This is a genomic window from Massilia sp. MS-15, from assembly GCF_020176695.1.
Lineage (GTDB): Bacteria > Pseudomonadota > Gammaproteobacteria > Burkholderiales > Burkholderiaceae_D > Telluria > Telluria hydrophila.
Genome location: NZ_JAIWIA010000001.1, coordinates 223349 through 279346 on the forward strand (window position 1 = coordinate 223349; position 55998 = coordinate 279346).

General features: G+C 67.6%; 55 protein-coding genes (1 of these 55 running past the window's edge). 20 read left to right on the forward strand and 35 right to left on the reverse strand.

The features are described 5' to 3' along the window. Both LCI23_RS01080 and LCI23_RS01085 read right to left on the reverse strand, forming a co-directional pair. Positions 1-811, reverse strand: partial view of an ATP-dependent DNA helicase gene (locus tag LCI23_RS01080; protein WP_374041129.1) — the start only. The gene continues 1259 nt to the left of window position 1, outside the view; the window shows 811 of its 2070 coding nt (coding positions 1-811); the start codon lies at positions 809-811; the stop codon falls past the left edge of the window. An 85-nt stretch (positions 812-896) separates the two neighbouring features. Next, the gene (locus LCI23_RS01085; RefSeq protein WP_027867157.1) at positions 897-1097 is read right to left on the reverse strand and encodes a YdcH family protein; all 201 of its coding nucleotides are present in this window, start codon (positions 1095-1097) and stop codon (positions 897-899) included. Between the two features lie 187 nt (positions 1098-1284). On the opposite strand from LCI23_RS01085, the gene LCI23_RS01090 reads away from it, so the two are divergent. Next, a complete protein-coding gene (locus LCI23_RS01090) occupies positions 1285-2079 on the forward strand; it encodes a PP2C family serine/threonine-protein phosphatase (RefSeq protein ID WP_224942639.1) in 795 nt (264 codons plus the stop codon). Positions 2080-2092: 13 nt separating this feature from the next. On the opposite strand, the gene LCI23_RS01095 is transcribed toward LCI23_RS01090, so the two are convergent. The 6 genes from LCI23_RS01095 to LCI23_RS01120 all read right to left on the reverse strand — a co-directional run bounded on the left by LCI23_RS01095 (position 2093) and on the right by LCI23_RS01120 (position 10191). Beyond that, positions 2093-2818: a hypothetical protein gene (locus LCI23_RS01095; protein WP_224942641.1), complete on the reverse strand. Its 726-nt coding sequence runs from the start codon at positions 2816-2818 to the stop codon at positions 2093-2095. 14 nt (positions 2819-2832) lie between these two features. Further along, the gene (zapE, locus tag LCI23_RS01100) at positions 2833-3930 is read right to left on the reverse strand and encodes a cell division protein ZapE (protein ID WP_224942643.1); all 1098 of its coding nucleotides are present in this window, start codon (positions 3928-3930) and stop codon (positions 2833-2835) included. Between the two features lie 171 nt (positions 3931-4101). After that, a complete protein-coding gene (gene lpdA, locus LCI23_RS01105) occupies positions 4102-5535 on the reverse strand; it encodes a dihydrolipoyl dehydrogenase (protein ID WP_224942645.1) in 1434 nt (477 codons plus the stop codon). Positions 5536-5550: 15 nt separating this feature from the next. Next, on the reverse strand, positions 5551-5916 hold the full coding sequence (locus LCI23_RS01110; RefSeq protein ID WP_224942647.1) for a PspC domain-containing protein: 366 nt from the start codon (positions 5914-5916) through the stop codon (positions 5551-5553). Positions 5917-5994: 78 nt separating this feature from the next. Continuing rightward, positions 5995-7254 carry a 2-oxoglutarate dehydrogenase complex dihydrolipoyllysine-residue succinyltransferase gene (odhB, locus tag LCI23_RS01115; RefSeq protein WP_224942649.1) on the reverse strand — a complete coding sequence of 420 codons (1260 nt, stop codon included), beginning with the start codon at positions 7252-7254 and terminating at the stop codon, positions 5995-5997. An 81-nt stretch (positions 7255-7335) separates the two neighbouring features. Continuing rightward, positions 7336-10191, reverse strand: coding sequence for a 2-oxoglutarate dehydrogenase E1 component (locus LCI23_RS01120; RefSeq protein WP_224942651.1), 2856 nt, complete (start codon positions 10189-10191; stop codon positions 7336-7338). A gap of 289 nt (positions 10192-10480) precedes the next feature. Between LCI23_RS01120 and LCI23_RS01125 the strand changes: the two genes are divergently transcribed. Genes LCI23_RS01125 through LCI23_RS01145 form a run of 5 tightly spaced genes read left to right on the forward strand, consistent with a single transcriptional unit; the run spans position 10481 to position 14910 of the window. Next, entirely contained in the window at positions 10481-11155 is a 675-nt protein-coding gene (locus LCI23_RS01125; RefSeq protein ID WP_224942653.1) for a PepSY-associated TM helix domain-containing protein, read from the forward strand. 47 nt (positions 11156-11202) lie between these two features. After that, positions 11203-11706 (forward strand): DUF2271 domain-containing protein, encoded by a 504-nt coding sequence (locus tag LCI23_RS01130; protein WP_224942655.1) that lies wholly within the window; start codon positions 11203-11205, stop codon positions 11704-11706. Between the two features lie 20 nt (positions 11707-11726). Beyond that, a complete protein-coding gene (locus LCI23_RS01135) occupies positions 11727-12542 on the forward strand; it encodes a DUF4198 domain-containing protein (RefSeq protein WP_224942657.1) in 816 nt (271 codons plus the stop codon). A gap of 8 nt (positions 12543-12550) precedes the next feature. Continuing rightward, the gene (locus LCI23_RS01140) at positions 12551-13555 is read left to right on the forward strand and encodes an FAD:protein FMN transferase (protein ID WP_224942666.1); all 1005 of its coding nucleotides are present in this window, start codon (positions 12551-12553) and stop codon (positions 13553-13555) included. Next, positions 13552-14910, forward strand: coding sequence for a sulfite reductase subunit alpha (locus LCI23_RS01145; RefSeq protein ID WP_224942668.1), 1359 nt, complete (start codon positions 13552-13554; stop codon positions 14908-14910). The genes LCI23_RS01140 and LCI23_RS01145 overlap by 4 nt, the downstream gene beginning before the upstream one ends. Positions 14911-14967: 57 nt before the next feature. Here the strand turns inward: LCI23_RS01145 and LCI23_RS01150 are convergent, their stop codons facing one another. Continuing rightward, positions 14968-15369 (reverse strand): KGG domain-containing protein, encoded by a 402-nt coding sequence (locus LCI23_RS01150; RefSeq protein ID WP_224942669.1) that lies wholly within the window; start codon positions 15367-15369, stop codon positions 14968-14970. Between the two features lie 270 nt (positions 15370-15639). On the opposite strand from LCI23_RS01150, the gene LCI23_RS20655 reads away from it, so the two are divergent. From LCI23_RS20655 to LCI23_RS01175, 5 genes are all read left to right on the forward strand, one after another. Next, on the forward strand, positions 15640-17316 hold the full coding sequence (locus tag LCI23_RS20655; RefSeq protein ID WP_224942670.1) for an ATP-binding protein: 1677 nt from the start codon (positions 15640-15642) through the stop codon (positions 17314-17316). Next, on the forward strand, positions 17313-17993 hold the full coding sequence (locus tag LCI23_RS01160) for a response regulator (RefSeq protein ID WP_224942671.1): 681 nt from the start codon (positions 17313-17315) through the stop codon (positions 17991-17993). Before LCI23_RS20655 ends, LCI23_RS01160 begins: the two co-directional genes overlap by 4 nt. An 88-nt stretch (positions 17994-18081) precedes the next feature. Further along, positions 18082-18585 (forward strand): hypothetical protein, encoded by a 504-nt coding sequence (locus tag LCI23_RS01165; protein WP_224942672.1) that lies wholly within the window; start codon positions 18082-18084, stop codon positions 18583-18585. A gap of 133 nt (positions 18586-18718) precedes the next feature. Further along, entirely contained in the window at positions 18719-18916 is a 198-nt protein-coding gene (locus tag LCI23_RS01170; protein WP_224942673.1) for an oxidoreductase-like domain-containing protein, read from the forward strand. A gap of 79 nt (positions 18917-18995) precedes the next feature. Further along, positions 18996-19460 carry a DUF421 domain-containing protein gene (locus tag LCI23_RS01175; protein WP_224942674.1) on the forward strand — a complete coding sequence of 155 codons (465 nt, stop codon included), beginning with the start codon at positions 18996-18998 and terminating at the stop codon, positions 19458-19460. A gap of 32 nt (positions 19461-19492) precedes the next feature. Here the strand turns inward: LCI23_RS01175 and gluQRS are convergent, their stop codons facing one another. Together gluQRS and LCI23_RS01185 are read right to left on the reverse strand one after the other, a co-directional pair. Then, entirely contained in the window at positions 19493-20416 is a 924-nt protein-coding gene (gluQRS, locus tag LCI23_RS01180; protein ID WP_224942676.1) for a tRNA glutamyl-Q(34) synthetase GluQRS, read from the reverse strand. A 47-nt stretch (positions 20417-20463) separates the two neighbouring features. Then, on the reverse strand, positions 20464-20952 hold the full coding sequence (locus tag LCI23_RS01185; protein WP_224942677.1) for a nuclear transport factor 2 family protein: 489 nt from the start codon (positions 20950-20952) through the stop codon (positions 20464-20466). 140 nt (positions 20953-21092) lie between these two features. On the opposite strand from LCI23_RS01185, the gene LCI23_RS01190 reads away from it, so the two are divergent. From LCI23_RS01190 to LCI23_RS01205, 4 genes are all read left to right on the forward strand, one after another. Beyond that, positions 21093-21809 (forward strand): response regulator transcription factor, encoded by a 717-nt coding sequence (locus tag LCI23_RS01190; RefSeq protein ID WP_224942678.1) that lies wholly within the window; start codon positions 21093-21095, stop codon positions 21807-21809. Beyond that, positions 21796-23058 carry a HAMP domain-containing sensor histidine kinase gene (locus LCI23_RS01195; RefSeq protein ID WP_224942679.1) on the forward strand — a complete coding sequence of 421 codons (1263 nt, stop codon included), beginning with the start codon at positions 21796-21798 and terminating at the stop codon, positions 23056-23058. The genes LCI23_RS01190 and LCI23_RS01195 overlap by 14 nt, the downstream gene beginning before the upstream one ends. 66 nt (positions 23059-23124) lie before the next feature. After that, positions 23125-24762 carry a phosphoethanolamine transferase gene (locus LCI23_RS01200; protein WP_224942683.1) on the forward strand — a complete coding sequence of 546 codons (1638 nt, stop codon included), beginning with the start codon at positions 23125-23127 and terminating at the stop codon, positions 24760-24762. A 120-nt stretch (positions 24763-24882) separates the two neighbouring features. Then, complete coding sequence (locus LCI23_RS01205) at positions 24883-25341, forward strand: phosphatase PAP2 family protein (RefSeq protein WP_224942685.1); 459 nt, start codon at positions 24883-24885, stop codon at positions 25339-25341. Here the strand turns inward: LCI23_RS01205 and rnk are convergent. The 6 genes from rnk to LCI23_RS01235 form a co-directional block, all read right to left on the reverse strand. Next, complete coding sequence (gene rnk / locus LCI23_RS01210) at positions 25286-25693, reverse strand: nucleoside diphosphate kinase regulator (protein ID WP_224942687.1); 408 nt, start codon at positions 25691-25693, stop codon at positions 25286-25288. The two genes, LCI23_RS01205 and rnk, sit on opposite strands and share 56 nt — an antisense overlap. A 353-nt stretch (positions 25694-26046) precedes the next feature. Beyond that, the gene (locus LCI23_RS01215) at positions 26047-26991 is read right to left on the reverse strand and encodes a hypothetical protein (RefSeq protein ID WP_224942689.1); all 945 of its coding nucleotides are present in this window, start codon (positions 26989-26991) and stop codon (positions 26047-26049) included. Positions 26992-27083: 92 nt separating this feature from the next. Further along, complete coding sequence (locus tag LCI23_RS01220) at positions 27084-29342, reverse strand: xanthine dehydrogenase family protein molybdopterin-binding subunit (RefSeq protein ID WP_224942691.1); 2259 nt, start codon at positions 29340-29342, stop codon at positions 27084-27086. Between the two features lie 15 nt (positions 29343-29357). Beyond that, positions 29358-30320, reverse strand: coding sequence for a xanthine dehydrogenase family protein subunit M (locus LCI23_RS01225; protein WP_224942693.1), 963 nt, complete (start codon positions 30318-30320; stop codon positions 29358-29360). Beyond that, positions 30317-30994, reverse strand: coding sequence for an aldehyde dehydrogenase iron-sulfur subunit PaoA (gene paoA, locus LCI23_RS01230; protein WP_224942695.1), 678 nt, complete (start codon positions 30992-30994; stop codon positions 30317-30319). Before paoA ends, LCI23_RS01225 begins: the two co-directional genes overlap by 4 nt. A gap of 251 nt (positions 30995-31245) precedes the next feature. After that, complete coding sequence (locus LCI23_RS01235; RefSeq protein ID WP_224942697.1) at positions 31246-31587, reverse strand: TfoX/Sxy family protein; 342 nt, start codon at positions 31585-31587, stop codon at positions 31246-31248. Between the two features lie 114 nt (positions 31588-31701). Between LCI23_RS01235 and LCI23_RS01240 the strand changes: the two genes are divergently transcribed. Next, entirely contained in the window at positions 31702-32148 is a 447-nt protein-coding gene (locus LCI23_RS01240; RefSeq protein WP_224942699.1) for a hypothetical protein, read from the forward strand. 11 nt (positions 32149-32159) lie between these two features. Here the strand turns inward: LCI23_RS01240 and LCI23_RS01245 are convergent, their stop codons facing one another. The 17 genes from LCI23_RS01245 to LCI23_RS01325 form a co-directional block, all read right to left on the reverse strand. Then, entirely contained in the window at positions 32160-32534 is a 375-nt protein-coding gene (locus LCI23_RS01245; RefSeq protein ID WP_224942701.1) for a hypothetical protein, read from the reverse strand. A gap of 59 nt (positions 32535-32593) precedes the next feature. Then, positions 32594-35692, reverse strand: coding sequence for an efflux RND transporter permease subunit (locus tag LCI23_RS01250; RefSeq protein ID WP_224942703.1), 3099 nt, complete (start codon positions 35690-35692; stop codon positions 32594-32596). 7 nt (positions 35693-35699) lie between these two features. After that, positions 35700-36809 (reverse strand): efflux RND transporter periplasmic adaptor subunit, encoded by a 1110-nt coding sequence (locus tag LCI23_RS01255; RefSeq protein ID WP_224942704.1) that lies wholly within the window; start codon positions 36807-36809, stop codon positions 35700-35702. Between the two features lie 2 nt (positions 36810-36811). Next, complete coding sequence (locus LCI23_RS01260) at positions 36812-37366, reverse strand: hypothetical protein (protein ID WP_224942705.1); 555 nt, start codon at positions 37364-37366, stop codon at positions 36812-36814. Next, entirely contained in the window at positions 37363-38571 is a 1209-nt protein-coding gene (locus tag LCI23_RS01265; protein ID WP_224942706.1) for a TolC family protein, read from the reverse strand. The genes LCI23_RS01260 and LCI23_RS01265 overlap by 4 nt, the downstream gene beginning before the upstream one ends. Positions 38572-38646: 75 nt before the next feature. Then, a complete protein-coding gene (locus LCI23_RS01270) occupies positions 38647-38976 on the reverse strand; it encodes a hypothetical protein (protein ID WP_224942709.1) in 330 nt (109 codons plus the stop codon). A gap of 134 nt (positions 38977-39110) precedes the next feature. Then, the gene (locus LCI23_RS01275) at positions 39111-41087 is read right to left on the reverse strand and encodes a TonB-dependent receptor (RefSeq protein WP_224942710.1); all 1977 of its coding nucleotides are present in this window, start codon (positions 41085-41087) and stop codon (positions 39111-39113) included. 82 nt (positions 41088-41169) lie between these two features. Further along, positions 41170-41508 carry a hypothetical protein gene (locus LCI23_RS01280; protein ID WP_224942712.1) on the reverse strand — a complete coding sequence of 113 codons (339 nt, stop codon included), beginning with the start codon at positions 41506-41508 and terminating at the stop codon, positions 41170-41172. An 87-nt stretch (positions 41509-41595) separates the two neighbouring features. Beyond that, on the reverse strand, positions 41596-42789 hold the full coding sequence (locus LCI23_RS01285; RefSeq protein ID WP_224942714.1) for an alpha/beta fold hydrolase: 1194 nt from the start codon (positions 42787-42789) through the stop codon (positions 41596-41598). Positions 42790-42802: 13 nt separating this feature from the next. Continuing rightward, a complete protein-coding gene (locus LCI23_RS01290; protein WP_224942716.1) occupies positions 42803-43207 on the reverse strand; it encodes a GFA family protein in 405 nt (134 codons plus the stop codon). A gap of 542 nt (positions 43208-43749) precedes the next feature. Continuing rightward, the gene (gltA, locus tag LCI23_RS01295) at positions 43750-45051 is read right to left on the reverse strand and encodes a citrate synthase (RefSeq protein ID WP_224942726.1); all 1302 of its coding nucleotides are present in this window, start codon (positions 45049-45051) and stop codon (positions 43750-43752) included. 61 nt (positions 45052-45112) lie between these two features. Then, on the reverse strand, positions 45113-45415 hold the full coding sequence (locus LCI23_RS01300; protein ID WP_374041130.1) for a succinate dehydrogenase assembly factor 2: 303 nt from the start codon (positions 45413-45415) through the stop codon (positions 45113-45115). 194 nt (positions 45416-45609) lie between these two features. Next, positions 45610-46320: a succinate dehydrogenase iron-sulfur subunit gene (locus tag LCI23_RS01305; protein WP_224942728.1), complete on the reverse strand. Its 711-nt coding sequence runs from the start codon at positions 46318-46320 to the stop codon at positions 45610-45612. Between the two features lie 54 nt (positions 46321-46374). Continuing rightward, positions 46375-48153, reverse strand: coding sequence for a succinate dehydrogenase flavoprotein subunit (gene sdhA / locus LCI23_RS01310; RefSeq protein ID WP_224942732.1), 1779 nt, complete (start codon positions 48151-48153; stop codon positions 46375-46377). A 2-nt stretch (positions 48154-48155) separates the two neighbouring features. Next, positions 48156-48524, reverse strand: coding sequence for a succinate dehydrogenase, hydrophobic membrane anchor protein (sdhD, locus tag LCI23_RS01315; protein WP_224942734.1), 369 nt, complete (start codon positions 48522-48524; stop codon positions 48156-48158). Between the two features lie 2 nt (positions 48525-48526). Further along, positions 48527-48940, reverse strand: coding sequence for a succinate dehydrogenase, cytochrome b556 subunit (sdhC, locus tag LCI23_RS01320; RefSeq protein ID WP_374041132.1), 414 nt, complete (start codon positions 48938-48940; stop codon positions 48527-48529). A gap of 210 nt (positions 48941-49150) precedes the next feature. Continuing rightward, positions 49151-49915 carry a GntR family transcriptional regulator gene (locus LCI23_RS01325; protein WP_224942738.1) on the reverse strand — a complete coding sequence of 255 codons (765 nt, stop codon included), beginning with the start codon at positions 49913-49915 and terminating at the stop codon, positions 49151-49153. Between the two features lie 274 nt (positions 49916-50189). On the opposite strand from LCI23_RS01325, the gene LCI23_RS01330 reads away from it, so the two are divergent. The 4 genes from LCI23_RS01330 to acnA all read left to right on the forward strand — a co-directional run bounded on the left by LCI23_RS01330 (position 50190) and on the right by acnA (position 55616). Next, the gene (locus LCI23_RS01330) at positions 50190-51179 is read left to right on the forward strand and encodes a malate dehydrogenase (RefSeq protein WP_224942740.1); all 990 of its coding nucleotides are present in this window, start codon (positions 50190-50192) and stop codon (positions 51177-51179) included. Positions 51180-51286: 107 nt separating this feature from the next. After that, positions 51287-52276 carry a CoA ester lyase gene (locus LCI23_RS01335; RefSeq protein ID WP_224942742.1) on the forward strand — a complete coding sequence of 330 codons (990 nt, stop codon included), beginning with the start codon at positions 51287-51289 and terminating at the stop codon, positions 52274-52276. Further along, positions 52276-52827: a hypothetical protein gene (locus LCI23_RS01340; protein ID WP_224942744.1), complete on the forward strand. Its 552-nt coding sequence runs from the start codon at positions 52276-52278 to the stop codon at positions 52825-52827. The genes LCI23_RS01335 and LCI23_RS01340 overlap by 1 nt, the downstream gene beginning before the upstream one ends. 80 nt (positions 52828-52907) lie before the next feature. Beyond that, on the forward strand, positions 52908-55616 hold the full coding sequence (acnA, locus tag LCI23_RS01345; RefSeq protein ID WP_224942746.1) for an aconitate hydratase AcnA: 2709 nt from the start codon (positions 52908-52910) through the stop codon (positions 55614-55616). A gap of 100 nt (positions 55617-55716) precedes the next feature. On the opposite strand, the gene LCI23_RS01350 is transcribed toward acnA, so the two are convergent. Continuing rightward, positions 55717-55914: a hypothetical protein gene (locus LCI23_RS01350; RefSeq protein ID WP_224942747.1), complete on the reverse strand. Its 198-nt coding sequence runs from the start codon at positions 55912-55914 to the stop codon at positions 55717-55719. Between the last annotated feature and the right edge of the window lie 84 nt (positions 55915-55998).

Here is a 55998-nt window from a genome sequence, read left to right on the forward strand (position 1 = left end):
ACAGCGTCGCCGTGTCGGGCAGCTGGTGCGCCTCGTCGAAGATGATGGTGTTGGCCGAAGGCAGCAGTTCGGCCACGCCGGTGTCCTTCAGGGCCACGTCGGCGAAGAACAGGTGGTGGTTGACCACCACCACGTCCGCCTGCTGCGCTTCCCTGCGCGCCTTCATGACAAAGCAGTCCTGGTAGTACTGGCACTCGGCGCCCATGCAGCTGTCGCGGGTCGAGGTGACCAGGTTCCAGACGGTGGCGGTCTCCGGCACCTTGGCCAGCTCGGCCTTGTCGCCCGAGCTGGTCATCTTGATGAAGCGCGAGATCTCGCGCAGGTGGCCGACGTCGTCGCGCGAGGTCAGGCGCCCGTTGTTCAGCGTGCGTTCCAGGTGGAAGTGGCAGACGTAGTTCGAGCGGCCCTTGAGCAGGGCCACCGACACCGGTGCACGCAGGGCGGCGCGGATGGTCGGGATATCGCGCAGGAACAGCTGGTCCTGCAGGTTCTTGGTACCGGTCGAGATGATCGTCTTGCCGCCCCATAGGAGCGCCGGGACCAGGTAGGCGAAGGTCTTGCCGGTGCCGGTGCCGGCCTCGGCCATCAGGACTTTCTGGTCGGCGATCGCCTGGGCGATGGCCTTGGCCATTTCGGTCTGCGACTGGCGCGGCTTGAAAGTGCCGACCGCGGGCGCCAGCGGGCCGCCGGGGCCGAACAGGCGGTCCAGCTCGTCATCGTACTTGCCGGGAGTGCAGGCGGGCGGCAGGACATCGCCGCTCCTGGCGCCAGCGCCGGAATCCGCAGCGGAGGCGGTAAGGTGGTCGGTCAAAATGCGTGTTTCTTAATGGCTGTTGTTGGGTTCGCCGGTGGCGGCTTCCGGCCGCGCTGCCAGGCCAGGACCTCGGGCCGCGGTTTCAGGCCGGAATATCGGGCACCAGCTGCATCTTCAGCAGCGTAATATGATCCTTGAGCTGCAGCTTACGCTTTTTCAAACGGCGCAGCTGGAGCTGGTCGGCATGGCCGTCCGCGGCCAGCATCGAGATGACGGCATCCAGGTCGCGGTGTTCCACGTCGAGTTCGATGATGCGGCGCTGGATATCCTGGACGTCGGTCATGGTAGCTGTTCCAAACAGTTCGGTTCAAGGCGTTTGCGGGAGCGTGGCGATGGCGCCGGCATGCTGCGGCTGGGTAGCGGCCGGCTGTGTTCGGCTTGCAACACCACGGCTTCTGGGTGCATAGTTTAATCCAGGCTGAGGTTGCCGCCAACAAAGATCGGCGCAGGCGTCTAGGAAATAGTGGTTTATGACAACATTTAAGATCGAAGCCGGGACTGCCCAGCACATCGGGAACCGCCCCCAGCAGAACGACCGCGTCGCCCTGCTGACCGGGGCGCGCGCCCCTGGCTACGTACTGGCCGTGCTGTCCGACGGCAGTGGCGGGGCGGCCGCCTCGGACCAGCTGCTGCACACGGCGCGCCAGGTCTTCGACGAGTTCAAGCCGGGCGAGGGACCGGGCCGCGAACGCCTGGCCCGGCTGCTGCGCGACATCGTCGACGAGACCCATCTGGTGATCAAGATGAACGCGGTCGCCAGCCAGGCCGAAGCCCACGCCAGCTTCGTCGGCCTGGTGCTCAGTCCGCACGGCGAAGCGGTCTGGGGCCACGTGGGTGATTCGCGCCTGTACCGTTTCCAGGATGGCAAATGCGTCGCGCGCAGCAACGATGCCGCCTATGTCCAGCACCTGGTGGCCAGCGAACGCCTGCCGGAAGAGGCGGCCAGGAACCACCGCAAGTCCAAGCTGCTGCTGAACGTGCTGGGCAACAGCCGCAAGCACCCCTTCGTCACCATCGGCAGTCACGAAGGGCTGGCGCCGGGCGACGGGTTCCTGCTGTGCTCGGACGGGCTATGGCACTTCTTCACCGATGCGGAACTGGCGGCCGCGACCAGCAGGGCCACACCGCGCCAGGCGTCGGAAATGCTGATCAACAAGGCGCAGGAACGGTCCCAGGGCAAGGGGGGCAACTGCTCGCTGGCGATCGTCAAGCTGGTCCAGCCGCTGCAAGCGGGAGCGGCCGGCAAGCCCGGCCGGGTGGGCTGAGCGCCGCGCGCCCTCAGCGCTTGGGCGCGGGCGCGGGCACGGGTACCGGCTGCTGCTGCGCCCTCTTGGCCTTGGCCTGTTCTTCCTCGGCGCGGCGGGCGGCCGCCTTGGCCTCGCGCTCGGCAACCCGTTCGGCCACGTCGCGCTGCTTCTGTTCCGCCCGGCGCTTGCGCTCTTCAAAGGCGCGCGCATTCTCCGCCGCCTCGGCCGCCTCCAGCGGCGCCCTGGCCGCGTCCTGCGCGGCCCGGGCATCGCGGCGCGCCACGCGTGCGGCCGTGGCCGACGGCTTGGGCGGCGGCAGCTCGCTGGTTTCGCGCGGCTTGGGCGGCGCCGACTCGGCCGCCAGCTGGGCTTCCTCGGCCTGGTAGGCGGCTTCGGCGGCGGCCATCTCGCGGTCGCGCTCCTCGACCTTGCTGCGGCGCTTGAAGCGCTCGGCCTCGATCTCGATGTTGCGCTGGGCGGCCAGTGCCACGCGGCGGCGCTCCTTGGCTTCGTCCAGGCAGTGGTTGACGAAGAATTTTTCGTAGCAGAGCGCTTCCCGTTCGGCATAGCGCGCTTCGATCGCCGTCCGCTCGATGGCCACCGCCGCCAGCCGCGCGTCGGCCTGGGCCAGCGACGTGCTCGGCTCGACCGCGTCGGCCGTCGGGCCGGGCGCGACGCTGGCGCAGGCGCCCAGGCTCAGGGCCGCCGCCAGCGCCAGGCCGGCCGCGCGTGCGCGCAGGATGGGATGCGTGTTCATGGTTTCCTTTCGGTTCAGGCGATGGCGTCCGCCGCGCCGCGGCGCTCGGCCAGCATGTATTCGCGCGACTGCATTTCAATGATACGCGAGACGGTGCGGTGGAATTCGTTTGCCAGCATGCCTTGCGTGTACAGTTCTTCCGGCTCCACCGCGGCCGACATGATCAGCTTGACCTTGTGGTCGTAGAACACGTCCACCAGCCAGGTGAAGCGGCGCGCTTCCGAGGACTGGCCGGCCGACATGGCCGGGATGCCGGACAGGATCACGGTATGGAAGCGCGAAGCCAGTTCCAGGTAGTCGTTCTGCGAGCGCGGCCCGCCGCACAGGGTGGCGAAGTCGAACCAGATCACGCCGCCGGCGCGGCGCAGGGCGCGGATCTCGCGGTTCTCGATATGCACGATCGGACTCTCGTCGGCGGTGTCGGCGACCTTGGCATAGGCCGCGCGGAGCAGCTGGTCGGACTTCGCGTTGAGCGGCGTGTAATAGGCCTGCACCTGCTCCAGCGCGCGCTTGCGGTAGTCGTTGCCGGCGTCCACGTTCAGGATGTCGAGCTTGTCCTTCAGCAGCGCAATGGTCGGCAGCATGCGGTCGCGGTGCAGGCCGTCCGGGTACAGGGTGGACGGCTCGTAGTTCGAGGTCATCACGAACGAGACGCCGTTGTCGAACAGGGCCTTGAGCAGGTTGTACAGGATCATCGCGTCGGCGATGTCGGAAACGTGGAATTCGTCGAAGCAGATCAGGCGGTATTTTTTCGCGATGCGCCTGGCGACTTCGTCGAGCGGATCGGCCACGCCTTTCAGTTCATCCAGCTGGCCGTGCACGGCGCGCATGAATTCGTGGAAGTGCAGGCGCGTCTTGCGCACCACCGGCACCACGGAATAAAACGCGTCCATCAGGAAGGACTTGCCGCGCCCTACCCCGCCCCACATGTAGACGCCCTTCGGGACGTCCGGACGGTTGATGAGGCGCCTGAAAGCGGACGACCGCTGGGCCTTGTACCCGACCCAGTCGTCGTACGCCTGCTGCAGGCGGTCTACGGCGGCCTGCTGCGCCGGGTCGGACGTGAAGCCGCGCTCGGTCAGCGCGTGCTGGTAATACTCTTGGACGTTCATAATCTGGATGCTGTTAACGTAGGGTGGGCGGGTCTCCCGCCCACGCGGTCAAGCTACGGTGATGGGCCACGGAGCAGGCCAAGGACACGTGATTTGAACGCGTGGGCGGGGAACCCGCCCACCCTACGGGAGACAAGTCCGCCGTCAAGGACGGCGGATGTCGGGTGCTGCTTAGAAGTTCAGCGAACGCTTGTCCACCGCCAGCGCCGCTTCCTTGACGGCTTCCGACAGCGACGGGTGCGCGTGGCAGATGCGGGCGATGTCTTCCGACGAGGCCTTGAACTCCATCGCGACCACGGCTTCCGAGATCAGCTCGGAGGCGACCGGGCCGACGATGTGCACGCCCAGGATTTCATCGGTCGTGGCATCGGCCAGGAACTTCACCATGCCCGAGGTATCGCCCAGCGCACGCGCACGGCCGTTGGCCATGAACGGGAAGGTGCCGGCTTTGTAGGCCACGCCTTCGGCCTTGAGCTGCTGCTCGGTCTTGCCGACCCAGGCGATTTCCGGCGAGGTGTAGATGACCCAGGGGATGGTGTTGAAGTTGACGTGGCCGTGCTGGCCGGCGATGCGCTCGGCCACCGCGACGCCCTCTTCTTCCGCCTTGTGCGCCAGCATCGGGCCGCGCACGACGTCGCCCACCGCCCACACGCCCGGCAGGCTGGTGCGGCACTCGTCGTCCACGACCACGAAGCCGCGCTCGTCCAGCTGCAGGCCGACCGCTTCGCCATTCAGGCCGTTGGTGTTCGGCACGCGGCCGATCGAGATGATCAGGCGGTCAAACGTCGCGGTCTGCTCGGCGCCGGTCGCATCGGCGTAGTTGACGGTAACCTTGTTCTCGCCCTTGGTGATCGCGCCGATCTTGCAGCCCAGGTTGATTCTCAAGCCCTGCTTGGTGAACAGCTTGTGCGCTTCCTTGGCGATCTGCTCGTCGACCGCGCCCAAGAAAGTCGGCAGGCCTTCCAGCACCGTGACGTCGGCACCGACGCGGCGCCACACCGAGCCCATTTCCAGGCCGATGACGCCGGCGCCGATCACGCCGAGTTTCGACGGCACGGCGTCGATCGCCAGTGCGCCTTCGTTCGACAGGATCAGCTTCTCGTCGAATTCCGCGCCCGGCAGCTGGCGTGCGTTCGAACCGGTCGCGATGACGACGTTCCTGGCAGTCAGGGTGTCGACCGTCTGGCCGCTCACGTTGACGGTGTAGCCACCGTCACCCTTGCCGGCGAACGAACCGAGGCCGTGGAAGAAGCTCACCTTGTTCTTCTTGAACAGGAACAGGATGCCGTCGTTGTTCTGCTTGACGATGGTGTCCTTGCGCTTGAGCATGGTCGGCAGGTCGAGTTCGAGGCCGCCGACCTTGATGCCGTGGTCGGCAAAGGCGTGGCCGGCGTGCTCGAAGTGTTCCGACGACTGCAGCAGGGCCTTCGACGGAATGCAGCCGACGTTGGTGCAGGTGCCGCCCGGGGCCGGCTTGCCGGCCGCATTGCTCCAGGCGTCGATGCAGGCGGTCTTGAAGCCGAGCTGGGCTGCACGGATGGCGGCGATGTAGCCGCCAGGGCCGCCGCCGATCACGACGACGTCAAATTGTTTCTCGTTACTCATGAATAGCTTCCTTATTTATTCTTCTGGGATAAAGATCCACAGCGCCAGATAAGCCAGCGCCCCGACACCGGACGTCACGAAGGTCAGCAGGACGAACACAAGGCGCCAGGCATAGATGTCCATGCCGAAGCCGATGCTCAGGGCGCCGCAGACGCCGCCGAGCCAGCGGTCGTGGCGGGAGCGGCGCAGGGAGCGCAGCTTCGCCTCGAAGCTGCCGGGCGCCGGGCCCTCGCTGCTGCCGGTGCCGGTGCTGCGGCCATCCTTGTCCAGGCTCACCTTCTCGCTGGCCAGGACTTTCGCCTTGGCCTGCTCGAATTCGGCGTCGGAGAGCGCGCCGGCCTGGTGCAGTTCGTGCAAACGCCGGATTTCATCGGAGATCATGGCGGTCCTCACTGGTGTTCTGCTGTGTCAACGGGCCTGCCCCGAGGGCAGGCCCGCACTGCACTACGGTGCCGCCGATTACAGGTCGAGCAGCAGGCGCGACGGATCTTCCAGCGCGTCCTTCATGGCCACCAGGCCCAGCACGGCTTCGCGGCCGTCGATGATGCGGTGGTCGTACGACATCGCCAGGTAGTTCATCGGACGGATCACGATCTCGCCGTTTTCCACGACGGCGCGGTCCTTGGTGGCGTGCACGCCCAGGATGGCCGACTGCGGCGGGTTGATGATCGGGGTCGACATCATCGAACCGAAGGTGCCGCCGTTCGAGATCGAGAAGGTGCCGCCGGTCAGGTCGTCCAGGGTCAGCTTGCCTTCCTTGGCTTTCTGGCCGAACTCGCCGATCTTCTTCTCGATGTCGGCGATCGACATCTGGTCGGCGTTGCGCAGGATCGGCACCACCAGGCCGCGCGGCGAACCGACGGCGATACCGATGTCGAAGTAGCCGTGGTAGACGATGTCGTTACCGTCGACCGAGGCGTTCAGGATCGGGTAGCGCTTCAGCGCGGCGACGGCGGCCTTGACGAAGAAGGACATGAAGCCCAGCTTGACGCCGTGTTCCTTCTCGAACTTGTCCTTGTACTTGGCGCGCAGGTCCATGACCGGCTTCATGTTGACTTCGTTGAAGGTGGTCAGGATGGCGTTGGTCTGCTGCGACTGCAGCAGGCGCTCGGCGATGCGGGCACGCAGGCGGCTCATCGGCACGCGCTCTTCCGGACGGTCGCCCAGGTTCGCGACCGGCGCGGCCACTTGCTGCAGCTTCGGTGCCGGAGCGGCGGCCGCGGCAGGAGCTGCGGCTGGCTTGTTGGCAACGGCGGCCAGGGCGTCGCCCTTGGTCACGCGGCCGTCGCGGCCGGTGCCGGTGGCATCCGATGCGCTCATGTTGTTGTCAGCCAGGATCTTGGCGGCGGCCGGCATGGCGACGTCGCCTTTCGAGCCGGCCGGCGCCGCGGCGGTGGCAGCGGCTGGGGCTTCGATCGGCGCGTTCGGGGCGGCCGCCGGCACGGCTTTCACCGCGATCGGGCTGGTCGGGGCCGAAGCTTCGGGGTCGATGATGGCGATGACTTCGCCAGCGCCGACGGTGGCACCGTCGGCCTTGAGCAGCTGGCCGCTCACGCCTTCGCTCGGGGCCGGCCGTACCAGGACCACCTTGTCGGTCACGATGTCGATCATGTTCTCGGCGCGCGACACGTGTTCGCCGCCTTTCTTGTGCCAGGACCGGAGGGTTGCTTCAGCAACCGATTCCGACAGTTGGGGGACCGTGACTTCGATTTGTGCCATTTGATGTAGCTCCGTTTATGTATTCTGTATGCAAAGGCCCCCGGGCCTGAGCGCCGGGGGCTGTGATGTTTTTCTTCTTGCTTACCTGGTGAGGATGAAACCCTTCAACTTCGAGAACGCGGTTTCCAGCAGTTCCTTTTGCTGCGCCACGTGCTTGTCGGCATAGCCGACCGCCGGGGACGCCGATGCCGAGCGGCCGGCATAGGCCAGGCGCTGGCCATCTTCCATGTTTTCGAAGATGTTGTGCTGGATCTGGAACCACGGACCCTGGTTCTGCGGCTCGTCCTGCACCCACACCACCTCGGTCGCGTTGCTGAACTTCTTCAGTTCGGCGGCGAAAGCCTTGTGCGGGAACGGATACATCTGTTCGATACGCACGATCGCCACGTCGCTGGCGCCACGTGCCTTGCGGGTGTTGACCAGGTCATAGTAGACCTTGCCCGAGCAAACCTGCACACGCTTGACCTTGGACGGATCGATCTTCTCGTCCACCTCGCCGATCACCGGCAGGAAGCCGCCCTTTGCCAGGTCGGTCAGCGGCGAGCCGGCGTCCTTGTTACGCAACAGCGACTTCGGCGTGAAGATCACCAAAGGCTTGCGGAACTGGCGCACCATCTGGCGGCGCAGCAGGTGGAAGATCTGGGCGGCCGTGGTCGGCTGCACCACTTGCATGTTGTTGTCGGCGCACAGCTGCAGGAAGCGCTCGATGCGTGCCGACGAGTGCTCCGGACCCTGGCCTTCGTAGCCGTGCGGCAGCATCATGGTCAGGCCCGAGGCGCGGCCCCACTTCACTTCGCCCGAAGCGATGAACTGGTCGATGACGACCTGGGCGCCGTTGACGAAGTCGCCGAACTGGGCTTCCCAGATGGTGAGCGTGTTTGGTTCGGCGGTCGAGTAGCCGTACTCGAAGCCGAGCACCGCTTCTTCCGACAGCACCGAGTCGATCACGGTGAAGTTGGCCTGGTTGTCCGAGACGTTGGCCAGCGGCAGGTAGATGCCCTGGTCCCAGCGCTCGCGGTTCTGGTCGTGCAGCACGGCGTGGCGGTGCACGAAGGTGCCGCGGCCGGCGTCCTGGCCCGACAGGCGCACCGCATAACCCGAGGACAGCAGCGAGGCGAAGGCCAGGTGCTCGCCCATGCCCCAGTCGAGGTTCATCTCGCCCTTGCCCATGTTGGCGCGGTCGTTCAGCACCTTCTCGACCAGCGAGTGCGGCTTGAAGCCTTCCGGTACCTTGGTGATGCGTTCGGCCAGGCGCTTCAGTTCAGTCAGCGGCACGGCGGTGTCGCAGGCGTCGGTCCACTTCTTGTTCAGGAACGGCGCCCAGTCGACGGCGTACTTGTTCTTGAAGTTGGTCAGCACCGGGTCGACCGTGTGCTTGCCGGCGTCCATTGCGTTGCGGTATTCGGCCACCAGCTGGTCGCCGCCGGTGGCTTCGATGGTGCCCTGCGCAGCCAGCTTCTCCGCATACAGCTTGCGGGTGCCCGGGTGCTTGGCGATCTTCTTGTACATCAGCGGCTGGGTCAGGGCCGGGGTGTCCTGCTCGTTGTGGCCGAGCTTGCGGTAGCAGACGATGTCGACCACGACATCCTTGCCGAACTCGGTGCGGTAGTCCATCGCGATCTGCGAGGCCAGCACGACCGCTTCCGGATCGTCGGCGTTCACGTGCAGCACCGGTGCCTCGATCATCTTGACCACGTCCGAGCAGTAGATGGTCGAACGGGCGTCGCGCGGGTCCGAGGTGGTGAAGCCGATCTGGTTGTTGATGACGATGTGGACGGTGCCGCCGGTGCCGTAGCCGCGGGTCTGGGCCAGGTTCAGGGTTTCCATGACCACGCCCTGGCCGGCGAACGCGGCGTCGCCGTGCACCAGGATCGGCAGCACTTCCTTGCCCTTGCGGTCGCCGCGGCGTTCCATGCGCGCCTTGACCGAACCTTCGACGACCGGGTTGACGATCTCGAGGTGCGAAGGGTTGAAGGCCAGCGACAGGTGGACCGGGCCACCCGGGGTCGAGATGTCGCTCGAGAAGCCCTGGTGGTATTTGACGTCGCCCGCCGGCAGGTCGTCGGCGTGCTTGCCTTCGAATTCTTCGAACAGGTCGGCCGGGCTCTTGCCCAGGGTGTTGACCAGCACGTTCAGGCGGCCGCGGTGGGCCATGCCGATGACGATTTCCTGCACGCCCTTTTCACCGGCGCGCTGGATGACTTCGTCGATCGAGGCGATGAAGGATTCGCCGCCTTCCAGCGAGAAGCGCTTGGCGCCGACATACTTGGTGTGGAGGTAGCGTTCCAGGCCTTCGGCCGCGGTCAGGCGCTCGAGGATGTGCTTTTTCTTGTCGCCGGTGAAGCTCGGGGTCGAGCGGATCGACTCCAGGCGCTCCTGCAGCCAGCGCTTCTCGGTCGGGTCGCTGATGTACATGAACTCGGCACCGATCGAACGGCAGTACGTATCACGCAGCATGTTCAGGATGTCGCGCAGCGGCGCGGTTTCTTTCCCGAAGTAGGTATTGCTGATGGTGAAGACGGTGTCGAGGTCGGCTTCGGTGAAGCCGTAGAAGGCGGGGTCGAGTTCCGGCAGGGGCGGACGTTCCTGGCGCTGCAGCGGGTCCAGGTTGGCCCAGCGCGAACCGAGGTAGCGGTAGGCGGCGATCAGCTGGGTGACGGCGACGCGCTTGCGGCCGAGTTCGGGGTCGGGGTTGGCGACCACGGTACGGATCGGACCCTGCTTGGCGCGTTCCGCGAAGGACGCGACGACCGAGGAGTGCACCACGTCCGGGCGGCTGGAGCCGTCGACGGCGGGCACGTGCTGCATCTGGTCGAAATAGGCGCGCCAGTTTTCCGGGACCGAACCCGGATTGTTCAGGTAGGCTTCGTACAACTCTTCCACGTACGGCGCATTACCGCCGAACAGGTACGAGTTCGCATTCTGTTGCTGCATCATTCTTGCTCACCTTTCTTCGCGCTTCGCGAGGTTGGGGCGGGTTAGTCTAACCTTCCGCGACACGGCCTGACCGGTTAGCGGATCGCACTTACTACATCAAGTTGTGGGGGAAGGACGTATTACATTGGCTGGCCGGGCCAGGACGCGTCCAGGCGGCCTGGCACGGCCCGCAACATTGTAACGCAAGCTTTCGCGCCAGGCAGTCACTGCCGTCAGTTTTTATTATTTCTATTTGTAAAGGTGCACGCGGGCGGTTGACCACGTAAATGATAATCGTTATCATTTGAAGATGAGCTCAACCGGACCGTCCACGCCAGCCACTTCCACGCCAGCAGCGCCTGCCCTGCCAGGCGCGCGGCGCGCCGTCTATCTCAAGCAGCTGCACCAGTGGCACTGGATCAGCTCGGCGATCTGCCTGATGGCCATGCTCCTGTTCAGCTTTACCGGTTTCACCCTCAACCACGCGGCCCAGATCGAGGCCAAGCCCGAAGTCACGCGCCTGAAACGCACGCTGCCGGAACCGCTGCGCGCCCAGCTGGAAGCGTTCGCGGCGCAGCATGCCGATGCCCAGGTGCCGCTGCCGAGCGAGATCGCGGACTGGGCCAACGCCAGCTTCCCGCTCGACGTGCGCGGCAAGCGCGCCGAATGGAGCGAGGAAGACGCCTACGTCGCCCTGCCGCGCCCGGGCGGCGACGCCTGGCTGCGCATCGCCGTCGATGGCGGCGCCGAATACGAGGCGACCAGCCGCGGCTGGATCTCCTGGCTCAACGACATGCACAAGGGCCGCAACACGGGCGCCGTCTGGAGCTGGTTCATCGACATCTTCGCCATCGCCTGCGTGGTGTTCTGCGTCACCGGCTTCCTGATCCTGAAATACCACGCGGCGAACCGCCCCTCGACCTGGCCCGTGGTCGGCTTCGGCATCGTGCTGCCGGCCGTAATCGCGCTGCTGTTCGTGCACTGATTAATAAGCTTATCTTCTAGTCATCAGCTCATATATAAGGCGACCTAATGAAACTGTCCCACTCGCTCGCACTGACCCTGCCTTTCGTTTCCGGCTGGGCCGTGGCTGCCGACCTGTCCGTGAAGTTCGAATTGCCCCAGCTGCAGGTGGCGGAATACCACAAGCCCTACGTCGCGATCTGGATCGAGAAGGGCGACGGCGCCATCGCTGCCAACCTGGCACTGCTGTACGACGTCAAGAAGAAGGACAACGCGGGCGAGAAATGGGTCAAGGACCTGCGCACCTGGTGGCGCAAGGCGGGGCGCGACCTCACGCTGCCGATCGATGGCGTGAGCGGCGCCACCAGGGCAGCCGGCAGCCACAGCATGAAGTTCGCGGGCGCCACCGATAAACTCCCGGCCGGCGACTACAAGCTGGTGGTGGAAGCGGCGCGCGAAGCGGGCGGACGCGAACTGGTGCGCGTGCCCTTCACCCTGCCTGCCAAGGGCAAGCTGGCGGCCAGCGCCAGCGGCAAGGAAGAACTCGGCGCCGTCGCGATCGCCATCCAATAACACCGTCCGGAGACCCCACGATGAAGCACCTCGCCAAGAAGTCCGTCCTGCTGCTGGCCCTGGCCAGCCTGTCCTTCGCCGCCAGCGCCCACCGCGGCTGGATGCTGCCCTCCGCTTCCTTCGTCGAGAAGGAAGAAGCCTGGGTCACCATCGACGGCGCCATCTCGGAAGGCCTGTTCGAGTTCGACCACGTGCCGCTGCGCATGGACGGCGTGACCGTCACCGGCCCGGATGGCGTCACCGCCCCGGCCCCGGTCGCCGTGCTGGGCAAGCTGCGCAGCACCCTCGACCTGCGCCTGCCGCAGGACGGCACCTACCGCATCGCGATGGTGTCGAACAACGTCATGGGCAGCTACAAGGTCGGCGGCGAGACCAGGCGCTTCCGCGGCACCGAGCAAAGCGTGGCCAAGGAGATCCCGGCCGGGGCCACCGACGTCCAGCAATCCACGACCCACACCCGCATGGAGACCTTCGTCTCGGCCAACAAGCTGTCGAACGGCGCATTGAAGCCGAGCGGCCAGGGCCTGGAGCTGGTGCCGATCACCCACCCGAACGACCTGCGCGCGGGCGAGCCGGCGAAGTTCCGCTTCCAGCTGGACGGCAAGCCGCTCGCCAACTTCCCCTTCAGCATGGTGCCCGCCGGGGTCAAGTACCGCGGCACGATCAACGAGATCCGCCTCAGCACCGACGCCAAGGGCGAAGCCAGCTTCACCCTGCCGGCGCCGAACCGCTACTGGCTGAGCGCCAAGTATCCGGTGGACCAGGGCAAGGGACCGGGCGAACCAGGCTCGCGCCGCTACGCCTATTCCGCCACCTTCGAGATCCTGCCGGAATAAGGGGAGCGATGCGCGCCGTCCTGGTTCCCCACGCGATCGACCTGGCCCTGCCCCCGGCGGGCAGCACGCTGCGCCGGGCCACGGGCCGGTCCATGGGGACGGGCTGGTCGGCCAGCATGCTGGTCCCGCCCGGCCAGCAGGCGGACCTGGCCGGCGCGCTGCAGCGCGAACTGGACGAGATCGTCGCGCAGATGAGCCACTGGGAAACCGGTTCCCTGCTCTCGCGCTACAACCGCGCGCCCGGCGGCAGCTGGCACCCGCTGCCGCCGCAGTTCCACGAAGTGATGGAAGTGGCCCTGCAGGTGCATGCCGACACGGACGGCGCCTACGATCCGGCCGCCGGCGCCCTGGTGGCCATGTGGGGCTTCGGCGCGCACAGGCGCCACGACGCGCCGGACTTCCAGCCGCCGCAGGAGCGGGACCTGGCCAGCGCCCTGGCGCGCCGCGCCGCCAATACGCCGCGCCTGGAGCGTGCCGGGCGCCGCCTGCTGCAGCCGGGCGGCGTGCAGCTCGACCTGTCCGCGATCGCCAAGGGCTATGGCGTGGACCGCCTCGCCCTGTGCCTGGAACGGCACGGCGTGCATCACTACCTGCTCGAAGTCGGCGGCGAACTGCGCGGCGCCGGCATGAAGCCGGACGGCGAACCGTGGTGGGTCGAGATCGAGGGCGTGCCGGATGGCGCCGCGCCGCAGGCCGTGGTGGCCCTGCATGGCCTGGCGATCGCCACCTCGGGCGACTACCGTAACCATTTCACCCACGGCGGCCGGCGCCTGGCGCACACGCTCGACCCGCGCAGCGGCCGCCCGCTGGACAACGGGGTCGCGTCCTGCACGGTGGTCGCCGACCGCTGCATGGTGGCGGACGCCCTGTCCACCGCGCTGACGGTGATGGGTCCTGGCGCCGGCATTGCCTTTGCCGACGCGCGCGGGATCGCGGCGCGCTACCTGGTGCGCGGCAGCGGCGGCGTCCTGGTGGAACACCCCTCGGCCGCCTGGCGCGCCCTGCTCCAATGATGCTGGCGGCATTCAGCACCGACCCGCTGCGCTGGGGCAGCGCGCTGGCCCTGTGCGGCGGCTACCTGGCCATGTGCCTGGCGATCTGGCGCGCCCGGGCGCCGCGCGCGACGCCGCAGCCCGGGTCGGGCGAGGCCGACTGGCTGGTGGTCTACGCCAGCCAGACCGGCAGCGCCGAGTACCTGGCCGGCCAGAGCGCCGCCACCCTGCGCACCGGCGGCCTGCCGGCGCGCGCGGTCTGCATGTCGGACCTGGCGGACAACATGCTGGCGCGCGCCACGCGCGTGCTGTTCATCGCCAGCACCTATGGCGAAGGCGATGCGCCGGACAGCGCCGCGCGCTTCGCCGGCGCCACCATGGCCGGCGCACCCGACCTGGCGCACCTGCACTATGCGGTGCTGGCGCTGGGCGACAGCAGCTACACGCGGTATTGCGGCTTCGGCCGCGCCCTCGACGGCTGGCTGGCGGCGCGCGGCGCCACGCCCCTGTTCGAGCGCATCGACGTCGACCGCGGCGACCCGGCCGCGCTGACGGCGTGGCAGCAGCACCTCGGACGCCTGGCCGGCACCAGCGACGCGCCCGACTGGGAAGCACCCGCCTACGGCGACTGGCGCATCCTGGAGCGCACCGTGCTCAATCCCGGCAGCGCCGGTGCGCCGCTGCTGCGCATCGCGCTGGCACCGCGCGCAGGCGCGCTGCCGCAATGGGAAGCGGGCGACCTGGCCCAGGTGAGCGTGCCGGCGGACCCGGACCACCCGCGCGAATACTCGATCGCCTCGTTGCCGCCCGAGGGCCGGCTGGAACTGCTGGTGCGCCTGCAGCGGCGGCCTGACGGCAGTCCTGGCGCGGCCTCGGGCTGGCTATGCCAGGGCGCCACGCCGGAAGACAGGATTTCATTACGGATCCGCGCGCACGCGCGCTTCCGCCTGGACGGCAATGCCGCGCGGCCGCTGGTCGCGATCGGCAACGGCAGCGGCCTGGCCGGCCTGCGCGCGCTGCTCAAGGCCCGCATCGATCAGGGCAAGGGCGACAACTGGCTGCTGTTCGGCGAGCGCAACGCCGCCCACGACTTCGTGTGCCGCGAGGAGCTGCAGGGCTGGCTGGCGGCGGGCGCGCTGGCGCGCCTGGACCTGGCCTTCTCGCGCGATGGCGGACCGGCCCCGTACGTGCAACACAGGCTGCGCGAACAGGCGCAGGAACTGCGCCGCTGGGTAGCGAATGGCGCCGCGATCTACGTCTGCGGCAGCCTGCAAGGGATGGCGGGCGGCGTGCACGAGGCGCTGCTGGAGATCCTCGGCGCGGACGGCCTCGACGCGCTCAGCGCCGAAGGCCGCTACCGCCGCGACGTGTATTGAACTTGCCAAAGGGCGTGGCGCGCAGCCAGCAAGCGCACCCACGCCCCGCACCGGGCCTCAGCCCTTGTCGTTCTTGTGGCTCTGCGAGCCAGCCCGCGCATGCTGCTCGGGCGTGCCGCCGCGGGTGCCGCCGCTGCTGGCCTGGTTGCCGCCCTGGCCCTGGCCGCGCTGGCCGCCGCTCTGCTGGCTGCCGCCACCGCCGCCGCCATGGCTCATCGAGCCGGCACGGCGCGCTTCTTCCGAGTCGAACTCGTGCGCATTGCCCGAGGCGTGCGCGGCACGGCCGCCTTCGGAAGCGATTTCACGCTGCCGCTGCGGATCCATCGAAGCGAAACCACGGTTGCTGGTATCGCCGCTCTGCTTGCTGCCGCCCTGGTTGCCGGACTGCTTACTGGACTGGTTGGACTGATTGCTGCCCTGGTTACCGCCCTGGTTGCCGGTTTGCTTGTTCGATGCCATAGTTGCCTCCTGTTCATTGTTGAATGACCAGCCGGAAGTGGCTGAGACAGGGTCATCCTAACCAAGCCCTCCGCAGCACACCACGGACTTTCAGCTAACGCTTTGTAGGACAATACCTTGCCACGGCCAACGAATTTACTGGCATTCAGTGAGTAATTACCTGTGAAAGTGTTTTAACATTCGATGCCGTGGTAGAACAGATTCGACGCTGGATGGCAATAATTAGAACAAATTGATTTACACCATGTAGTCCTGGACTGACCTCCTATTGTGAAATTTTCCATTGGCCATCGTCTCTTCCTGTCGGTCCTGCTTGCCATCCTCGCGGTGGCAGCCAGCGCCGTTTACCTGCTGCGCCAGAACGTGCTGGCCAGTTTCGGCGACTACGCGGTCGGCATCGAACTCGACCGTCTCGACGAATTGTCGGGCGCCCTCGCCGCGCGTTACCGCGATGCGGGCGGCTGGACCTTCCTGCCCGCCGCCGATGCCAGGCGCGGCTGGATCGCGGCCGAGCTGGCGCGCCTGCAGGAGGCACGCCAGCGCCGTGTGCCGGCCCCGCCTGCCGTGCCTGTCGTGCCTGCCGCCCCGCAGGCGCCGGCGGCCGCTGCGGCGCCGCAGCTGTCCTCGCCGGCCAACGCGCATACGGGCCGCGCGGTGCGGGGAGTGGCGCAGCCTGACATCCGCCATGCCCTGTCGTTTGCGCCACCTGCTCCACCGGCGCCGCCCGCGCCCTCCGTGCCGCCAGCCCCGCCCGCGCCCCCGGCGCTCCTGCCGCCCCTGCCCTTCGCTCCAGCGCCGCCATCCGCCCCGGCCGACGCTGCCGACACTGCCGGCGCTTCGCTCGCGCAGCGCGTCACCCTGCTCGATGCCAGGGGCGCCTACCTCGCGGGCCGCGCGCTGCCGCCGGAGGGCGCCTTGCCACTGGCGCGCCGCCCCATCGTGCTCGATGGGCGCACGCTGGGCTACCTGGGCGTGACCCGCAGCCCGCGGCCGAGCGACGCCATGGCGCTCGCCTTCCTCGAGCAGCTGCGCAGCAGCTTGGCCCTGATCGTGGCCGTGGCGGTGACCCTGAGCGCGCTGGCCGCGGTGCTGCTGGCGCGCCACTTCCGCCAGCCGATCGCGCGCCTTGCCGCCGGTGCCGGCGCCCTGGCGCAGGGCGACTTCACGGTGCGGCTGACCGATACCCGCAGCGACGAACTGGGCGAGCTGGCCCGTCACTTCAACGCGCTCGCCGAACAGCTCGGCCGCGCCGAGGGCGCGCGCCGCCAGTGGGTGGCCGACACCTCGCACGAGCTGCGCACCCCGCTGGCCGTGCTGCGCGCGCAGCTCGAAGCGCTGCAAGACGGCGTGCGCAGCGCCACCCCGGACACGCTGGCGGCGATGCTGCGCCAGGTACTGAGCCTGAACAAGCTGATCGACGAACTGTATGCGCTGGCGCGCGCCGACGTCGGCGCCCTCGACTGCAAGCCGGTCGCGCTCGACCTGTGGCGCTTCGCCACCGCCCACGCGCAGGGCTTCGTCACGCGCCTGCAGGGCGCCGGGCTGGCGCTGGAACTGGGCGCGCCGCCCGATGCCGGCCCGGTGCTCGCCGACCCCGACCGTCTGCGCCAGGTGCTCGACAACCTGTTCGAGAACAGCCTGCGCTATACGGCGCCGGGCGGACGCCTGCGCCTGCAGGCACAGGCCGGATCCGGACATCTGCACCTGGTGCTCGACGACAGCGCGCCCGGCGTGCCCGATGCCGCGCTGGCGCGCCTGGGCGAGCGCTTCTACCGTGTCGACGCCTCGCGCAGCCGCGCCCATGGCGGTGCCGGCCTCGGCCTGGCACTGTGCCGCCGCCTGCTCGAGGCGCAGGGCGGGCGGCTGGACTTCGCCCACTCGGCCCTGGGCGGCCTGCGCGCGACCCTCGCGCTGCCGCTGGCCGCGCAAGAAGGCCCACGCGCATGAGCCAGACCATCCTGATCGTCGAGGACGAAGCGGAACTGGGCGCGCTGGTGGCCGACTATGCGCGCGCGGCCGGCTACACGGCGCGGGTGATCGGCGACGGCCGCGCGGCGCTGGCGGCGATCCGGGACGAGCCGCCCGCGCTGGTCGTGCTCGACCTGATGCTGCCCGGCATGGACGGCCTGGCCCTGTGCCGCGCGCTGCGCGCGCGCAGTGCGCTGCCGGTCATCATGGTGACCGCGCGCGTGGAGGAAATCGACCGCCTGCTCGGACTCGAGGCCGGCGCCGACGACTACCTGTGCAAACCCTTCAGCCCGCGCGAGCTGATCGCTCGCATCAAGGCCATCCTGCGCCGCGCGGGGAGCGCGGCGTCCGCCCCTTCCCCTGTCCCTGCCGCTGCCCTGCTGGTCGACGAGGCGGCGCGCCGGATCCTGGTGCATGGCCAGCCGCTCGACCTGACGCCGAGCGAGTTCGCGATCCTGGCCGCGCTGGCGCGCCGCCCGGGCCAGGTCTTTTCGCGCGCCCAGCTGCTCGACTGCGCCCGCGCCGACAGCCTGGATGCGACCGACCGCGCCATCGACAGCCACGTCAAGAATTTGCGGCGCAAGCTCGATGCCGCCGCGCCCGGGCTGGACGCGATCCGCTCGATCTATGGCCTCGGCTACCGCTACGACCTGTAGCGGCGGCGCTCCACGTTTTCTCCATATTTGGGGGGCATGATGCATCCATGGCCCGCCGCCGGCGCGGGCCGCAGCCAAGGAGACCACCATGCACCGCAACCAGATCTCACGCAAGCCCGTCCTGACCGTCCTGGCCACCCTGGCCCTGCTGGGAGGGAGCACGCCCGGCGCCCAGGCCGGCGTGTTCGTCCACGTCACCTGCACCGCGACCGTGAACGGGAACTGCCCGCCGCCGCCGGCCCCGCCAGCTCCGCCGGCACCGCCCGCTCCATCCGCGATCCCGGCGCCTCCGGCCCCGCCGGCAGCGCCGGCGGGGCGGCGCGCACGGCACGCACCGGCCCTGCCCGCGCTGCCCCCATTGCCCGCGCTCCCCGCGATGCCTGCCATCCCTGCGCTGCCCGCCATGCCACCGGCACCGCCCGCCCCGCCACCGCTGCCGGAAGTGCCCGAGGCGGCCCACGCGGCCTGCGCCGGCAAGCCCGAAGGCAGCCGACTCACCCACGTCCTGGGCGAGGACGAAACCATGGACGGCGTATGCGGCCGCGCAGGGGGCAGGCCGGTATTCCAGCTGCACACCTACCGGCGCGGCTAGCGAGGCGCAGCGGGGCGCGGCTCGACGCAGGGGCCTGGATCATTTATTCTCGTACCATGAACACGCCCGACGTCCCCCTGGGGCGGCTGCAGGTGAACCGCGCCAAGGGCCTGCTGACCCGCGAGGACTAGCCGTGCCCCACCCGCCTGTACCCGCCCGCCCTGTCCCGCCGCTTGCGCCGGAGCTCGAGGATTGCTGCCGCAGCGGCTGCGTGCCCTGCGTGTTCGACCTCTACGAAGACGCGCTGGCGCGCTACCAGGAGGCGCTGGCCGCCTGGGAAGCCGCGCAGCCGCCCGGCTCCCCGCCCTGCCTGCCCTCTCCGTCCGGGTGAGCCCGCGGGCGCACGCTTGAAACCAGGATGTTGACGATTTGATTACAATGGTCCGGTCGGTGTCATTCACGGAGTGGATATGTTCGACATGGATTTGCCCTGGTGGGAATTTATCGTACGCGGCCTGGCCGTCTACCTGCTGCTGCTGGTCATGGTGCGCCTGTCCGGGCACCGCACCGTGGGCCAGTTCACGCCCTTCGACCTGCTGGTCGTGATGCTGCTGTCCGAGGCGGTCTCGAACTCGCTGAACGGCGGCGACCATTCCCTTGTCGGCGGCCTGATCGCCGCGGCCACCCTGGTGGCCATCAATTCCCTGGTGGCCCTGGCCAGTTCGCGCAGCGCGCGCTTCGAGAAGTTCGTCGACGGCAGCGCAGTGCTCATCGGGCGCGACGGCGTGTTCTTCGAGAAGACGGTACGGCGCTGCCGCCTGTCCGAGTCCGACCTCGAGGAAGCCTTGCGCGAGCACGACTGCCCACGCCCCGAAATGAAGTGCGCCTTCCTGGAAGCGGACGGCAAGATCAGCATCCTGCGCAACCCGCAATAAGGCAGCGGCCGCGGGCGGATCGCGCCGCGTCCTCAGGCCAGCGCAGCCCCCGGCCGCGCCGCCAGCAACCGGCGCCAGGCCGGTAGCGCCGCGTCCCAGAACGCCGCCAGCGATGCCGGCCGGCCGAGTCGCGGCTCCAGCTCCAGTTGCAGGAAACGCGCGGCCTGCAGCAGCGCTTCCACCGCCCCTGCCTCGTCGCCCGGGGCCAGCGCCAGCGCGCCGGTCTGCTTGGACAGTTTTTCGCCCTCGGCATTGCGCACCACCGGCACGTGCAGGTAGCGCGGGGTCGGCACCCCGAGCACGCGCTGCAGGAAGATCTGGCGTGGCGTCGAGTCGAGCAGGTCGGCACCGCGTACCACGTCGGTGACGCCTTGTTCCGCATCGTCCACCACCACCGCCAGCTGGTAGGCCCAGAAGCCGTCGGCACGCTTCAGCACGAAGTCGCCCGACTCGGCCGCCAGGCGCTGGCTCACGTCGCCCGCGAAGCGGTCGGTGAAGCCGACCACGTCGTAACCCGGGTCCGGCACCCGCAGGCGCAGGCTGCGCATGGCGCGTCCTTGCGGCAGCCCATGGCGGCAGGTGCCCGGATAGATGGCGGCGCCGTCGGGTGCGAAGCCGAGGCGCGAGTCGGCGATCTCGCGCCGGTTGCAGCCGCAGGGATAGGTGTGGGCGGCGATGCGCTCGGCCGCCGCCTGGTACAGGTGCTTGCGCCGGCTTTGCCACACGACCTCGCCGTCAGCCCGCATGCCCAGCCGTTCGAGCAGGGCCAGGATGGCTTCGGCCGCGCCGGGCACGCTGCGGCCCTCGTCGATGTCTTCGATGCGCACCAGCCAGCGGCCGTGGTGCGCCCGCGCGTCGAGATAGCTGGCCAGGGCCGCGACCAGCGAGCCCGCGTGCAGCGGGCCGGTCGGGGACGGCGCGAACCGGCCGACGTAGGGAGGATTCAGGTGCATCATGGGTGGATGATACCCGCAGCGCGCACGGTGCGTGGCGGGCCGGCGCGCTACTTTCCGGTGGCGATCAGCTTCGTCACCTGCCCCGCCACCTCGTTCGGTACCGCCATCGACAGCTGGTAGTGCACGATCTCGAAGCCGGTGGCGGTCTTGCGGATCACGCCGCTGGCCATGCAGGGGCCCATGTTCGGGGTGTCGAGCAGTTCGTCGAACCAGATCAGCGACTTGTCCGCCGAGGCGTAGACGTTGCGGCGGGTGGCCTTGAAGCTCCAGGCCGACTTGCGTTCGAAGTACTTCCTGGCCCAGGCCTTGAACGCGTCGCGCTGCCACAGTTCAGTGCGGTCGGTGCCGATGTAGACGCCGTCCGCGGCGATCTTGTCGAAATACGCCATGCGCGCGTGGGCGGCGTCGTCGTGCCATGCGTCGACGAAGGCGTTCACCTGGCTGGCCAGGGCGGGATCGGCGGGGGCGGCCCGGGCGGTGTTGAGCATGCCCAGGAAACCCAGGCAAAGGATGGCGGCGGCAAGGAGTCGTGGCATGGCGGCTTTCGGTAGCGGTCGGGAAGGCTTCAATGCGAAGCGCGTGGAAACCTGTTTACGATAATGCAAGCCTGTCCGTTTGCCAACGCCGCCGGACCGATGGATGGCTGAACACGGCAGCTGTGCACTAGAATAGGCGGATGCGCATCCTGATCGTCGAAGACCACCCTGACATCCTCGCCAACCTCTACGGTTTCCTGGAACCGCGCGGCCACCAGCTCGATTCGGCCCGCAACGGCTATGGCGGACTGGCGCTGGCGTCCGAGCACGACTACGATGTGATCGTGCTGGACGTCATGCTGCCCGGCCTGAGCGGCCTGGAACTGTGCCACAAGCTGCGCACCGAACTCGGCAAGCCAACCCCGGTGCTGATGCTTACCGCCCGCGACAGCCTGAGCGACAAGGTGGCCGGCTTCGACAGCGGCGCCGACGACTACCTGGTCAAGCCCTTCTCGCTGGTCGAACTCGAAGTGCGCCTCAAGGCGCTGGTGCGGCGCGCGGCATCGGCCCACGCGCTGCATGCCACCCTGCGCTTCGGCGAATTGCGCTACGACCCCGAGATGCAGGAAGCCAGCCGCGCCGGCGTGCCGGTGCAGCTCACCCGCACCGGCTACACGCTGCTGCGCTGCCTGCTGGCGGCGGCGCCGCGCATCGTCAGCCGCGAGACGCTCGAACAGGCCGTGTGGGGCGACGACCGTCCCGACAGCGACGCCCTGCGCACCCACATCCACGCCTTGCGCCAGGCGCTCGACAAGCCCTTCGCCACACCGATGCTGCAGACCGTCGCCGGCGTCGGCTACCGCCTGGTGCAGCCGGAACCGGACCCTCGCCCGGCCGAGCGCGATGCGCCGCGCTGACTCGCTGAAGCGGCGCATCGTCATCGCCTTTGTCCTGTTCGGACTGGGCGCCTCCGCCCTGTTCGCCGCGATCGCGGCGATCGCGGTGGAAGGCATCGAGGTACAGCTGGTCGACAAGCGGCTCGAGGCCGCCGTGGCCTGGGCCGCGCCGCGCCACACCGCCGGCCTGGACGTGGACATGCCGGCCGGCCTGCGCTTCCAGCGCGGCGCGGCGATTCCCGCCCCGCTGCGCGGCCTGGCCGACGGCGTGCACAAGGTCGACGTTGGTCCCACCCGCCTGCACGTGCTGGCCGGGCACGACGCGCAGGGCGGCTGGGTACTGGTCGACCATGAAAGCGACTATGACAAGATCGAGCTGGTGGTGTACTCGATGTTCGCCGCCGTGTTCGTCGGCTTCATGCTGCTGGCCACGCTGCTGGGCGGCTTCCTCGGCACGCGCGTGGTGACGCCGATCCGCGAACTGGCGCAGGCGGTCGGCCAGGACAGCGTCCCGCCGGCCCTGACCGGGCGCAAGGACGAACTGGGGGTGCTGGCCCGCGCGCTGCAGGCCCACACCGCGGAGCTGCGCGCCTTCCTCGACCGCGAACGCTACTTCACCGGCGACGTCAGCCACGAGCTGCGCAGCCCGCTGACCGTCATCATGGGCGCCGCCGAGATCCTGCTGCAGGACGCCCCGCCCGCACTGCGCGCCCCGGCCGAGCGCATCTACCGCGCCGCCCGCGAAGCGGCGGAATGCGTCACCGTGCTGCTGTTGCTGGCGCGCTCCCCCGAACTGGGGAGCCAGGCTCCGGTCGACCTGGCCAGGGTCGCGCGCGACGAAGCGGACAAGTACCGTTCGCTGGTGGCCGGCAAGCCGGTCGCGCTGCGCTTCGAAGAGAGTGCGGCGCTGGCGGTGCGCGCGCCGCGCGAGCTGTGCGCGGCCGCGATCGGCAACCTGGTGCGCAATGCCTGCCAGTACACCGACGCCGGCGAGGTCGTGCTGCGGGTGCTGCCCGGCCGGGTCGTCGTCGAAGACACCGGGCCCGGCCTGCCGCCCGCCGTCGTCGCCACCCTGGGCAGCGGCGGCGGCGTGCCGTCCAGCGGGTCCGGCGGCACCGGCCTCGGGCTGGCGCTGGCGCGCCGCATCTGCGACTTCCTCGGCGCCAGCTTCGCCTACGAAGCCCGGGCCGAAGGCGGCAGCCGCTTCACCATCGGCTTCGCGCCGGATCCGGGTTCACGCCGGCCTAACGTCCCGCTGACGGGGGGCTGACGCCGCGCTTCGTATCCTTGCCAGGACTGCCGCCATTCCGGCTGCGCGCCCTGAAACGATACCGAAGTGCACAAGCTCTCCTCGCCGCGCATCAGCGCCAACCTGCTGGTCTTTGCCGTCTCCCTGCTGCTGGCCAGCGCCGCCAACATCAACTTCTGGTCGGCCTTCATCCACGCTGTCGGCGGCGTTTCGCTGGCCCGCCTGCCGCTGCTGGCGGGCAGTTTCGCCATCGTGCTGCTGCTGTTCCACGCGCTCCTGACCCCGTTCAGCTTCCGCTTCGTCGCCAAGCCGGCACTGATCGCCTTCCTCCTGATCGCCTCCGCCTCGGCGTGGTTCATCAACGAATACGGCATCCTGATCGACCGGACCATGATCCAGAACATGGCCGAGACCGACCTGCGCGAGGCGGGCGAGCTGCTGAACTGGCGCCTGGCCGCCTTTGTCGCGCTGACCGCCGGCCTGCCTTCGCTGCTGGTGGCGCGGGTGCAGGTCCGGTTTCCTTCGGGGGCGCGCGGTCTGGCGCAGCGGGCCGGCATCGCCGCCGGCGCGCTGGCCGCGGCCGTCATCCTGCTGGTGCTGCTGTTCAAGACCCTGGCGCCGGCCGTGCGCGAGCATCGCGAACTGCGCTACCTGCTCACGCCGACCAACGTGGTGCAGGCGCTGAATGGCTACCTGCGCCAGCGCTGGAGCAAGCCCACGCCCTTGACCCCGATCGGCCGCGACGCCGTCAAGGGCAGCCGCTGGGCCGGCCAGGCGCGCCGCACGGTGACCGTGATCGTGGTCGGCGAGACCGCGCGCGCCGCCAACTTCTCGCTGGACGGCTATGTGCGTCCGACCAATCCGCTACTGGCGCGCGAACCGGGATTGATCAACTTCACCCGGGTCCGCTCCTGCGGCACCGCCACCGCGGTGTCGGTGCCCTGCGTATTCTCCGCCCTCACCCGCGAGCACTACGACGACAGTAGCGCCGTCAACCAGGAAGGCCTGCTCGACGTGCTCGCGCACGCGGGCTTGCGCGTGCTCTGGCGCGATAACAATTCGGGCTGCAAGGGCGTCTGCGCGCGCGTGGAATTCGCCGACCTGTCGGCGCCGGCGCCCGGCAAGCCGCATTGCAGCAGCGACGAATGCCATGACGAAGTCCTGCTCGACGGCCTGCCGGAACTGATCCGGCGTCCAGGCAAGGACCTGGTCGTCGTCCTGCACCAGAAGGGTAGCCACGGTCCGGAATATGCGAAGCGCTATCCGGTAGGCTTCGGCCGCTTCGGGCCGGTGTGCGAGACCAGCGAATTCGAGCGCTGCACGCGTGCCGCGATCGTCAACGCCTACGACAACACGATTCTCTACACCGACACCTTCCTGGCGCGCACCATCGACATGCTGCGCGCGGCAGCGCGCGACAGCGACCTCGACACCTCGCTGCTGTACTTCTCGGACCACGGCGAATCGCTCGGCGAAGGCAAGCTGTACCTGCACGGCGCGCCCTACCTGTTCGCGCCCGATGAACAGACCCATGTGCCGATGATGCTCTGGATGTCGGACGGCTTCAGCCAGCGCTTCCGCATCGACCGTGCCTGCCTGCAGGCGCGGCGCGACCAGGCGCTCTCGCACGACAACGTGTTCCACTCGGTGCTCGGCATGCTGAACATCGAGACCGCCGTCCTGAATCCCCGCCTCGACCTGTTCCATGCCTGCGTTCGCAACTGATTCCCTGCCTGCCACCGAGGCTGAAGCGGACGCCCCGGCCTGTTCATCGGCGCCGCGCTGGCCGACGCGCGCTGGCCGCAGGCGCCGCTCGACCGGCACTATGCGCGGCTGCGGCTGCGCGTGATTGCCTGGGCGGCCGTGCTGGTGCCGCTCGTTACCAGCCTGCTCAAGCAGACCAGCAACGCCTACTGTCCCTGGGACCTGGCGCGCTACGGCGGCGCCGCGCCCCATCCGCGCCTGTCCGCGTCCTTGCCGCCTGGCGTCCTGCCCGGCCATTGCCTGCCGGCCGGCCACGCCTCGAGCGCGCTGTGGCTGGTATCGCTGGTGGTGCTATGGCTGCCCGGTCCGCCACGGCGCGCGCTGCGCGCCCTCGGCCTGTGCCTGTTGCCGGGGCTGGCGCTGGGCTGGATGCAGCAGATGCGCGGAGCGCACTTCCTGAGCCATACGCTGTGGTCGGCCTGGATCGCGTGCGCCATCGTAGCCGCCCTGATCGCGCTGCTGCAGGGAGGCGAAGCGCGCCCCGCTAGCGGTGGTATTTCCCGTCGCTTTCAGGCTGGTATTCGATGCCGCGCACGGTGAGTGCGAACATGGCGCCGTCCGGCCGCTCCCAGCGGATGGTGTCGCCCACCTTCAAGCCGAGCAGTGCGGTGCCGACCGGGGTCAGGATCGACAGCTGGTCGGGCTGGCCGGCCATGTCCTTCGGATAGGTGAGCGTCATCGTCACCTCTTCCTCCGCGTCGTCGAAGGAAAAACGCACGCGCGAGTTCATGGTGACCACGTCGGGCGGGATGTCCTGGGGTTCGGCCAGGGTGGCGCGGCCCAGTTCTTCGAGCAGGGCGTCGCGCGCGGCGACTTGCGAGGCCGGCACGGCATCGAGCATGCGGTCGAGGCGGTCCATGTCCAGCCAGGACACGAGGATGGTCGGTTTCATTGTCTACTCCTGATAGGGTGCCCGCGCCATGGCGGGCGGATGGCGTACCGGCGCCAAAGGAAGCCGGCTGGCGCGATAGTCGAAGATGCGGGGCGCTCGGGAGGACGGAAAAACGCGTGCGGACGGTCCTCACCGAGCCCGGACGAGCCAGGCGAGGTTGCGCGAGGACTGCTGCACCGCTCGCGACACGGCCGCGCAATCACGCTCCACGGACGCGGCAAAGCCCCTGCCCTGGCGGCAGGCGCCCGAGTGCGGCGATGGAAAGCGTGGCGAATGCATGGGTGGACCGGTCTGGGAGCGTCTGGGTGAAATGGCGGGACTGTCAGGCCAGTATAGCCTTTCCAGCGAATCCGTCAACGGCGCGCCGCCCGTTCGCGCCCGGCGCAGGCGGCAAAGGGCAGCAGGAATGGATACAGGCCCCACACCGCGCGCCCATCGACGCGCACGCACAGGGCCGCGTACAGCGGCGGCAGCGCCATCAGGGCCAGCAGCCCCGCCAGCGGCCGCACGACAGGCGGCGCGCCGCGCCAGCCCAGCAGCGCGAGCGGCGCCACCAGCACGGCGCTGCCGGCGATCGACGCCAGCGAGCGCCAGTCGCCCAGCGCGCGCAGCACCTGGCGCCAGCCGGGCGTCCAGCGATAGGCCGGCAGCCCGGTGACCAGCCACCAGCGCACCGCGACGATCCACGCGAGCGCCGCGGCCAGCACGGCCAGGCCGGGCAGGATGGCGATGCGGCGCATCGCGACCAGCCACACCAGCAGCAGGATGTTCTCTTCGCGCACGGCGGTGCCGGCCAGGCCGGCCGCGGCCGCCAGCCAGGGCTGGCCGCTCACCACCCCGAGCACGAAGGCGGCACGCGCGCAGACCGAACCGGGATCGACCACCAGGTAGGGTGCATACCAGAAGGTCGGCAGCGAGACGATCAGCAGCAGCCCGGCCGCCACCGCCCGGCGCGGTCCGAGCCCGGCGCGCAGCACGGCGGCCGACGCCAGGCAGGCCGCCAGCGTCACCAGCAGCCAGTTGAGCATGGCGAAACCGTTGCGCAGTTCGCCGGGCAGCGCCGCCGCCAGGGCCGGCACCAGGAGCCGGTACGGGAAAGGCGCTTCCAGGCTGCTGGCCGGGAGCTCGCCGCGCAGCCAGCGCGCGGTGTCGTAATAGGCCTGCGAATCGGCCACCGTGCCGCCCCAGCGCCATACCATCACGATGCAGGACAGCAGCGCGAAGCCGGCGGCCACCTGGAGCCAGTCGAGGCGGCGCTGTGCCGGTGCGGGAGCGATGAGGGTGGCGGACTGCTTCATGCTGCGAATGCGCGGGATCGAAGCAGGCGAGGATAGCAGATGCGCAAGCGGACCGGCTCACGCATTGTCACCGCGCCGCAACCGTCCCCGCCTCACACCGACAGGGGCATGCCGCCGATCAGCTTGTCGAGCGTGATCGGGTACTCGCGCACCCGCACCCCGGTGGCGTTGTAGACCGCGTTCGCGATCGCCGCCGCCACCCCGCAGATGCCCAGCTCCGCGATGCCCTTGGCCTTCATGGGCGAGGACATCGGATCGACCTCGTCGAGGAAGATCACTTCCTGGTGCGGGATGTCGGCATGCACCGGCACCTCGTAGCCGGCCAGGTCGTGGTTGACGAAGTAGCCGAGCCGCTTGTCGACCGCCAGCTCTTCCATCAGGGCCGCGCCCGCCCCCATCGTCATGGCGCCGATCACCTGGCTGCGCGCGGTCTTGGGATTGAGGATGCGCCCGGCCGCGCACACGGCCAGCATGCGCCGGATGCGCACCTCGCAGGTCACCGCGTCCACCCCGACTTCCACGAAGTGGGCGCCGAAGGTGGACTGCTGGAAGCGCTTGTCGATATCGCCGTATTCGATCAGGTCTTCGCCGACCAGCTCGCGTCCGCCCACCGCCTCGCCGAGGGGCAGGCTGCGCTCGCCCGCGCGCACCAGGCCGTCGGCGAAGATGGCGCGCTCCGGGTCCAGCCCGGCCTGGCGCGCCACCGCTTCGCGCAGCTTCATGCAGGCCGCATACACGCCCGCCGTCGAATTGTTGCCACCCCACTGCCCGCCCGAGCCGCAGGATGCCGGGAAGCTCGAGTCGCCCAGGCGCACCCGCACCCGCTCGAGCGGCACGCCCATCATCTCGCTGGCGGTCTGCGCGATGATGGTATAGCTGCCAGTGCCGATGTCGGTCATGTCGGTTTCCACCGTCAGGATGCCGCGCCGGTCCAGGCGCACGCGGGCCGCCGACTTGGTGAGCAGGTTGTCGCGGAAGGCCGAGGCCATGCCCATGCCGACCAGCCAGCGGCCATCGCGCACCGAGGCCGGCCTGGCACTGCGGCGTTCCCAGCCGAAGCGCTGGGCGCCCGTCTGCAGGCACTGGATGAACTGGCGCTTTGAAAACGGCGGATGCGGATTGTGCTTTTCCTTTTCCGGCTTCTTCGACTGGGGATCGCTGGACGCGGGCTTTTCCGGATTGTCCGGCACCACCTGGGTATCGTTCAGGATGCGCAACTGCACCGGGTCGATGCCCAGCTTTTCCGCCATCTCGTCCATCGCGATCTCGAGCGCCGCCATGCCGGGCGCCTCGCCCGGGGCGCGCATCGCGTTCGCTTCCGGCAGGTCCATCTCGGCCACGCGGTTGGCGGTCATGCGGTGTTCGCCGGCATACAGGGCGCGGGTCTGGGTGGCGGCGTTTTCCGGCGAGCCGTCCTTCAGGTTGCCGGACCAGCTCTCGTGCGCGATCGCGGTGATTTTTCCTTCGCGCGTGGCGCCGATGCGGATGCGCTGCACCGTCGCCGAGCGGTGCGTGGTGTTGTTCGGGATGAGTGCGCGCTGCAGCGGCACCCGCACCGGCCGCCGCGCCGCTCGTGCGCCCAGCGCCGCCAGCAGCACGTCGGCGCGCAGGAACAGCTTGGAGCCGAATCCGCCGCCGATGTAGGGCGAGAGCACGCGCACCTTGTCCTTCGGGATGCCCAGGGTCTTCGCCAGGTCGCCCCTGGCCCAGGCGATCATCTGGTTCGAGGTCCAGACCGTGAGCTGGTCGCCGTCCCAGGCCGCGACGCTGGCGTGCGGCTCCATCATCATGTGCGACTCGTGGGCCGTATGGTATTCGCCGTCGTGCTGCACCGGGCTGGAGGCAAACGCGCCGGTGAAGTTGCCGACCTGGGTCTCGGCCGCCTCCTTCTTCGGCGCCACCGCCTTGTGGCGCACCGCCTGCAGGTCGTAGGCGCCCTTGTCGCGCTCGTAGCGGATGCGTACCAGGGCCGCGGCGTCGCGCGCCTGCTCGAAGGTCTCGGCCACCACCAGCGCCACCGCCTGGTGGTAATGCTGGATGCGCGGCCCGCCCAGCAGCAGCGCGGTATTGAAGTTGCCCTTGGCGAGCCTGCCCGCGTTCTGGGCGGTGACGATGGCGATCACGCCTGGAGCGGCCCTGGCGGCCGCCAGGTCGATCGACACGATGCGCCCGCTCGGGATGGCGGAGCCGATCACGTAGCCGTGCGCCTGGTTCGGCACCACGTCGTGGCGGTCCATCGCATACGGCGCGGTGCCGGTGGTCTTCAGCGGGCCGTCGATGCGGTCGACCGGCTGGCCCACCACCTTCAGCTGGTCGATCGGATTGGTGCTGGCTGGTTCGTTGAATTTCATGGCTGTCCCTTTCCCTTATGCGCGCGTGGCCGTGTTGGCGTCGGCGATGGCCGCGGCCAGGACCCGTCCTACCAGCGGCACCTTGAACGCGTTGTCCTCGGTGGTGCGGGCGCCGGCCAGCAGCGCACCGGCGACGGCCTGCGCGCCGCGCCCGAAGGCGCCGTCGGCCGCCTCGACCCGCCACGGCTTGTGGGCGACGCCGCCCAGCGCCACCCGGCCGCTGCCATCGGGCAGCACGATGGTGGCGGCCGAGACGATCGCGAAGGCGTAGGACGCCCGGTCGCGCACCTTGCGGTAGGCCTGCACCCCGCCGACCGGCGGTGGCAATGTCACCGCCGTGATCAGTTCACCCGGCTTGAGGTTGTGGTCGAGGTGCGGGGTATTGCCCGGCAGGCGGTGGAAGTCGGCGATCGGAATCACGCGCGTGGACCCGCCCGGCGCCACGGTCTCGACCTGGGCGTCGAGCACGCGCATGGCCACCGCCATGTCGCTCGGATGGGTGGCGATGCAGGCCTCGCTCTGGCCGACGACGGCGTGCAGGCGGGTGAAGCCGCCGATGGCGCTGCAGCCACTGCCGGGCTTGCGCTTGTTGCAGGGTACGTTGGTGTCGTAGAAATACGGACAGCGGGTGCGCTGCAGCAGGTTGCCGGCGGTGGTGGCCTGGTTGCGCAGCTGGCCCGAGGCGCCGGCCACCAGCGCGCGGGTCAGCACGCCGTAGTCGCGCCGCACGCGCAGGTCGGCCGCCAGGTCGCTGTTTCTCACCAGGGCGCCGATGCGCAGGCCGCCGGAAGGCAGCGGCTCGATGCGGTCGAGCGCCAGGTCGTTGACGTCGATGAGGTGGGACGGCGTCTCGATCTGCAGCTTCATCAGGTCGAGCAGGTTGGTGCCGCCGGCCACGAAACGCGCGTTCGGGTGGCGCGCTGCGGCGTCGACGGCTTCCTGCGGGGTCCTGGCCCGTTCGTAGGTAAAGGCTTTCATCGCCTGGTTCCTCCTGCCGCGGCCGGGCTGGCGATGCCGGCGACTTCGGCGATCGCTTCCTGGATGTTCGAGTAGGCGCCACAGCGGCAGATATTGCCGCTCATGCGCTCGCGCAGCTCCATGTCGCTGGCCTGCAGCGGGGCGTTCAGGTCGGCCGTCACGTGGCTGGGAGCGCCCGAACGCATCTCGTCCAGCATGCCCACCGCGGAACAGATCTGGCCCGGGGTGCAGAAGCCGCACTGGTAGCCATCGTGCTTGATGAAGGCGCGCTGCAGCGGGTGCAGGTTGGTCGGGGTGCCGAGGCCTTCGATGGTGGTGATCTCGTGGCCTTCCTGCATCACGGCCAGGGTCAGGCAGGAGGTGCTGCGGCGGCCATCGATCAGGACCGTGCAGGCGCCGCACTGGCCCTGGTCGCAGCCCTTCTTGCTGCCGGTGAGGTGCAGGCGGTCGCGCAGGGCGTCCAGCAGCGTGGTACGCGGGTCGACCATCAGCTGGTGCTCGGTGCCGTTGACCTTGAGCCGGACGTTCATGGTCGACGGCGTGGTGGAAGCGGCCGGCTGGGCGGCGGGCGCGGCCTGGGCGGACGCCGCGAGCTGCGAGGCTACCGCGACGCCGCCGACGGCGGCGGTGGACGCCTTGAGCAGCTGGCGCCGGTTGGGATCGAAGTCGGGCATCGTACTTCCTTTCTAGAGGGGTGCTGGTCTGGACGTCGATTTGACGAAAACGCGTATGCGGAACCGAATGCAGGAACATAACGCTTTTTTAATTTTCAGGGCGTGCAGTTCGTTTGGGCGCGCAGCCCGGGGACTGTAGGGGCGTGCGAAGGCCACACTGCATGTGAAAAATGCAAGGGCTTATGAATGGGATTCATGAATCCGGGGCACTTGTCAGTACACCCGGTCATGAAAGTAAGGCTGGCGGAGGTTTAGGTGGCGCGTTTCGCCGCCGGCGGCTTCTTCGGCTTCGGCAGCGGCATCAGGGCCGCGGTTTCCTCGATCAGGCGGCGCAGCGCCCCGGGATCGTCGAGCAGCTCGTCGGCGATCGGATGATCCTTGGCGCCCGGATACGGCGGCCCCTGCGGCAGGTCCGGCGCGAGGGTGGCGACTGCCTTCGAAGGCTTGATGAACAGGCTGTTGTCGCAGGCGAAGGCGACCACCTTGCCGTCCAGGTACAGGGCGTACTCGCCGAACAGCTTCTTGTGCGTGAGCCGGCTGCCGAATCCGGCCACTTCAATGACATAGTCGACGAAGCTTTTTTCAGTTCCCATCGGTACTCTTTCGATTTATCCGATCTACATAATCATGCAGCGCTTCATGCAGACTTAAGAATATGGCAATGCGTTCAGGTACAGTCGGCAGGCCATCAACTCTGCACTATACCGATGAAAGCCCGGTTCCTGACGATCCTCGTACCCCTCGCAACCGCCCCGGCGCTCCTGGTCCATGCGGATGCGCCGGATGCACGCAAGCCCGCGCCGTACGATTCCTTCGGAATACCGGCGGCAGCGCCTGCTGCGCCCGTATCCGGTGCGCGCCCCAGCGACGAAGCCATCAAGGCTGCCGTCCGCGCCACCCTGGACGACATGCCCTTGCGTGCCGTGCCGGGCGCCGGCGATGTACTCAGCAGCCGTCCCTACCGCGAATTCGCCCGCAAGTTCTCGGAAGCGAAGAAACCGCACTGCCTCGGCCCCGATCCACTCAAGCACCAGCCGCGCAGCTTCGTCGCCAAGACCCCGCTCGGCGACTATGTCTTCGGCGTCGGCGGCCTGTATGCCGCGCCTTTCTGGGCCGCCGCCATCTTGCGCGGCAAGTGCAGCTGGACCCGCTGAGCGCGGCGCGCTTACTTGACCGAGAAGCGCACGCTGACGGTCTTCTTGTCCGCGAAGCTCACCGCCGCCACGGCCTTGCTGCCCTTTTCCAGGCCTGCGTTGCCCTTCACGACCAGCAGGTTGTCGCCGCCCGATTCCAGCGGCAGCTCGGTCTTCCGGGTGCCCGTCAAGACGGTCAGGGTGCCGGTCGCGCCGGCGGTCGGCTTGTCCTTGCCGTGGTCGTCGACATAGATGGTGGCGCCGCCATCCTTGGCCACCAGCTCGAAGGACAGGTCGCCCGCGGTCTGCACGATGCCGCCGTGCTTGGGCTTGGCGCCGTGTGCGAGGGCCTGGCCGGACAGGACGAGGCCGGCCGCGATTGCTGCTACTGCAAAGATCTTCTTCATGTTCCTACTCCAGAAAGCATGTGGCGGCTCGGGATGGGCGCCGCCACTGGGCCCGTGCATCAATAGGTATCGCCGCCCTTCTCCGTCAGCAGGCGCTCCAGCGGGCGCCGCCCGAGCTTCCAGAAGATGAGCGGCGTGAGCAGCGAGTCGAGCAAGGTGGAGCTGATCAGGCCACCGAAGATGACGACCGCCACCGGATGCAGGATCTCCTTGCCCGACGCATCCGCCGCCAGCAGCAGCGGCGTCAGCGCAAAGGCGGCCACGAGGGCCGTCATCAGGACCGGCGTCAGGCGCTCGATCGAGCCGCGCACGATCATCGGCCATCCGAAGCTCTCGCCTTCGAACTTGCATAAATTGATGTAGTGGCTGATCTTGAGGATGCCGTTGCGCGTCGCGATGCCCGCCAGCGTGATGAAGCCGACCATCGAGGCCACCGACAGCGACACGCCCGCGATCCACATCGCGATCACGCTGCCGACCAGCGCAAACGGGATGTTGCCCATGATGATGAGCGCCAGCGCCCCCGAGCGGTAGCGCGAATACAGCACCAGGAAGATCATGAGCAGCGAACCGAGCGCCAGGCCCGCGATCAGGCGCTGCGACTGCTCCTGCGCCTGGAATTGCCCTTCCACGCTCACGAAGTAGCCGCCTGGCAGCCGGGTCTTCGCCACCGCCTGGCGCACGTCCTCGATGATGTGCGACATATTGGAGCCGTCCGTGTTCGCGTACACGACGATGCGGCGGCGCCCGTTCTCCCGGCCGATCTGGTTCGGGCCATCGCCCTCTTCCACCGTGGCGATGTCTGATAACGGGACCTGGCCCGCCGGGGTACTGAGCATCACGCGGCCCAGGTCCTGCGGCGAGCGATCCGCATCGGCCAGGCGCAGCACCAGGTCGTAGCGGCGCGCGCCGTCGATCACCTGGGTCACGCGCGTGCCTTCGGACAGCATTTGGAGCGCCTGCAGCACCTCGCCCGCGGCCAGGCCGTGCTGGGCCGCCTTGCGGTAGTCGATGCGCACCTTCACCTGCGGGATCAGGACCTGGCGCTCGACCGACAGGTCGACCAGGCCCGGCACGCCGGACAAGCGGGCGCGCAGGCCCTCGGCCAGGCCGCGCAGGGTGTCGATGTCGTCGCCGTAGATCTTGACCGCAATCTGCGCGCGCACGCCCGACAGCAGGTGGTCCAGGCGGTGCGAGATCGGCTGGCCGATCGCCACCGATGCCGGAATGCTGGCGAGCTGGTTTCGGATGCTGGCCATCACCTCCTCGCGGCTGCGTCTTGATGCCTTCAGGTCGATCTCGAACTCGGACGAATGCACGCCCTCGGCATGCTCGTCCAGCTCGGCGCGGCCGGTACGGCGCCCGACCTTGGTCACTTCCGGCACCTGGGCGATCAGGGTCTCGGCCAGCGCGCCCATGCGGTTGGCCTCCGCCAGCGAGGTCCCGGGCGTGAGGGTCATGCCCATCACCAGCGAGCCCTCGTTGAAGGCCGGCAGGAAGGCGCGCGGGAAGAAGGGCACCGAGGCCGCGGCCAGCAGCACCACGAGCAGCGCGGCGCCCAGCACCGGGCGGATGCGCGGCAGCGACCATGCCAGGGCGGCCGTGTCCCAGGCCTTCAGGCGGCGCACGATCGGGCTGTCGCCGCGATGCAGGCGCTTCATCTTCGGCAGCAGGTAGTAGGCCAGCACCGGCGTGACCGTCATCGACACCAGCATCGAGGCCAGGATCGAGGCGATGTAGGCGATGCCGAGCGGCGCGAACAGGCGGCCCTCGATGCCCGGCAGCGCGAACAGCGGGATGAACACCAGCACCACGATCACGGTGGCGTAGACGATCCCCGAGCGCACCTCGACCGAGGCGTGCCAGATCGTCTCCAGCACCGAATGTCCCGTCTTGTCGCGCTCCTTCAGGCGCCGCATGATGTTCTCGACGTCGACCACCGCATCGTCGACCAGCTCGCCGATCGCGATCGCCAGCCCACCCAGCGTCATCACGTTGATCGACTGGCCCAGCAGGTGGAAGGCCAGCGCCGTCACCGCCAGCGACAGCGGGATCGCCACCAGCGAAATCACCGTGGTGCGCGCGCTCAGCAGGAAGGCGAACAGCACGATCGCCACCAGGATGGCGCCGTCGCGCAAGGCTTCCACCACGTTGCCGACGCCGGCTTCGATGAAGTTCGCCTGGCGGAACAGCACCACGGGCTGCGAGATGCCGGCCGGCAGGCCTTGCTTCAGTTCCGCCAGCGCGCCCTCGATGTCGCGCGTCAGGCGCACGGTGTCGCCGTCGGGCTGCTTCTGCACGCTGACGATCACCGCCGGCTTGCCGTTCATGCCGGCGTCGCCGCGCTTGAAGGCCGGTGCGTAGGCGACGTCGGCGACCTGCTCGAGCAGCACCGGCATGCCCTTGCGGTAGGCCACCGCCAGGCCCTTGACGTCTTCCAGGCGCGTGGTGCGTCCCAGGTTGCGGATCAGGTACTCGCGGTTGTTCAGGTCGATGAAGCCGCCGCTGGTATTGGCCGCAAAGCCGCGCAGCGCGCCCAATACCTGTTCCAGCGAGACGCCGAACTGCGCCATGCGCGCGGTGTCCGGCTGCACGCGCAGCTGGCGCACTTCGCCGCCGATCGGGATCACCTGCGACACGCCGGGAATCGACAGCAGGCGCGGACGCAGCACGAAGTCGGCGTACTCGCGCGCCTTCATGGGGTCGGTCCTAGCCACGTCGATGGGCAGCGCGATCAGCATGATCTCGCCCATGATCGAGGACACCGGTCCCATCATCGGCGAGATATCGCCGGGCAGCCCTTCCTTCACCAGGCCCAGGCGCTCGGACACGAGCTGGCGGTTGCGGTAGACATCAAGGCCCCAGTCGAACTCCGCATACACGAGGGACAGGCCGACGCCCGACACCGAGCGCACCCGGGTCACCCCCGGCATGCCGTTGAGCGAGGTCTCGATCGGGAAAGACACCAGCTGCTCGACTTCCTCGGGCGCCATGCCGCCGGCCTCGGTGAGCACCGTGACGACCGGCTTGTTCAGGTCGGGGAACACGTCCACCGGGGTGCGCGAGGCCGTATAGGCCCCGTAGACCATCAGCAGCAGCGCCGCCGCCAAGACGAACAGGCGGTTGCGCAGGCTGAATCGAACGATTGCATTGAACATGGGCCGCCTACCGGATCTGGTTGATCAGGGAGGTGCCCTCGATCACGACCCGGTTGTCGGGGCTGAGCCCCCGGGTCACGATCACGGTACCGGCATCGATCGGCGTCGTCTCCACCGGCAGCGCGATGAAGCGCTGGGCCCCTAGCTTGATCCACACCACCGTTTCGTTGGCCTGGTTGCGCGCCAGCGCCGACGCCGGCAGGGCGATGCCCTTCACGGTCGTGTTCAGCTTGGCCAGCACGACGACAGGCTGCCCGACCGCGAGATCAAGTGACTTGCCCTGCGCCCGGAAGTTCAGCGGCACCGCGCCCTCGCGCAGGCTGCGCCCTCCTCCGAGCAGCGTGAGCTGGACATCGCCCACTTCCAGCAGGCTGGCGCTGCTGATCCTGCGCGCCAGCGAAGCGTCGGTGGCCAGGGCCTCGACCAGCATGCGTTGCGGATCGACGATCTCGAACAGCACCTCGTGCGGCTCCACCATCTGGCCGTTGAGCACCGCCGCGCTGGCGACGATGCCGCTTGCCGGGGCGACGACGTTCTCCACGCCGCCGATCGACCGGGCTACCGCACGCTCGCGGCCGATGTTGGCCGCCAGTTCGGCGCGCGCCGCCTCGACCTCCTTGGCCGGCACCACGCCTTCCAGCGATTCCAGGCGCCGGACGCGCTGTTCCAGCAGCGCGCGGGAAGCGCGCAGGGCCGCCAGTTCGGCCGCCTGGTTGCCGCGTTCGATGGCGTCGCCGATCGGACGCAGGCGTGCCAGCACCTGCCCTTTCACCACGCGCTGCCCAGGCACCGGCAGGCCCTTCGGCCCCGGGGCGATCTGGCCCGCGAACGGGGCCTGCACCCGGCCGCCCGCGTTCGGGTCGATGGCGGCGCGGCCGTTGAGCTGGACGGTGTGCGCGTACTCGCCCTCTTTCACCATCAGGGTGCGCACGCCCATGCGGCGCTGCGCCAGCTTCGGCACGTTGACGCTGCCGTCCGGCAGGCGTGCCAGGCCGCTGGCCGTGCCGGCGGCCTTCTCGTCGAGGTGCTCGCCGTTGGGGCCATGGGCGCCGGGCGAAGCCAGCAGGGAAGTCGTGAAAAGGGCGGCGAGGAGGCCGATCACAATGCGATGTTTCATGTTCAGGCTTCCTTGCGTTGGCGCATGCGGCGCACGGCGAATACGGCGGCGATGAGGACGAGGGCCGCGCTGGCCGCCAGCAGCCACGGGCTCCACGCCGCGTGATCGTGATCGTGGTCCAGCTCGTCGAGCGCTTGCGCCACCTGCAGCGTTCCTTCCAACAGGTCGCTCTCCTCCCCTGCAACGAGGGTGAACAGCAGCGGATGCGCGCCCGGCCTGGAAATCGCGGCGAGCAAGGCCGGATCGTCGACGGCGTAGTCGCCCATGTCGGCATGGAAGGTGGCTTTCGCCTTGAGGTTCTTGTACTGGACTTCCAGCACGCCGTTCAGGACCGGCTCGTTGGTCTCGTAGCGGTCGATCATGATCGACAGTTCGCCACCCGAGAGCTGGCCCACCAGCTCGAAGGCTTCGGTAAAGGTTTCGACGCGCGGCAGCACGGCGCCCGCGCTTGCTGCCGGGGCGTCGAGGTGTTCGCCGTTCGGCCCGTGCGCGCCGGGGCCGGCCAGTGCCGGCGACATGGCCAGCATGGCGGCAAGGAACAGGGTCAGGATGTTCATGGAAGGATTCCTCGTGCTTGATTGAGTTGCGCATGGGCGTGCCCGACTGCGACTTGTTGCTGGGCCACGGCGACGTCGGCCTCATGGGTCAGTGCGCGCGAGCGCAGCAGGTCGGCGAGGCCGCGTTCACCCTGGCGGAAGGCCTTTTCGAACAGGGCCGTGTGCTCGTGCAGCGCCTTGGCGCGGGCGATGGCGTCGTTCAGGGCCGTGCTGGCATTCGCCAGGCGTGCGCGGGCGACGGCGAGGTCGGCGCCGCTGGCGGCCTGCGCCTCGGCCGCTTCGGCTGCCGCGGTCGCAATCGCGGTCTGGGCCTGGGCCTCGACGCTGCGGTTGCGCGCGGCGCTGCCGAACGGAATTTGCAGGGCCACGCCGACGCTGCGCACCGGTTCACCCAGCATGCGCTCTTCTTCACGGCGCACCGCCAGTGCGATGGTGGGCGGCGCGGAACGGTTGGCTTCAAGCAGGCGCAAGGCCGCGCGTGCACGCTGCTCGGACGCCTGGGCAGCAAGCAGGCGGACATTGGCGGGAGCACCGCTTTCCTGCAGCGGCTCCGGCTCGAGTGCGGGCAGTTCCGGCAGCCCGGTCAGGACCTGGAAGCGCGCCAAAGCCTCGGTGGCGGAGGTGCGCGCCTTGCCGACCTCGATGCGCGCGGCCAGCACTTCCTGGTCGGCCAGCAGCCCATCGCTGCGCGCCAGGTCGCCGGCCTCGACGCGGCGCCGCACTTCATTGGCCAGTTCTTCGAGGTGGTGCAGGTGGTCCTGCTTTTCTTCCAGCGTGACCTGGGCGCTTGCCGCTTCCCACATCCGGTCGCGCACCAGCCCGGCCACGGCCAGGCGGGTGGCGCTGAGATGAGCGGCCGCTTCATCGGTACCGCGCACCGCCAGCGCTTCGCGCGCAGCCTTCTGGCCCGGCAGCCAGAACGAGGACGAGACGGAAATCTCGGATTCGCGCTGCGCGCGTTCGGACCCGCTTTCGTCCCTCTTCTGGGACAGGCCGAGCGTGGGCGGCGTCGCCAGCCAGGAGCCGGCGACGGCGCGTGCCGCCGCGGCCTCGTTCTGGCGCGCTTCGATGGTGCGTGCGTCGGGCACGCGCTGCCAGGCGCCATCGACGGCTTGCTTGAGTGTGGCGGGAGGTGCTGCAAGCGCCCAGCATGGCAGGGCGAGCGCGGCACCTAAAAAGTAATACGACAGGCGGCGGGTGCGCATGTGTTCTCCATCGGTGAAGTTCGACATCTACCGAAGGGAAGCGCACGGGCGCGAGGAGCTCGCGCCAGTTGTTTGTCAGGCGTGCGTCATTCCCCCGGCGGCGTGGCCGGGGGCGTGGCGGGGCGGCTTTTGTGGCCCATCCAGGAAGGGTTCCGGCAGCGCCTTGGCAGCAGGTACGACCACGCTGGACAGCAGCTGTTCGGGCGGCACGATGAGCGCGGGAAGGAGCAGGTCGGCCGGTTGCGCGCAGGAATGGTGGTCCTGCGCATGGGCGAGCGATTGTTCGGATGCGTCGTAGTGCACCGAGCCGTCGTCTTCGTGGTGGTGGTGCAGGATGTTCTCGTCGTGCGCCACCGCGTGCGCCAGGCCGCCTGCGCCGTAGGCCTGCGACAAGGCACCCTGCATGGCGAAACCATACATGGGAAGACACAACAGCAGGAGGATGGAAATAATCCGGCGCAAAAGCTCACCTCGGGGAATTGCGCCGATTATAGCAGCGCGGCGGCCGGCGAACACCATGCCGGCCGCAACACCACCGCTTAAAACGCGGCGCGTACGCCCACGGTGAGGTTGCGTCCTGGCAGCGGCGCCACGTCCTTCAGCACCGAAGTCGAGATGCGGATGTCCTTGTCGAGCAGGTTCTTGCCGATGATGAACCAGGTCAGGTCGGCGTTGCGGAAGCGCTGGGTGTAGGACAGGTTGGCATCCAGCTGGGTGTAGGCCGGGGTCGGCGTCGTCTCAAACGAGGCAAGGCGCTCCTGCTTCAGCGCGCGCAGCACCGAGACGTTTGCGCGCAGCGCGCCCTGGCGGTAGCCGGCCTCGACGCCGATGCGCTTGGCCGGCTGCAGCGGCAGGCTGCCCGCATCAATCAGCGAGCCGCGCGACAGGTCGCCGAAGGCGCGCAGCGACAGGCCCTGCGTATGCGGGTGCCGGTTGTAGCTGATCTCGGCCTCCGCGCCGCGGATCGTCGCATCCGCCTGGCGGAAGATGCGCTCGCGCAGCTCGTCGCCCGGATTGCCCTCGTCGTCCAGCAGGGTATCGTTCACTTCACCGTAGATGAAGTCACGCACGCGGTTCTCGAACAGGTTTGCCTGCCAGCGAATCAGTCCAGTCACTTTGCGCAGCGAGATTTCCAGGTTGCGCGAGGTCTCCTTCTTGAAATTCGGGTTGCCGATGTCGTAGGTCAGGGTCGACTCGTGCGGGCCGCCCGAGTACAGCTCGTCGGTGCCTGGGGCGCGCTGGGCCACCGAGGCGGTCACGCCCACCGTGTAGTCGCGGGCGAGGGGCCAGATCGCGCCCGCCGACCAGGACAGCAGGTCGAAGCTGCGGCGCGGCGCGCTTCCTTCCGGTTCGCGCTTCACCGATTCCACCCGCACGCCGGCGTTCACCCGCGTCTTGCCGAACTGGCGCTGCTCGACCAGGAAGGCGGCATGGGTGCTTGAGTCCGTCACCGGTACCGTCGCCGATTCGCCGCTGTCCGCGCTCAGGCCGGAAAAGCGGGTGTGCTCGGTCTGGACGCCGAAGCTGCCTTCCCAGCCGCGTACGGGCTTGTGGCTCAGCTCCAGGCGCGTTTCCAGCGAGCGGTTCGAGAAGATGGTCTCCGGACCGCCCTCGCTATTCAACTCCATGTGGCCGTAGTCGGAATAGCCGGCCTTGAAGCGCAGCTTCTCGAAGCCCGCCATCGGCGCGTCCAGCTGGCCGTCGATGTCGTAGCGGGTCTGGTCGAGGTCGATCGTCGCGCCCTCGCCGCCCGGAATGCCGTAGTTCTTCTTCAGCGAACTGACCGAGGCGCCGAGGTAGCCGCGTTCCCCGATGATGGATGCGCCCGCGCCCAGCGTGTGCTGGCGCAGGGCGGAATTGAACAGCGTGTCGCTGTTCAAGGCGTCGGGGACATGGTAGTCGCCGGCCTTGCGCCCGCTGCCGTCGACGTGCAGCGCCACCTTGCCGCTCGACGCGTCTCCGGAGAAGGAGACGGCGCGGCCGTGGTCGACGCTGCTGTAGCGGGTTTCCACCACGCCGCTCGGCTTGTCGTGCAGCCCGGTCGGAATGCGTTCGTTGACGACGTTGACCAGGCCGCCGATCGCGCCGGAACCGTACAGCAGCGCCGCCGGGCCGCGCAGGATCTCGATCTGGCGCGCGGTGGGCGCTTCGCCGGTGACGGCATGGTCGTTCGACAGGCCGGACAGGTCCGACACCGACATGCCGTTTTCCAGCACCTTGACGCGGTTGCCTTCCAGGCCGCGGATGATCGGGCGCGAAGCGCCGGCACCGAAGGCCGAGGCCGACACGCCCAGTTCATTGCTCAGGGTGTCGCCGAGCGAACTTCCCAGCTTGCTGCGCAGCTCGTCGCCGGCCAGCACCTTGGCCGGCGTGAGGATCTGGTCGCCCTCGCCCGCCCCGAACGGGGTGGCGGTAACGACGACGGTGGCGACTGGCGGGTTCGCATTCTGGGCAAAGGAGAACGGCGCGAGGGCGGCGAGGGCCGCGCTCGCCAGGAGGGTACGCTGGACGTGCATGATACATTCCTTGGAACGGATACGGGACGGACGCGTGCGCGCGCGCGTGGCGGCGCAAACGGGTCGGGAGTTCAGGGTGCAGTCAGGTGAGAGGTGGTGCGCGCGAGGAGAAGTAAGGCGTCAAGGGCGCGTTCCAGGAATCGAACGCGGTCCACTGGGCCAGGATGCGGCAGGCAGGCAGGGCCGCCGTGCCGCAGGCCGGGGTGTGCAGCGCCGGAGACACCGTGGCGGCATCGTAGGCAAGGCAGGAGTGCTGGGCCGCCTTCAGGTCGGCGCTGGCCGCGCTGGCGGTCGGCGCGTGCTGGAAAGCGTGCGCGATCCGGTGCGCCAGGCCCTGCCAGTGCGCGAACGCCATCGCCAACGTCAGCATCAGGACGATGACGTAGCGGGCGCAGCGGATGCGTGGCAGTCGGGTGAACATCTGTCAGGACCATACCGGTTCGTGGCGGTTAGCCAGAGGCGGATAGTATAACGCAGTGACAAGGCCGGTGGAAACGACCTTGATCGGTCACCGCGGCGTGCCCTTGGCCGGCATGATGTCCATTTTCAGCGCATGCGGCGGGGCGCCGTTGGCCACCGGCCGCCTGGCCAGGTAGGCGCGTGCGGCCGCGTCGTTCTTCAGGTAGCCGTCCAGGAAGTTGAGGATGTACCTGGCGCCGAGGGTGTAGGCGAACGATACCTCGTCGGCCGTGTATTCCTTGTATTCGGCAGGATCGTCGAGGCGGACGTAGGCGGAGCCGAAATGGTGGTGCTCCATCGGATACATCGTCAGCAGGTAGACGTCGGCGTTGACCATGCCGCTGATGAAGCTGCCGCTCAGGTCTTCCTTGTAACGGATGGTGGATTCCATCGAGGCCGGCGTCTGCGCCAGGAACAGCAGCGGAGTCCTGAGCTTGTCGGGCCGGGCGTAGCTGGCCTGGGTCATGAGCCGGTTATAGTAGCGTACTGCGCCATCGATGCAGACCAGGGCCTTGATCCGCTCGTCCTTGCTGGCGGCGAGCACGTTGGCCAGTCCGCCCCAGCTGAAGCCCGCCACCGCCACCTGCTCCATGTCGGCCTGCGGCAGGGTGCGCGCATAGTCGATCAGGAAGCGTATATCGGCGGCCTGCAGTTCCGCGTGCATCAGGTCTTTCTTGATCCAGCGGCTGCTCAAGCCGACGGTGGGTGCGGAGATCACGATGTAGCCGTGGCTCGCCAGGTATTCGGCGATGTCCGCATTCTCGAAGGTGGTATTGTTGTAGCTAGGCGCGTAGATCACGACCGGGAACTTGCCGGCTTTCCGGACCGCGTCGCGCACGGCCCACATGCCGCGCCTGCGCTCGGCCGCGACCTGGGCGTCGCGCTTGCCCTCGGTGACCATCCGCAGCCAGGCGTCCACCGTACGCGCCTGCTCTTTCGGCGACGCATCCGGATCGGTTTCCCATCCGACCAGCTGCAGGTAGTCGTCGAAGCGGACCGGCTGGCCGCCCTTTTCGGCCGGATACCAGATCACCGTCTGCAGGGGCCGGCCGCGCTTGTCCTCTTTCGCGAACACGCTGGCCAGCGCGCCCTGCTTCGGCGTGAACGTGCGCGTGCGGTCGACCTGCTTGACGTAGCGGACCCCGACGCCGTGCGGGCCGGGCGTGTTCGAGAAGGTGAACAGGCTCTTGGCCTGGCTCGCCGAACAGATCAGGAAAACGACGAGGCACAGGATGAGGCGCATGGAAGTCCTTGGTTCAAGGCGAGTTGCGGTCGGCGGGATGGTTGACGCCGTCGTTGGTCGGGACCTGCTCCAGGTCGTAGGGATTCACGCCTTCCAGGCAGCCGACGTTGTAGCCGTATTGCTGCGGATTGGAGCGCCGCTGGTGGTGGGTGTAGACGCCGCAGACCGAGCAGAAGTAATGTTTTGCCGTCAGGGTGTTGAACTGGTAGAGCGTCAAGACGTCCTCGCCCTTGACGATGCGGATGCCGTATGGCGGCACCGAGGCGACGATGGCGCCCTTGCGGCGGCAGATCGAGCAGTCGCAGCGGCGCGGGTTCTCGATGCCGTTGGGGAGACTCAGTTCGAGTTCCACCGCGCCGCAATCGCAGCTCGCCTTGTGCTTCGGCTGAATGATGGTCGGTCCGACTTGCTTGATCATCCTGATTCTCCTTCTGCTATCCAATCGAGCATCGCGGACCCGACGCCACTGGCGGCCAGCACGATGGCCGTGAAGCCGATCGCGAAGAGGCCGAAGACCAGCCAATTCTCGGATGCGAAAATGGTCGATACCTCGGTATGCGCAGGGTCGTAGCGGACCGTGAATCTCTTCAGGCCAAGGACGTTCCTTCGGGCCGCCTCGTGCGGACGACGGGCGCTGGATATTTGACCACCACCTGATATACCCTGGTGTTGTTGGCGTAGCGGGATTCGCCGACGCATTTCTCCTGCCGTGTGTCGGTGCAGGCCAGCTGCGCGCCGCAAGTCCGGTACGGACCTGGCGTACCCCTGCAGACAAGATGAGGATGCCGGCTCATGACATGGCGCCAGCATCGAGACGATCAGGATCGTGGCGAAAATTCATGGCTACGATGATGCCAGTTTCCAAGGACAGAAAATGCTCGGAAAGTCACACCCGGGCATGCCGCCAATGCGAAAAAAAAGCGGACCGAAGTCCGCTTTCTGGTGATGCCGCGTTACCGATCAGCGCTTGTCCATCCCCGGCACGTCGCGCACCGGCGAACCCACGAACAGCTGGCGCGGGCGACCGATCTTCTGTTCCGGATCGGCGATCATTTCGTTCCACTGGGCGATCCAGCCGATGGTACGGGCCATCGCGAAGATGCCGGTGAACAGCGAGACCGGGATGCCCAGGGCCGACTGCACGATGCCCGAGTAGAAGTCGACGTTCGGGTACAGCTTGCGCGAGACGAAGTATTCGTCGTTCAGCGCGATCTTTTCCAGTTCCATCGCCAGCTTGAACAGCGGATCGTCCTGCAGGCCCAGCTCGTTCAGCACTTCGTGGCAGGTTTCGCGCATCAGCTTGGCGCGCGGGTCGAAGTTCTTGTAGACGCGGTGACCGAAGCCCATCAGCTTCACGCCCGAGTTCTTGTCCTTGACCTTCTCGATGAAGGCCGGGATGTTCTCGACCGAGCCGATTTCCTTCAGCATGGTCAGTGCGGCTTCGTTGGCGCCGCCGTGCGCCGGGCCCCACAGGCAGGCGATACCGGCAGCGATACAGGCGAACGGGTTGGCGCCCGACGAACCGGCCAGGCGGACGGTCGAGGTCGACGCGTTCTGCTCGTGGTCGGCGTGCAGGATCAGGATGCGGTCCAGGGCGCGCACCAGCACGTCGTTGACCTTGTACTCTTCGCACGGGTTGGCGAACATCATGTACATGAAGTTGGCGCTGTACGACAGGTCGTTGCGCGGGTACATGAACGGCTGGCCGACCGAGTACTTGTAGGCCATGGCGACCAGGGTCGGCAGCTTGGCGATCAGGCGGATGGCCGAGATCTCGCGCTGCTTGGCGTCGTTGATGTCCAGCGAGTCGTGGTAGAACGAGGCCAGGGCGCCGACGGTGCCGACCAGCACCGACATTGGGTGCGCGTCGCGGCGGAAGCCGCGGAAGAAGAAGTTCATCTGCTCGTGGATCATCGTGTGCTTGGTCACGGTGTCGTCGAACTTTTTCTTCTGCTCGGCGTTCGGCAGTTCGCCGTTCAGCAGCAGGTAGCAGGTTTCCAGGAAGTCGCAGTTGACGGCCAGCTGCTCGATCGGGTAGCCGCGGTACAGCAGCTCGCCCTTGTCACCGTCGATGTAGGTGATCTTCGAATTGCACGAGGCGGTCGACATGAAGCCAGGGTCGTAGGTGAACTTGCCGGTCTGGCCGTACAGCTTGCGGATGTCGATGACGTCCGGGCCGATGGTGCCCTTGTAGATCGGCATGTCGATCGACGGGCTGCCGTCGGAGAACGACAGGGTGGCTTTGGTATCAGAGATATTCATGGCACTTCCTTCTTGTGGGAGTGGGATCTAAAAACAAATAACGGCTTATCTGGTCCGCTCGTCAGGCTTGCCGCAGGCGCACCAGGAGGGCGCGCACGTGCGGCAGGTCGACCTCGCCTTCGGGCTCGGTGCGGCCCAGCAGCAGGTCCATCAGCGGATTGTCCGCCAGGTCCAGCAGGCGGGTCAGCGCATCGACGTCCTCGTCGCTCAGTTCCTCCTCGTGCGCATCCAGGAAGCGCGTGAGGATCAGATCGTTCTCGAGCAGGCCGCGGCGCGCGCGCCAGCGCAGGCGGGCACGGTTGGCGGGGTCGGATTGATGCGTTTTCACTTGAGTCCGTTGTTGGGTCAACATCATACTCCGCATGCCGGGATTAGGCAGTACGGTACTTTTACTGTATTGGCGGCATCTTTACTGAACGATGCTGCTAGTTGCTACTGGTTGCTGCAGCTTGTTGAACGCGTGGGCGGGAGACCCGCCCACCCTACGAACATCGTGATACCCGTAGGGTGGGCGGCTTGTCCGCCCACGCGTTCAAATCACGTCCGAGAAAACGCGAGTTAAATCGCGCGACGCACCAGCAGTTCCTTGATCTTGCCGATCGCCTTGTTCGGATTCAGGCCCTTCGGGCACACATCCGTGCAATTCATGATCGAGTGGCAGCGGAACAGGCGGTACGGGTCTTCCAGGTTGTCCAGGCGCTCGTTGGTGGCTTCGTCGCGCGAGTCGGCGATGAAGCGGTAGGCCTGCAGCAGGCCGGCCGGACCGACGAACTTGTCCGGGTTCCACCAGAACGACGGGCAGGAGGTCGAGCAGCAGGCGCACAGGATGCACTCGTACAGGCCGTCGAGCTCTTCGCGCTCTTCCGGCGACTGCAGGCGCTCCTTCTCCGGCTTGATCGAGTCGTTGATCAGGAACGGCTTGATCGAGTGGTACTGCTTGAAGAAGTTGGTCATGTCCACGATCAGGTCGCGGATCACCGGCAGGCCCGGCAGAGGACGCAGCACGATCGGCTGGGTCAGCTCGTTCAGGTTGGTGGTGCAGGCCAGGCCGTTCTTGCCGTTGATGTTCATCGCATCCGAACCGCACACGCCTTCGCGGCAGGAGCGGCGCAGCGACAGCGAGTCGTCGACGTCGGACTTGATGCGCTGCAGGGCGTCGAGCAGCATCTTGTCGGTGTCTTTCAGCTCGACGGTGATGTCTTGCATGTAAGGCTTCGAATCCTTGTCCGGATCGTAGCGGTAAATCTTGAGTTGGACGGTGCGTGCCATGTTTTACCTATCTCGTCACGGCCGGGACGCGGGTCCCGGCCACAAAAATTTTTGTTAGAAAGTACGTGGTTTCGGCTTGAAGGTGTCGACGGTCAGCGGCTTCTGCACCACGGCCTTGTACTCGAGGCGGTTGTTCTCCGAGAACCAGAGGGTGTGCTTCATCCAGTTCTCGTCGTCGCGCTGCTCGTAGTCGCTGTGGGCGTGGGCGCCGCGCGATTCCTTGCGCGCCGCGGCCGAGACGATGGTCGCCTTCGCGGTCTCGATCAGGTTGTCCAGTTCCAGCGCTTCCACGCGGGCCATGTTGAACACCTTCGACTTGTCCTTGAACGAGACGTGCTTGCGGCGCTCGTCAAGCTTCATGATTTCCTTGACGCCCTGGTTCAGCAGTTCGTCGGTACGGAACACGCCGCAGTACTTCTGCATCGTGGCGCGGATGTCGTTGGCCACGCCCTGCACCTTTTCGCCGCCGGTCGAGGTTTCGAGGCGGTTCAGGCGGTCCATGGCGAAGTCGGCCGCATCCTTCGGCAGGGCCTTGTTGACCTTCTGCTTCAGGTTCGAGGCCACCACGTGGTTGCCGGCCGCGCGGCCGAACACCACCAGGTCGAGCAGCGAGTTGGTGCCCAGGCGGTTGGCGCCGTGGACCGACACGCAGGCGCATTCGCCGATCGCGTACAGGCCGTTCACGATCTTCTGGCCGCCAGTGCCGTCCGGAGCCACAACCTGGCCGTGGATGTTGGTCGGGATGCCGCCCATCTGGTAGTGGATGGTCGGGACGACCGGGATCGGTTCCTTGGTGGCGTCGACGTTGGCGAACTTGTGGCCGATTTCCAGGATCGACGGCAGGCGCTTCTCGATGGTGTCCTTGCCGATGTGGCGCAGGTCGAGCAGCACGTGGTCCTTGTTCGGACCGCAGCCGCGGCCTTCCTTGATTTCCTGGTCCATCGAGCGCGAGACGAAGTCGCGCGGCGCCAGGTCCTTCAGGGTCGGCGCGTAGCGCTCCATGAAGCGTTCGCCGTTCGAGTTGATCAGGATACCGCCCTCGCCGCGCACGCCCTCGGTGATGAGAACCCCCGCGCCGGACACGCCGGTCGGGTGGAACTGCCAGAACTCCATGTCCTGCAGCGGCAGGCCGGCGCGTGCCGCCATGCCCATGCCGTCGCCGGTATTGATGAAGGCGTTGGTCGATGCGGCGAAGATGCGCCCTGCCCCGCCGGTGGCGAAGATGGTGGTCTTCGCTTCCAGGATCATCACGTCGCCGGTTTCCATTTCCAGGGCCACCACGCCGACCACGTCGCCGTCGGCGTCGCGCACCAGGTCGAGGGCCATCCACTCGACGAAGAAGTGGGTGCGGGCACGGACATTGCGCTGGTACAGGGTGTGCAACAGGGCGTGGCCGGTACGGTCAGCGGCCGCGCAGGCGCGCTGGACCGGCTTCTCGCCGAAGTTCGCAGTATGGCCGCCGAACGGACGCTGGTAGATGGTGCCGTCCGGGTTACGGTCGAAAGGCATGCCGAAGTGTTCGAGTTCGTACACGACCTTCGGGGCTTCGCGGCACATGAATTCGATTGCGTCCTGGTCGCCCAGGTAATCGCCACCCTTGACGGTGTCGAACATGTGCCAGTACCAGTCGTCTTCGCTCATGTTGCCCAGCGAAGCACCGATGCCGCCCTGGGCAGCCACGGTGTGCGAACGGGTCGGGAACACTTTCGACAGCACCGCCACGTTCAGGCCGGCTTCGGCCAGCTGCAGCGATGCGCGCATGCCGGAACCACCGGCGCCAACGATGACCGCGTCGAAGCGGCGGGTAGGGATTGCGGTTTTAATTGCTGCCACGATTACACACTCCAGAGAATTTGCACGGTCCAGGCGGCGGAGGCGATCAGCCAGAAGATCGTCGCCAGCATCAGGATCAGGCGCAGGCCTGCCGATTTGATGTAGTCCATCCAGATGTCGCGGATGCCGACCCAGGCGTGGTAGAACAGGCCCAGGAAGGTCACCAGCGCGAACAGCTTGAACCACTGGCGGGCGAACAGGCCGGCCCAGCCTTCATACGTGAAATTCTGGCCGGTCAGGAAGGAGACCAGGAGGACGACCGTGAACACGGCCATCACGATGGCGGTGACGCGCTGCGCCAGCCAGTCCTTGACGCCATAGTGGGCGCCGACGACGAGGCGGCGCGGTCCGATATTATTCTTGTTTGCCATGATTAAAAGACTCCGAACAGTTTCAGTGCAACGAGCGCGGTCAGCACCAGGCTGATGATCAGCACCCAGCGCGCGGTCTTCTGGGCGGCGTCCTTGTCCAGGGCCAGGTGGTTGTCCATGAACAGGTGGCGCACGCCGGCGACGAAGTGGTGCAGGTAAGCCCAGGACAGGCCCAGGATGATGATCTTCGCGAACGGGTTGCCCACGACACCGCGGAAGTGCTCGAACGAGATTTCCGACAGCAGGCTTTCCTGCAGCAGGTAGAGCAGGAACGGCAGGAACAGGAACAGGCCGGCGCCGCTGACGCGGTGCAGGATCGACACGATGGCCGATGGCGGCATGCGATATTTACCAGTAATATCCCCAATGCCAACGTTGCGGAACTCCGGCCGCCCTTTTTTTGCAGCTTCTCTCACGGCTTCGGACATGTAACACCTCCCTTATGACAACAGATTTTAGTGAACCCTTCATTTTCGCCGATTTTGTGACGGGGCACCAAGCATCTGCATGCAGACAGTCGGGACATCCCTGCGGCGAACCGGGCACTGTTCGTCGCTTACCCAAAACCAACTTATTTTAATCGCTCCGTGCGATCCCTGCAGGGGCTACCGCCCTATGGTCATCTCTTATGACAACTCGTTTTGATAATGGTGACGCGCCGTCGAATAAATCCCGCGCCGCAGTTCCACCGGCTTGTCTCCATAGCTGAACGACACCCGGTCCGCGCACAGCAGCGGTGTTCCTTCCGCCACCTTCAGGTGCTCGGCCGCCACCGGGTCCGCCGCCACCGCGCGGATCTTTTCGGTGGCCCGGATCATGCGCGTGCCGAATTCCGACTCGAACAGGCCATACATCGGCCCCTTGTACTCGACCAGGCGCTCCGCCGTCAGGCCCTTGAACAGCTGGCCCGGCAGCCACAGCTCTTCCAGGATGGTCGGCACCCCGTCGAAGGACTGCACGCGCTTGATGTACACGACGGCGTCGCCCGATTTCAGCTCGAGCAGGCGCGCGACCTCGGCCGTGGCGCGGATGCGCAGCACGGCGATGAAGCGGTTGTCGGGATGGTGGGGGACGCCCTCGTCGGGCATCAGGCGCAGGAAACGGAAGTGCGCGCGCTCTTCCGCATGGGTGGCAACAAAAGTGCCCTTGCCCTGGCGGCGCACCACCAGGTTCTCGGCGGCCAGCTCGTCGATGGCCTTGCGCACCGTGCCCTGGCTGACCTTGAAGCGGCCGGCCAGCTCGACTTCGCTCGGCATCATCTCGCCCGGCTTCCATTCGCCCGACTGCAGGCTCTGGGTGATCAGGGCCTTGATTTGCTGGTACAACGGACGGAACGACGGCGATGCGTCGGTGCCGGCCGCATCGCTGCTGTTGGGCGAAAGGGGGTTCATAGACCGTGATTTCACCACAAAACAAGCATGGCCGTCCAGTACGTATCGCTCGACACATGTGTCTTATATAAGACATATGATATGAATTGACAGATAGAACACCGGAGGCATAAACTCGCGGTCGGCCTGGAGCTCCGCGCCTGCCCCGACGCATGCGCGCGATATCCAATTGACAGCTTGCCGCTTTTGGTATCATTGCAGCTTTCCCCGGCGGCCGCCGCGGAAAACCGGCACCCGGCTCGACCGTTTTCATTTCCCACTTTGGAGATTCATCATGGCTAAAACCCCTATGCGCGTCGCCGTCACCGGCGCGGCCGGCCAGATCGGCTATTCCCTGCTGTTCCGCATCGCCAACGGCGACATGCTGGGCAAGGACCAGCCGGTCATCCTGCAGCTGCTGGAAATCGACAACGAAAAGGCACAGAAGGCGCTCAAGGGCGTCATGATGGAGATCGACGACTGCGCATTCCCGCTGCTGGCCGGCATGACCGCCCACGCCGACCCGATGACCGCCTTCAAGGATGCCGACGTGGCCCTGCTGGTCGGCGCCCGTCCGCGCGGCCCTGGCATGGAACGCAAGGACCTGCTGGAAGCCAACGCCCAGATCTTCACCGTGCAGGGCAAGGCGCTGGACGCCGTCGCCTCGCGTGACGTGAAAGTGCTGGTGGTCGGCAACCCGGCCAACACCAACGCCTACATCGCCATGAAGTCGGCCCCGAACCTGCCTAGCAAGAACTTCACCGCCATGCTGCGCCTGGACCACAACCGCGCGCTGTCGCAGATCGCCGCCAAGACCGGCAAGCCGGTCGGCGCCATCGAGAAGCTGGCCGTGTGGGGCAACCACTCGCCGACCATGTACGCCGACTACCGCTTCGCCACCGTGGACGGCGCTTCGGTCAAGGACATGATCAACGACGACGTCTGGAACCGCGACACCTTCCTGCCGACCGTCGGCAAGCGCGGCGCCGCCATCATCGACGCGCGCGGCGCCTCGTCGGCCGCTTCGGCCGCCAACGCAGCGATCGACCACGTGCGTGACTGGGTGCTGGGCACCGGCGGCAAGTGGACCACCATGGGCATCCCGTCGGACGGCTCGTACGGCATCCCGGAAGGCACCATGTTCGGCTTCCCGGTCACCTGCGACAAGGGCGAGTACAGCATCGTCCAGGGCCTGGACATCGACGCCTTCTCGCAGGAACGCATCAACCTGACGCTGAAGGAACTCGAAGAAGAGAAGGCCGGCGTCGCACATCTGCTGGGCTAAGCCGGCGCCAGCAGGATTTTTTCGGGGCGGTCCGCCAGGCGGGCCGCGCTCACCGCGCCATGCCAGCGATCCTGTCGCGGCATGGCCGATTCGCTTCAAGACATACCATGCATCCTTCCGAGGTTTTATTCCAGGGCAAACGCCAGCCGCTCCTCCTCCCCGCCTGCGACCATTATTGCGGCTCGGAGAAGCTGATGCGCAAATCGATGGCCCTGCAACAAGAGCTTGGGCCGGTCTTCGACATCACCTTCGACTGCGAGGACGGCGCCGCCGCGGGCGGCGAAGCCGAGCACGCGCTGCTGGTCACGCAGTTACTGAATAGCGAGGACAACCGTTTCAACCGCATCGGCGTGCGCCTGCACGATACCAACAGCCCGCATTTCGCGGGCGACGTCGCCGCCATCGTCGGCGCCACCGCAAGCCGCCTGGCCTACGTGGTGCTGCCCAAGGTGGAAAGCGCCGACGAAGTCGCGCAGGCGATCGCCCTGATCAACCAGCACGCGGCCAGGGCCGGCCGCCACGACCTGCCGGTGCATGTGCTGATCGAGACCCACGGCGCCCTGCACGCGGCCTACGAGATCGCCGCCCTGCCCCAGGTCGAATGCCTGTCCTTCGGCATCATGGACTTTGTCTCCGCCCACTACGGCGCGGTGCCGGCCAGCGCGATGCGCACCCCGGGCCAGTTCACCCACCCGCTGGTGGTGCGCGCCAAGCTCGAGATGGTGGCGGCCTGCCACGCGCACGGCAAAGTGGCCTCGCACAATGTCACCACCGACATCAAGGACAGCGCGGTGGTGGCCAACGACGCCCAGCGCGCCGGCGCGGAATTCGGCTTCACCCGCATGTGGAGCATCCATCCGGACCAGATCAAGCCGATCCTGAAGGCCTTCACGCCGCGCCTGTCGGAAGTAAACGAGGCGACCAACATCCTGCTGGAAGCGATGGCCGCCGGCTGGGGCCCGATCGCCCAGCATGGCCGCTTGCACGACCGTGCAAGCTACCGATATTATTGGACCGTTTTGCAGCGCGCGAAGCTGGCCGGCCTGGCGCTGCCGGAAGCCGCGGCGGCAATCGTCAACCACACGGATTCCCATTGATGGCCACCCTCCTCTCCCGATTCCTCGCCGCGGGCGCGTTCGCGCTGGCGGCAGCCGGTGCATGCGCAGCGGTCCAGGCTGCACCCGACACCCATCCCAAGGCCGAAGCGGTCCTGAAGGCCAAGGCCAAAGCCAGTCCGAAGGCGAAGCGCGCGGCCGCGGCGGCAGGCGCGGGCGTGGCGGCGGCCACGGCCGCAGCGGCGGCGCCCGCCTTCAGCGCCCAGGACGAGGCCGAGCCGGACATCACCGACACGCACGTCACCGAATACGCCTGCGAGCTGGGCAACAAGATCACGATCTACACCAACGCCAACGACGAAGGCCATATCGCGCTGCGCTGGAAGAAGCGCCTGCACCGCCTGAACCGGGTCGGCACGACCACCGGCGCGCTGCGCTTCGAGAACCCGTACTGGGGACTGATCTGGATCGGCATCCCGGCCAAGGGCATCCTGCTGGACTCGAAACTGAACCGCCAGCTGGCCAACGAATGCAAGAACGCCGAGCAGGCCGCGCCCATCGTGGCGGCGGCGCCGGCTCCGAAGAACGGCTGATCCGCGGCTGACACCGTCGGATCGCCTGCTTGTGTAGTGAAGTACCGGAATAACAACATATCCCCACAGAAGGAGAGATCATGTCTCGCAACACCCTGAACACACTGAAGGAATTCCCGGCCGGCGCCGGCCGCACCGGCCAGTACTACTCGCTGCCGGCGCTGGGCGAAGCCCTCGGTGTGAACCTGTCGCGCCTGCCGGTGTCGATCCGTATCGTCCTCGAGTCCGTGCTGCGTAACTGCGACGGCAAGAAGGTCACCGAAGAGCACATCAAGCAGCTCGCCAACTGGGGCGCCACCGCCGAGCGCACCGAAGAGATCCCGTTCGTGGTCGCGCGCGTCGTCCTGCAGGACTTCACCGGCGTGCCGCTGCTGGCCGACCTGGCCGCGATGCGCAACGTCGCCGCCAAGACCGGGGCCGATCCGAAGAAGATCGAGCCGCTGGTGCCGGTCGACCTGGTGGTCGACCACTCGGTCACCATCGACCACTTCCGCGAGCCGAACGCGCTGGACCTGAACATGAAGCTGGAATTCCAGCGCAACAACGAGCGCTACCAGTTCATGAAGTGGGGCATGCAGGCCTTCGACACCTTCGGCGTGGTGCCGCCGGGCTTCGGCATCGTCCACCAGGTCAACCTGGAATACCTGGCGCGCGGCGTCATGAAGCAGGGCGACGTGTTCTACCCGGACACCCTGGTCGGCACCGACTCGCACACCACCATGATCAACGGCGTCGGCGTGGTCGGCTGGGGCGTGGGCGGCATCGAAGCCGAGGCGGGCATGCTCGGCCAGCCGGTCTACTTCCTGACCCCGGACGTCATCGGCGTCAACCTGACCGGCAAGCTGCGCGAAGGCTGCACCGCGACCGACCTGGTCTTGACCATCACCGAACTGCTGCGCAAAGAAAAAGTCGTCGGCAAGTTCGTCGAGTTCTTCGGCGCCGGCACCCGTTCGCTGTCGACCACCGACCGCGCCACCATCGCCAACATGGCGCCGGAATACGGCGCGACCATGGGCTTCTTCCCGGTGGACGAAGCGACCGTCGACTACTTCCGCGGCACCGGCCGTACCGAAGACGAGCTGGCGGCCTTCGAAGGCTACTTCAAGGCCCAGGGCATGTTCGGCATCCCGCAAGCCGGCGAGATCGACTACACCCGCGTGGTGGAGCTGGACCTGTCGACCGTCACGCCTTCCCTGGCCGGCCCGAAGCGCCCGCAGGACCGTATCGAACTGGGCCACGTGAAGAACACCTTCACCGACCTGTTCAGCAAGCCAACCACCCAGAACGGCTTCAACAAGTCGCCCGACGACCTGCACAAGGTCTACGAGACCAGCAACGGCGTGCGCGTGAAGAACGGCGACGTCCTGATCGCCGCGATCACCTCCTGCACCAATACCTCGAACCCGAGCGTGCTGCTGGCTGCCGGCCTGCTGGCCAAGAAGGCGGTCGAGCGCGGCCTGACCGTAGCCCCGCACATCAAGTCCTCGCTGGCTCCCGGCTCGCGCGTGGTCACCGAATACCTGACCGCCGCCGGCCTGCTGCCCTACCTGGACAAGCTGGGCTTCGGCGTGACGGCGTACGGCTGCACCACCTGCATCGGCAACGCCGGCGACCTGACCCCGGAACTGAACGCCGCGATCATCGAGAACGACATCGTCGCCTCGGCGGTCCTGTCGGGCAACCGTAACTTCGAAGCGCGTATCCACCCGAACATCCGTTCGAACTTCCTGGCTTCGCCGCCGCTGGTCGTGGCTTACGCCATCGCCGGCAACATGACCCGCGACCTGATGAGCGAGCCGCTGGGCAAGGACCAGAACGGCGTCGACGTCTACCTGGGCGACATCTGGCCGTCGTCGCAGGAAGTGGGCGAACTGATGCGCTTCGCGATGAACTCGGAAGTGTTCCAGAAGAACTACGCCGACGTGAAGGGCAACCCGGGCGAACTGTGGCAGCGCGTGTCCTCGACCGAAGGCCAGGTGTACAACTGGCCCGAGTCGACCTATATCGCCGAGCCGCCGTTCTTCGCCGACTTCACGATGACCCCGAAGCTTGCTGCCACCGGCATCCAGGGCGCGCGCGCGCTGGGCGTGTTCGGCGACTCGATCACCACCGACCACATCTCCCCGGCCGGCTCGATCAAGGAAGATGGCCCGGCAGGCAAGTGGCTGAAGGACCACGGCGTCCTGAAGGCGGACTTCAACTCCTACGGCTCGCGCCGCGGCAACCACGAGATCATGATGCGCGGCACCTTCGCCAACGTGCGCATCAAGAACAAGATGATCCCGGCCAAGGCGGACGGTTCGGCGGTCGAAGGCGGCATCACCATCCACCAGCCGTCGGGCGAACAGCTGTCGATCTACGACGCGGCGATGAAGTACGTGGCGGAAGGCACCCCGACCATGATCTTCGGCGGCGAAGAGTATGGCACCGGCTCGTCGCGCGACTGGGCAGCCAAGGGCACCCAGCTGCTGGGCGTGAAGGCCGTGGTCGTGCGTTCGTACGAGCGCATCCACCGCTCGAACCTGGTCGGCATGGGCGTGCTGCCGCTGCAGTTCATCGGCAACGACAGCGTCGAATCGCTCGGCATCACCGGCAAGGAAACCTTCGACCTGAAGGGCCTGGAAGGCGAGATCAAGCCGCAGCAACTGGCGACCCTCGTCATTCACCGTGAAGACGGCCAGACCCAGGAGGTTCAGGTTCTGCTGCGTATCGACACCCCGATCGAAGTCGACTACTACAAGCATGGCGGCATCCTGCCGTTCGTGCTGCGCCAGCTGCTGGCTGCGTAAGCGACACCCCGTGACGGCCCGCGCGAGCGGGCCAGGTCAAGCGCGAAAGGCCGGGACCCGACAGGGTTCCGGCCTTTTGTTCGTCTATGGCGTGCGGCGGCTAGCGTCCGATGCCGATGCCGATCCCGATGCCCGATCCGCGCCCGCCGCTGCCGAAGCCGCCGAAAATGGACGTTGATATGCCACTGCGGCCGCTGCGCTGGGCCGACTGCAGCACGCAGTCGCGCCAGGGGTCGGACTGCATCGCGTAGCCGAGCTGGCTACAGGCCGGTCCGAACTCGGCCATCATGCGCTCCATTTCCAGCTGCTGTTGCTGTGCCCGCTCCTGCGGCGTTGCACAAGCCATCAAGCACAGTGCGCTCGCTGCTGCCAATATTACATT

Coding starts and splice junctions, on each gene's coding strand:
- LCI23_RS01085 (WP_027867157.1), bottom strand. CDS start 1,097: ATGACCGACGTCCAGGATATCCAGCGCCGCATCATCGAACTCGACGTG.
- LCI23_RS01090 (WP_224942639.1), top strand. CDS start 1,285: ATGACAACATTTAAGATCGAAGCCGGGACTGCCCAGCACATCGGGAAC.
- LCI23_RS01095 (WP_224942641.1), bottom strand. CDS start 2,818: ATGAACACGCATCCCATCCTGCGCGCACGCGCGGCCGGCCTGGCGCTG.
- zapE (WP_224942643.1), bottom strand. CDS start 3,930: ATGAACGTCCAAGAGTATTACCAGCACGCGCTGACCGAGCGCGGCTTC.
- lpdA (WP_224942645.1), bottom strand. CDS start 5,535: ATGAGTAACGAGAAACAATTTGACGTCGTCGTGATCGGCGGCGGCCCT.
- LCI23_RS01110 (WP_224942647.1), bottom strand. CDS start 5,916: ATGATCTCCGATGAAATCCGGCGTTTGCACGAACTGCACCAGGCCGGC.
- odhB (WP_224942649.1), bottom strand. CDS start 7,254: ATGGCACAAATCGAAGTCACGGTCCCCCAACTGTCGGAATCGGTTGCT.
- LCI23_RS01120 (WP_224942651.1), bottom strand. CDS start 10,191: ATGATGCAGCAACAGAATGCGAACTCGTACCTGTTCGGCGGTAATGCG.
- LCI23_RS01125 (WP_224942653.1), top strand. CDS start 10,481: ATGAGCTCAACCGGACCGTCCACGCCAGCCACTTCCACGCCAGCAGCG.
- LCI23_RS01130 (WP_224942655.1), top strand. CDS start 11,203: ATGAAACTGTCCCACTCGCTCGCACTGACCCTGCCTTTCGTTTCCGGC.
- LCI23_RS01135 (WP_224942657.1), top strand. CDS start 11,727: ATGAAGCACCTCGCCAAGAAGTCCGTCCTGCTGCTGGCCCTGGCCAGC.
- LCI23_RS01140 (WP_224942666.1), top strand. CDS start 12,551: ATGCGCGCCGTCCTGGTTCCCCACGCGATCGACCTGGCCCTGCCCCCG.
- LCI23_RS01145 (WP_224942668.1), top strand. CDS start 13,552: ATGATGCTGGCGGCATTCAGCACCGACCCGCTGCGCTGGGGCAGCGCG.
- LCI23_RS01150 (WP_224942669.1), bottom strand. CDS start 15,369: ATGGCATCGAACAAGCAAACCGGCAACCAGGGCGGTAACCAGGGCAGC.
- LCI23_RS01160 (WP_224942671.1), top strand. CDS start 17,313: ATGAGCCAGACCATCCTGATCGTCGAGGACGAAGCGGAACTGGGCGCG.
- LCI23_RS01165 (WP_224942672.1), top strand. CDS start 18,082: ATGCACCGCAACCAGATCTCACGCAAGCCCGTCCTGACCGTCCTGGCC.
- LCI23_RS01175 (WP_224942674.1), top strand. CDS start 18,996: ATGTTCGACATGGATTTGCCCTGGTGGGAATTTATCGTACGCGGCCTG.
- gluQRS (WP_224942676.1), bottom strand. CDS start 20,416: ATGATGCACCTGAATCCTCCCTACGTCGGCCGGTTCGCGCCGTCCCCG.
- LCI23_RS01185 (WP_224942677.1), bottom strand. CDS start 20,952: ATGCCACGACTCCTTGCCGCCGCCATCCTTTGCCTGGGTTTCCTGGGC.
- LCI23_RS01190 (WP_224942678.1), top strand. CDS start 21,093: ATGCGCATCCTGATCGTCGAAGACCACCCTGACATCCTCGCCAACCTC.
- LCI23_RS01195 (WP_224942679.1), top strand. CDS start 21,796: ATGCGCCGCGCTGACTCGCTGAAGCGGCGCATCGTCATCGCCTTTGTC.
- rnk (WP_224942687.1), bottom strand. CDS start 25,693: ATGAAACCGACCATCCTCGTGTCCTGGCTGGACATGGACCGCCTCGAC.
- LCI23_RS01215 (WP_224942689.1), bottom strand. CDS start 26,991: ATGAAGCAGTCCGCCACCCTCATCGCTCCCGCACCGGCACAGCGCCGC.
- LCI23_RS01220 (WP_224942691.1), bottom strand. CDS start 29,342: ATGAAATTCAACGAACCAGCCAGCACCAATCCGATCGACCAGCTGAAG.
- LCI23_RS01225 (WP_224942693.1), bottom strand. CDS start 30,320: ATGAAAGCCTTTACCTACGAACGGGCCAGGACCCCGCAGGAAGCCGTC.
- paoA (WP_224942695.1), bottom strand. CDS start 30,994: ATGCCCGACTTCGATCCCAACCGGCGCCAGCTGCTCAAGGCGTCCACC.
- LCI23_RS01235 (WP_224942697.1), bottom strand. CDS start 31,587: ATGGGAACTGAAAAAAGCTTCGTCGACTATGTCATTGAAGTGGCCGGA.
- LCI23_RS01240 (WP_224942699.1), top strand. CDS start 31,702: ATGAAAGCCCGGTTCCTGACGATCCTCGTACCCCTCGCAACCGCCCCG.
- LCI23_RS01245 (WP_224942701.1), bottom strand. CDS start 32,534: ATGAAGAAGATCTTTGCAGTAGCAGCAATCGCGGCCGGCCTCGTCCTG.
- LCI23_RS01250 (WP_224942703.1), bottom strand. CDS start 35,692: ATGTTCAATGCAATCGTTCGATTCAGCCTGCGCAACCGCCTGTTCGTC.
- LCI23_RS01255 (WP_224942704.1), bottom strand. CDS start 36,809: ATGAAACATCGCATTGTGATCGGCCTCCTCGCCGCCCTTTTCACGACT.
- LCI23_RS01260 (WP_224942705.1), bottom strand. CDS start 37,366: ATGAACATCCTGACCCTGTTCCTTGCCGCCATGCTGGCCATGTCGCCG.
- LCI23_RS01265 (WP_224942706.1), bottom strand. CDS start 38,571: ATGCGCACCCGCCGCCTGTCGTATTACTTTTTAGGTGCCGCGCTCGCC.
- LCI23_RS01270 (WP_224942709.1), bottom strand. CDS start 38,976: ATGCAGGGTGCCTTGTCGCAGGCCTACGGCGCAGGCGGCCTGGCGCAC.
- LCI23_RS01275 (WP_224942710.1), bottom strand. CDS start 41,087: ATGCACGTCCAGCGTACCCTCCTGGCGAGCGCGGCCCTCGCCGCCCTC.
- LCI23_RS01280 (WP_224942712.1), bottom strand. CDS start 41,508: ATGTTCACCCGACTGCCACGCATCCGCTGCGCCCGCTACGTCATCGTC.
- LCI23_RS01285 (WP_224942714.1), bottom strand. CDS start 42,789: ATGCGCCTCATCCTGTGCCTCGTCGTTTTCCTGATCTGTTCGGCGAGC.
- LCI23_RS01290 (WP_224942716.1), bottom strand. CDS start 43,207: ATGATCAAGCAAGTCGGACCGACCATCATTCAGCCGAAGCACAAGGCG.
- gltA (WP_224942726.1), bottom strand. CDS start 45,051: ATGAATATCTCTGATACCAAAGCCACCCTGTCGTTCTCCGACGGCAGC.
- LCI23_RS01300 (WP_374041130.1), bottom strand. CDS start 45,415: ATGCGGAGTATGATGTTGACCCAACAACGGACTCAAGTGAAAACGCAT.
- LCI23_RS01305 (WP_224942728.1), bottom strand. CDS start 46,320: ATGGCACGCACCGTCCAACTCAAGATTTACCGCTACGATCCGGACAAG.
- sdhD (WP_224942734.1), bottom strand. CDS start 48,524: ATGGCAAACAAGAATAATATCGGACCGCGCCGCCTCGTCGTCGGCGCC.
- LCI23_RS01325 (WP_224942738.1), bottom strand. CDS start 49,915: ATGAACCCCCTTTCGCCCAACAGCAGCGATGCGGCCGGCACCGACGCA.
- LCI23_RS01330 (WP_224942740.1), top strand. CDS start 50,190: ATGGCTAAAACCCCTATGCGCGTCGCCGTCACCGGCGCGGCCGGCCAG.
- LCI23_RS01335 (WP_224942742.1), top strand. CDS start 51,287: ATGCATCCTTCCGAGGTTTTATTCCAGGGCAAACGCCAGCCGCTCCTC.
- LCI23_RS01340 (WP_224942744.1), top strand. CDS start 52,276: ATGGCCACCCTCCTCTCCCGATTCCTCGCCGCGGGCGCGTTCGCGCTG.
- acnA (WP_224942746.1), top strand. CDS start 52,908: ATGTCTCGCAACACCCTGAACACACTGAAGGAATTCCCGGCCGGCGCC.
- LCI23_RS01350 (WP_224942747.1), bottom strand. CDS start 55,914: ATGGAGCGCATGATGGCCGAGTTCGGACCGGCCTGTAGCCAGCTCGGC.